Origin of the sequence: Chromohalobacter moromii, assembly GCF_023091865.1 — a bacterium.
Lineage (GTDB): Bacteria > Pseudomonadota > Gammaproteobacteria > Pseudomonadales > Halomonadaceae > Chromohalobacter > Chromohalobacter moromii.
The window spans coordinates 1-56,272 of sequence record NZ_JAHXDI010000001.1 but is presented as its reverse complement, the minus strand read 5'-3'; the positions used below and the strand labels follow the sequence as shown (position 1 = coordinate 56,272).

At 63.4% G+C, this 56,272-nt stretch carries 53 protein-coding genes and 4 tRNA genes (1 of these 57 cut by a window edge); 30 read left to right on the top strand and 27 right to left on the bottom strand.

The window, feature by feature from the left end; translation table 11 throughout:
• The 4 genes in view from dapD to KZO83_RS00270 are tightly spaced (at most 59 nt apart) and all read left to right on the top strand, a layout consistent with a single transcriptional unit that may run on beyond the window.
• On the top strand, positions 1 to 277 hold the 3' portion of the coding sequence (dapD, locus tag KZO83_RS00285) for a 2,3,4,5-tetrahydropyridine-2,6-dicarboxylate N-succinyltransferase (RefSeq protein WP_040239543.1). The gene continues 749 nt to the left of window position 1, outside the view; 277 of the gene's 1,026 nt are visible here — the last part of the coding sequence; its start codon lies off the left edge, out of view; its stop codon occupies positions 275 to 277.
• Positions 264 to 1,421, top strand: a complete 1,158-nt coding sequence (gene dapE / locus KZO83_RS00280; protein WP_247619348.1) for a succinyl-diaminopimelate desuccinylase — start codon at positions 264 to 266, stop codon at positions 1,419 to 1,421. Before dapD ends, dapE begins: the two co-directional genes overlap by 14 nt.
• A gap of 8 nt (positions 1,422 to 1,429) precedes the next feature.
• Positions 1,430 to 1,819, top strand: coding sequence for a hypothetical protein (locus KZO83_RS00275; protein ID WP_040239541.1), 390 nt, complete (start codon positions 1,430 to 1,432; stop codon positions 1,817 to 1,819).
• 59 nt (positions 1,820 to 1,878) lie between these two features.
• Positions 1,879 to 2,814 (top strand): cation diffusion facilitator family transporter, encoded by a 936-nt coding sequence (locus KZO83_RS00270; protein ID WP_247619347.1) that lies wholly within the window; start codon positions 1,879 to 1,881, stop codon positions 2,812 to 2,814.
• A gap of 72 nt (positions 2,815 to 2,886) precedes the next feature.
• On the opposite strand, the gene KZO83_RS16300 is transcribed toward KZO83_RS00270, so the two are convergent.
• Complete coding sequence (locus KZO83_RS16300; RefSeq protein WP_040239538.1) at positions 2,887 to 3,354, bottom strand: cold-shock protein; 468 nt, start codon at positions 3,352 to 3,354, stop codon at positions 2,887 to 2,889.
• A 182-nt stretch (positions 3,355 to 3,536) separates the two neighbouring features.
• Here KZO83_RS16300 and KZO83_RS00260 point away from each other — a divergent pair, with 182 nt between their 5' ends.
• On the top strand, positions 3,537 to 3,773 hold the full coding sequence (locus KZO83_RS00260; protein WP_040239537.1) for a SlyX family protein: 237 nt from the start codon (positions 3,537 to 3,539) through the stop codon (positions 3,771 to 3,773).
• Between the two features lie 47 nt (positions 3,774 to 3,820).
• Here KZO83_RS00260 and KZO83_RS00255 read toward each other — a convergent pair whose 3' ends face one another.
• Positions 3,821 to 5,371: a DHA2 family efflux MFS transporter permease subunit gene (locus tag KZO83_RS00255; protein ID WP_040239536.1), complete on the bottom strand. Its 1,551-nt coding sequence runs from the start codon at positions 5,369 to 5,371 to the stop codon at positions 3,821 to 3,823.
• On the bottom strand, positions 5,372 to 6,424 hold the full coding sequence (locus tag KZO83_RS00250) for an HlyD family secretion protein (RefSeq protein WP_247619346.1): 1,053 nt from the start codon (positions 6,422 to 6,424) through the stop codon (positions 5,372 to 5,374).
• 194 nt (positions 6,425 to 6,618) lie between these two features.
• Here KZO83_RS00250 and KZO83_RS00245 point away from each other — a divergent pair, with 194 nt between their 5' ends.
• On the top strand, positions 6,619 to 8,322 hold the full coding sequence (locus KZO83_RS00245; RefSeq protein WP_247619345.1) for an ABC transporter permease: 1,704 nt from the start codon (positions 6,619 to 6,621) through the stop codon (positions 8,320 to 8,322).
• On the opposite strand, the gene KZO83_RS00240 is transcribed toward KZO83_RS00245, so the two are convergent.
• Positions 8,296 to 9,417 carry an ABC transporter ATP-binding protein gene (locus KZO83_RS00240; RefSeq protein ID WP_247619344.1) on the bottom strand — a complete coding sequence of 374 codons (1,122 nt, stop codon included), beginning with the start codon at positions 9,415 to 9,417 and terminating at the stop codon, positions 8,296 to 8,298. The genes KZO83_RS00245 and KZO83_RS00240 overlap by 27 nt on opposite strands.
• 186 nt (positions 9,418 to 9,603) lie before the next feature.
• Here KZO83_RS00240 and KZO83_RS00235 point away from each other — a divergent pair, with 186 nt between their 5' ends.
• Positions 9,604 to 10,644 carry a Fe(3+) ABC transporter substrate-binding protein gene (locus KZO83_RS00235; RefSeq protein ID WP_247619343.1) on the top strand — a complete coding sequence of 347 codons (1,041 nt, stop codon included), beginning with the start codon at positions 9,604 to 9,606 and terminating at the stop codon, positions 10,642 to 10,644.
• Between the two features lie 54 nt (positions 10,645 to 10,698).
• On the opposite strand, the gene polA is transcribed toward KZO83_RS00235, so the two are convergent.
• Entirely contained in the window at positions 10,699 to 13,470 is a 2,772-nt protein-coding gene (polA, locus tag KZO83_RS00230; protein ID WP_247619342.1) for a DNA polymerase I, read from the bottom strand.
• Positions 13,471 to 13,650: 180 nt separating this feature from the next.
• On the opposite strand from polA, the gene KZO83_RS00225 reads away from it, so the two are divergent.
• From KZO83_RS00225 to speA, 4 genes are all read left to right on the top strand, one after another.
• The gene (locus KZO83_RS00225; RefSeq protein WP_040239807.1) at positions 13,651 to 13,929 is read left to right on the top strand and encodes a DUF2782 domain-containing protein; all 279 of its coding nucleotides are present in this window, start codon (positions 13,651 to 13,653) and stop codon (positions 13,927 to 13,929) included.
• Positions 13,930 to 14,025: 96 nt separating this feature from the next.
• Positions 14,026 to 15,003: a homoserine kinase gene (locus KZO83_RS00220; protein WP_247619341.1), complete on the top strand. Its 978-nt coding sequence runs from the start codon at positions 14,026 to 14,028 to the stop codon at positions 15,001 to 15,003.
• Between the two features lie 99 nt (positions 15,004 to 15,102).
• On the top strand, positions 15,103 to 15,408 hold the full coding sequence (locus KZO83_RS00215) for a hypothetical protein (protein WP_040239530.1): 306 nt from the start codon (positions 15,103 to 15,105) through the stop codon (positions 15,406 to 15,408).
• 92 nt (positions 15,409 to 15,500) lie between these two features.
• Positions 15,501 to 17,402, top strand: a complete 1,902-nt coding sequence (speA, locus tag KZO83_RS00210) for a biosynthetic arginine decarboxylase (RefSeq protein ID WP_040239528.1) — start codon at positions 15,501 to 15,503, stop codon at positions 17,400 to 17,402.
• Between the two features lie 32 nt (positions 17,403 to 17,434).
• Here speA and KZO83_RS00205 read toward each other — a convergent pair whose 3' ends face one another.
• Together KZO83_RS00205 and KZO83_RS00200 are read right to left on the bottom strand one after the other, a co-directional pair.
• Entirely contained in the window at positions 17,435 to 18,106 is a 672-nt protein-coding gene (locus KZO83_RS00205; protein ID WP_246941083.1) for a fumarylacetoacetate hydrolase family protein, read from the bottom strand.
• 69 nt (positions 18,107 to 18,175) lie between these two features.
• Positions 18,176 to 19,189 carry a GlxA family transcriptional regulator gene (locus KZO83_RS00200; protein ID WP_246941080.1) on the bottom strand — a complete coding sequence of 338 codons (1,014 nt, stop codon included), beginning with the start codon at positions 19,187 to 19,189 and terminating at the stop codon, positions 18,176 to 18,178.
• Between the two features lie 128 nt (positions 19,190 to 19,317).
• Here KZO83_RS00200 and tmpA point away from each other — a divergent pair, with 128 nt between their 5' ends.
• The 11 genes from tmpA to KZO83_RS00145 all read left to right on the top strand — a co-directional run bounded on the left by tmpA (position 19,318) and on the right by KZO83_RS00145 (position 29,787).
• On the top strand, positions 19,318 to 20,469 hold the full coding sequence (gene tmpA / locus KZO83_RS00195) for a 2-trimethylaminoethylphosphonate dioxygenase (protein ID WP_247619340.1): 1,152 nt from the start codon (positions 19,318 to 19,320) through the stop codon (positions 20,467 to 20,469).
• Positions 20,466 to 21,044 carry an HD domain-containing protein gene (locus KZO83_RS00190; protein ID WP_178998468.1) on the top strand — a complete coding sequence of 193 codons (579 nt, stop codon included), beginning with the start codon at positions 20,466 to 20,468 and terminating at the stop codon, positions 21,042 to 21,044. Before tmpA ends, KZO83_RS00190 begins: the two co-directional genes overlap by 4 nt.
• Positions 21,041 to 22,633 carry a 5-guanidino-2-oxopentanoate decarboxylase gene (locus KZO83_RS00185; RefSeq protein ID WP_247619339.1) on the top strand — a complete coding sequence of 531 codons (1,593 nt, stop codon included), beginning with the start codon at positions 21,041 to 21,043 and terminating at the stop codon, positions 22,631 to 22,633. The genes KZO83_RS00190 and KZO83_RS00185 overlap by 4 nt, the downstream gene beginning before the upstream one ends.
• A gap of 26 nt (positions 22,634 to 22,659) precedes the next feature.
• On the top strand, positions 22,660 to 23,598 hold the full coding sequence (locus KZO83_RS00180) for an ABC transporter substrate-binding protein (protein WP_247619338.1): 939 nt from the start codon (positions 22,660 to 22,662) through the stop codon (positions 23,596 to 23,598).
• Positions 23,599 to 23,627: 29 nt separating this feature from the next.
• The gene (locus KZO83_RS00175) at positions 23,628 to 24,818 is read left to right on the top strand and encodes a pyridoxal phosphate-dependent aminotransferase (protein ID WP_247619337.1); all 1,191 of its coding nucleotides are present in this window, start codon (positions 23,628 to 23,630) and stop codon (positions 24,816 to 24,818) included.
• Between the two features lie 62 nt (positions 24,819 to 24,880).
• Complete coding sequence (locus tag KZO83_RS00170) at positions 24,881 to 25,672, top strand: ABC transporter ATP-binding protein (protein WP_247619336.1); 792 nt, start codon at positions 24,881 to 24,883, stop codon at positions 25,670 to 25,672.
• 76 nt (positions 25,673 to 25,748) lie between these two features.
• Positions 25,749 to 26,537, top strand: a complete 789-nt coding sequence (locus KZO83_RS00165; protein WP_247619335.1) for a transporter substrate-binding domain-containing protein — start codon at positions 25,749 to 25,751, stop codon at positions 26,535 to 26,537.
• Between the two features lie 66 nt (positions 26,538 to 26,603).
• Positions 26,604 to 27,308: an ABC transporter permease gene (locus KZO83_RS00160; protein WP_247619334.1), complete on the top strand. Its 705-nt coding sequence runs from the start codon at positions 26,604 to 26,606 to the stop codon at positions 27,306 to 27,308.
• Positions 27,309 to 27,321: 13 nt separating this feature from the next.
• Entirely contained in the window at positions 27,322 to 28,053 is a 732-nt protein-coding gene (locus KZO83_RS00155) for an ABC transporter permease (protein ID WP_247619333.1), read from the top strand.
• A 128-nt stretch (positions 28,054 to 28,181) separates the two neighbouring features.
• On the top strand, positions 28,182 to 29,153 hold the full coding sequence (locus KZO83_RS00150) for an XdhC family protein (protein WP_247619332.1): 972 nt from the start codon (positions 28,182 to 28,184) through the stop codon (positions 29,151 to 29,153).
• A 13-nt stretch (positions 29,154 to 29,166) separates the two neighbouring features.
• Positions 29,167 to 29,787, top strand: coding sequence for a nucleotidyltransferase family protein (locus KZO83_RS00145; protein ID WP_247619331.1), 621 nt, complete (start codon positions 29,167 to 29,169; stop codon positions 29,785 to 29,787).
• A 16-nt stretch (positions 29,788 to 29,803) separates the two neighbouring features.
• Here the strand turns inward: KZO83_RS00145 and KZO83_RS00140 are convergent, their stop codons facing one another.
• The 5 genes from KZO83_RS00140 to KZO83_RS00120 all read right to left on the bottom strand — a co-directional run bounded on the left by KZO83_RS00140 (position 29,804) and on the right by KZO83_RS00120 (position 34,702).
• A complete protein-coding gene (locus KZO83_RS00140) occupies positions 29,804 to 32,026 on the bottom strand; it encodes a xanthine dehydrogenase family protein molybdopterin-binding subunit (RefSeq protein ID WP_247619330.1) in 2,223 nt (740 codons plus the stop codon).
• Between the two features lie 22 nt (positions 32,027 to 32,048).
• Positions 32,049 to 33,035, bottom strand: coding sequence for an FAD binding domain-containing protein (locus KZO83_RS00135; protein ID WP_247619329.1), 987 nt, complete (start codon positions 33,033 to 33,035; stop codon positions 32,049 to 32,051).
• Positions 33,032 to 33,715 (bottom strand): (2Fe-2S)-binding protein, encoded by a 684-nt coding sequence (locus KZO83_RS00130; RefSeq protein ID WP_247619328.1) that lies wholly within the window; start codon positions 33,713 to 33,715, stop codon positions 33,032 to 33,034. The genes KZO83_RS00135 and KZO83_RS00130 overlap by 4 nt, the downstream gene beginning before the upstream one ends.
• A gap of 301 nt (positions 33,716 to 34,016) precedes the next feature.
• Positions 34,017 to 34,092, bottom strand: a tRNA-Thr gene (locus KZO83_RS00125).
• A 409-nt stretch (positions 34,093 to 34,501) separates the two neighbouring features.
• Positions 34,502 to 34,702, bottom strand: coding sequence for a hypothetical protein (locus KZO83_RS00120; RefSeq protein ID WP_139312325.1), 201 nt, complete (start codon positions 34,700 to 34,702; stop codon positions 34,502 to 34,504).
• A 352-nt stretch (positions 34,703 to 35,054) separates the two neighbouring features.
• On the opposite strand from KZO83_RS00120, the gene KZO83_RS00115 reads away from it, so the two are divergent.
• Positions 35,055 to 37,289: an NADP-dependent isocitrate dehydrogenase gene (locus tag KZO83_RS00115; protein ID WP_246894022.1), complete on the top strand. Its 2,235-nt coding sequence runs from the start codon at positions 35,055 to 35,057 to the stop codon at positions 37,287 to 37,289.
• Between the two features lie 630 nt (positions 37,290 to 37,919).
• Positions 37,920 to 38,474, top strand: a complete 555-nt coding sequence (locus KZO83_RS00110; protein WP_247619327.1) for a flavin reductase family protein — start codon at positions 37,920 to 37,922, stop codon at positions 38,472 to 38,474.
• Positions 38,475 to 38,581: 107 nt separating this feature from the next.
• Here KZO83_RS00110 and KZO83_RS00105 read toward each other — a convergent pair.
• The 7 genes from KZO83_RS00105 to KZO83_RS00075 all read right to left on the bottom strand — a co-directional run bounded on the left by KZO83_RS00105 (position 38,582) and on the right by KZO83_RS00075 (position 43,238).
• A tRNA-Thr gene (locus tag KZO83_RS00105) sits at positions 38,582 to 38,657 on the bottom strand.
• Between the two features lie 21 nt (positions 38,658 to 38,678).
• Positions 38,679 to 38,753, bottom strand: a tRNA-Gln gene (locus KZO83_RS00100).
• 6 nt (positions 38,754 to 38,759) lie between these two features.
• A tRNA-Phe gene (locus KZO83_RS00095) sits at positions 38,760 to 38,835 on the bottom strand.
• 84 nt (positions 38,836 to 38,919) lie between these two features.
• Complete coding sequence (locus tag KZO83_RS00090) at positions 38,920 to 39,192, bottom strand: oxidative damage protection protein (RefSeq protein WP_040239500.1); 273 nt, start codon at positions 39,190 to 39,192, stop codon at positions 38,920 to 38,922.
• 42 nt (positions 39,193 to 39,234) lie between these two features.
• A complete protein-coding gene (mutY, locus tag KZO83_RS00085) occupies positions 39,235 to 40,296 on the bottom strand; it encodes an A/G-specific adenine glycosylase (protein ID WP_247619326.1) in 1,062 nt (353 codons plus the stop codon).
• Positions 40,297 to 40,410: 114 nt separating this feature from the next.
• The gene (locus tag KZO83_RS00080) at positions 40,411 to 42,786 is read right to left on the bottom strand and encodes an AsmA family protein (RefSeq protein WP_247619325.1); all 2,376 of its coding nucleotides are present in this window, start codon (positions 42,784 to 42,786) and stop codon (positions 40,411 to 40,413) included.
• Positions 42,783 to 43,238 carry an acetyl-CoA sensor PanZ family protein gene (locus KZO83_RS00075; protein ID WP_179000259.1) on the bottom strand — a complete coding sequence of 152 codons (456 nt, stop codon included), beginning with the start codon at positions 43,236 to 43,238 and terminating at the stop codon, positions 42,783 to 42,785. Before KZO83_RS00075 ends, KZO83_RS00080 begins: the two co-directional genes overlap by 4 nt.
• 206 nt (positions 43,239 to 43,444) lie before the next feature.
• Here KZO83_RS00075 and hisB point away from each other — a divergent pair, with 206 nt between their 5' ends.
• The 4 genes from hisB (at position 43,445) to hisF (ending at position 46,297) form a co-directional block, all read left to right on the top strand.
• Positions 43,445 to 44,038, top strand: a complete 594-nt coding sequence (gene hisB, locus KZO83_RS00070; RefSeq protein WP_179000258.1) for an imidazoleglycerol-phosphate dehydratase HisB — start codon at positions 43,445 to 43,447, stop codon at positions 44,036 to 44,038.
• A gap of 28 nt (positions 44,039 to 44,066) precedes the next feature.
• Entirely contained in the window at positions 44,067 to 44,708 is a 642-nt protein-coding gene (gene hisH / locus KZO83_RS00065; RefSeq protein ID WP_179000257.1) for an imidazole glycerol phosphate synthase subunit HisH, read from the top strand.
• Between the two features lie 63 nt (positions 44,709 to 44,771).
• Positions 44,772 to 45,521 carry a 1-(5-phosphoribosyl)-5-[(5-phosphoribosylamino)methylideneamino]imidazole-4-carboxamide isomerase gene (gene hisA, locus KZO83_RS00060; RefSeq protein ID WP_247619324.1) on the top strand — a complete coding sequence of 250 codons (750 nt, stop codon included), beginning with the start codon at positions 44,772 to 44,774 and terminating at the stop codon, positions 45,519 to 45,521.
• Between the two features lie 2 nt (positions 45,522 to 45,523).
• Positions 45,524 to 46,297, top strand: coding sequence for an imidazole glycerol phosphate synthase subunit HisF (gene hisF, locus KZO83_RS00055; protein ID WP_247619323.1), 774 nt, complete (start codon positions 45,524 to 45,526; stop codon positions 46,295 to 46,297).
• An 8-nt stretch (positions 46,298 to 46,305) separates the two neighbouring features.
• Here the strand turns inward: hisF and KZO83_RS00050 are convergent, their stop codons facing one another.
• Both KZO83_RS00050 and KZO83_RS00045 read right to left on the bottom strand, forming a co-directional pair.
• The gene (locus tag KZO83_RS00050) at positions 46,306 to 46,902 is read right to left on the bottom strand and encodes a YjaG family protein (RefSeq protein ID WP_247619322.1); all 597 of its coding nucleotides are present in this window, start codon (positions 46,900 to 46,902) and stop codon (positions 46,306 to 46,308) included.
• A 23-nt stretch (positions 46,903 to 46,925) separates the two neighbouring features.
• Complete coding sequence (locus KZO83_RS00045) at positions 46,926 to 47,222, bottom strand: MGMT family protein (RefSeq protein WP_247619321.1); 297 nt, start codon at positions 47,220 to 47,222, stop codon at positions 46,926 to 46,928.
• A 61-nt stretch (positions 47,223 to 47,283) separates the two neighbouring features.
• Here KZO83_RS00045 and KZO83_RS00040 point away from each other — a divergent pair, with 61 nt between their 5' ends.
• The gene (locus tag KZO83_RS00040) at positions 47,284 to 47,991 is read left to right on the top strand and encodes a type 1 glutamine amidotransferase (RefSeq protein WP_247620157.1); all 708 of its coding nucleotides are present in this window, start codon (positions 47,284 to 47,286) and stop codon (positions 47,989 to 47,991) included.
• 34 nt (positions 47,992 to 48,025) lie between these two features.
• On the opposite strand, the gene mnmH is transcribed toward KZO83_RS00040, so the two are convergent.
• The 5 genes from mnmH to KZO83_RS00015 all read right to left on the bottom strand — a co-directional run bounded on the left by mnmH (position 48,026) and on the right by KZO83_RS00015 (position 53,368).
• Positions 48,026 to 49,111, bottom strand: coding sequence for a tRNA 2-selenouridine(34) synthase MnmH (mnmH, locus tag KZO83_RS00035; protein WP_247619320.1), 1,086 nt, complete (start codon positions 49,109 to 49,111; stop codon positions 48,026 to 48,028).
• Entirely contained in the window at positions 49,108 to 50,145 is a 1,038-nt protein-coding gene (gene selD / locus KZO83_RS00030) for a selenide, water dikinase SelD (RefSeq protein WP_179000250.1), read from the bottom strand. Before selD ends, mnmH begins: the two co-directional genes overlap by 4 nt.
• A gap of 54 nt (positions 50,146 to 50,199) precedes the next feature.
• Positions 50,200 to 51,576, bottom strand: a complete 1,377-nt coding sequence (radA, locus tag KZO83_RS00025; protein WP_040239481.1) for a DNA repair protein RadA — start codon at positions 51,574 to 51,576, stop codon at positions 50,200 to 50,202.
• A gap of 133 nt (positions 51,577 to 51,709) precedes the next feature.
• The gene (locus KZO83_RS00020) at positions 51,710 to 52,168 is read right to left on the bottom strand and encodes a copper resistance protein NlpE N-terminal domain-containing protein (RefSeq protein ID WP_179000248.1); all 459 of its coding nucleotides are present in this window, start codon (positions 52,166 to 52,168) and stop codon (positions 51,710 to 51,712) included.
• A gap of 102 nt (positions 52,169 to 52,270) precedes the next feature.
• Positions 52,271 to 53,368 carry an alkene reductase gene (locus KZO83_RS00015; RefSeq protein WP_247619319.1) on the bottom strand — a complete coding sequence of 366 codons (1,098 nt, stop codon included), beginning with the start codon at positions 53,366 to 53,368 and terminating at the stop codon, positions 52,271 to 52,273.
• A gap of 181 nt (positions 53,369 to 53,549) precedes the next feature.
• On the opposite strand from KZO83_RS00015, the gene hisC reads away from it, so the two are divergent.
• Positions 53,550 to 54,605, top strand: coding sequence for a histidinol-phosphate transaminase (hisC, locus tag KZO83_RS00010; protein ID WP_075368010.1), 1,056 nt, complete (start codon positions 53,550 to 53,552; stop codon positions 54,603 to 54,605).
• Positions 54,606 to 54,678: 73 nt separating this feature from the next.
• Here hisC and fliD read toward each other — a convergent pair whose 3' ends face one another.
• Positions 54,679 to 56,013 (bottom strand): flagellar filament capping protein FliD, encoded by a 1,335-nt coding sequence (gene fliD, locus KZO83_RS00005; RefSeq protein ID WP_075368011.1) that lies wholly within the window; start codon positions 56,011 to 56,013, stop codon positions 54,679 to 54,681.
• Positions 56,014 to 56,272: the final 259 nt, after the last annotated feature.

Genomic DNA, 56,272 nt, shown 5'->3' with positions numbered 1-56,272 from the left:
CATCTCCATCGGCGAGGGTTGCCTGATCGGCGCTAATGCCGGCATCGGCATCCCGTTGGGCGACCGCTGCACGGTGGAAGCCGGTCTTTACATCACGGCCGGTGCCAAGATCGCCGTACTCGACGATCAGGGCGAACTGGTGCGTACCGTCAGCGGCCGCGAACTGGCCAATCAGAGCGACCTGCTACTGCGTCGCAACTCGCAGAACGGCCGCATCGAGTGCCTGACCAACAAGAGCGCCGTGGCGCTCAACGAGGCACTGCATGCCCACAACTGATCGGACCACGCCGGCGTCGCCGACCCTGGCGCTGGCCTTCGAGTTGCTGCGTCGTCGTTCGGTGACCCCGGACGACGCCGGCTGTCAGGCGCTGATGATCGCGCGTCTGGAGCAGCTGGGATTTCATGTCGAACGCTTGCGTATCGGCGAGGTCGACAACTTCTGGGCCACACGCGGCGATAGCGGCCCCATGCTAGTGTTCGCCGGGCATACCGATGTAGTGCCCACCGGGCCCGAAAGCGACTGGGAACATCCGCCCTTCGAGCCATGCATCGACGCCGCAGGCATGCTTTGCGGACGCGGCACAGCGGACATGAAAGGCAGCCTGGCGGCGATGATCACCGCCGTGGAAGACTTCCTTGCCGCGCACCCGGCGCATCCCGGTCGAATCGGCTTTCTGATCACCGCCGACGAGGAAGGGCCCGCCGTTCACGGTACCCGCGCGGTGGTCGAGCACCTGCGTGAAAAAGGGGTCGCGCCCGATTACTGCATCGTGGGCGAACCCTCTTCCAGCGAACGCCTGGGCGACACCCTCAAAAACGGCCGCCGCGGTTCGCTGGGAGGCATCCTGCGCGTCAAGGGCGTACAAGGTCATGTTGCCTACCCACATCTGGCGCGCAATCCCGTGCACGAAGCAACTCCGGCATTAGCCGCGCTGGCCGCCGAGCATTGGGATACCGGCAATGACTTCTTCCCCGCGACCAGCTTCCAGATATCCAACCTCCAGGCCGGCACCGGAGCGACCAATGTGATTCCCGGTCAACTGGAAGTGGTCTTCAATTTCCGCTTCTCCACGGAGGTCACCGCCGAGACGTTGCAGGCGCGCACCGCCGAGATCCTGGATGATTTTGCGCTCGACTACACGCTCGACTGGACGCTCAACGGTGAGCCCTTCCTCACCGCCGGGGGCGCCCTGGTCGATGCCACCGTGGCCAGCGTGGAAGACATGTTGGGCTATCGGCCGCAGCTATCGACCGGCGGTGGCACCTCGGATGGCCGATTCGTCGCCACGCTGGGTGCACAAGTCATCGAACTGGGCCCGATCAACGCCACGATACATAAGGTCGACGAGCGCATACGCGCCGCCGACCTGGAGACGCTAAGCCGTCTCTATACGACCATCATGCAACGCTTGCTTACCTGAGGTCCGCCGTGGAGCGCTATCCCGACATCGAGATCTATCTGGCCGACGCCGACATCGAGACCGTGCAACGCTGGCTCGCCGGGCACTTCGACGAACCGCCCACGCTGGTCAAGCGCGGCAAGGCCCAATGGCAGGCACGAGCACGCCACGCTGGCAACGAGGTTCCGATACTGCTGGTGACCCAGGCCGCCGATGGCTTCGCCAGCCTGTGGTTCGACAGTCCGCATACCCCCTGGCCGCGCGATGTGGACTGCGCGCGTGATGCCGCGCAGGCGCTTGGCTGCGAGGTGCGTTGTTCGTTGGGCGGGTGGCAACCCGGCGACGAGCCGGATCGCTTCTGGCGCGTCCGCGCTGATGGCGAGGAAGGCGCTATCGACTGGCCAGACTCGGGACAGTAAACGACGCTGCACGTTGCCCGCTTCGTGCGCCAGCACATACCCGACAAGGACGCTCTTTCATGGCGGAATCCAAACCGGTCATCTATGCCGCCATGGGCGGTAATCTGCTGATCGCGATCACCAAGTTCGTGGCGGCCGCGTTCACCGGTAGTTCGGCGATGCTCTCCGAGGGCATTCACTCGGTGGTCGACACCGGTAATCAGGTGCTTTTGCTGCTTGGCATGAAACGCGCCAGCCGCCCACCCAGCGAACAGTTCCCCTTCGGCCATGGCAAGGAGGTCTACTTCTGGAGCTTCGTGGTCGCCATCCTGATCTTCGCCGTGGGTGCGGGCGTATCGATCTACGAAGGGGTCCAGCACATTCTGCATCCCGAACCGATGACGTCGCCCCTGGTCAACTATATCGTGCTGGGGCTGGGGATTCTCTTCGAAGGCGCCTCGTGGGCCTTCGCGCTGAATGCATTCCGCAAGACCAAGGGTAAGTGGAGCTACGTACAGGCCGTGCGGCGTGGCAAGGACCCTTCGATGTTCGTGGTGGTGTTCGAAGACTCCGCGGCACTGCTTGGTCTGATCGTCGCCCTGGTGGGCATCGCCCTGAGCCAAGCAACCGGCAACCCGATTTTCGACGGTATCGCCTCGGTGGTCATCGGCTTTGTCCTGGGCGGAACGGCGATCTGGCTGGCCGCCGAGACCAAGGGGCTTTTGATCGGCGAAAGCGCCAACCGCGACGTGGTCGAGACCATTCGCCAGTTGGCCGGCCAAGCCGATGGCGTGGAAGCGGTCAACGAAGTCCTGACCATGCACATGGGGCCGGATTTCATCCTCGCCACCTTGAGCATCCGCTTTCAGCGGGGCTTGCCCGCCGAACGCATCGAGCGTGCCATTGCCGAACTCGATCGCGCGATCAAGGCCGAAGAAAGCATGGTCAAACGCGTCTTCGTCGAGGCCGAGGCGCGTGCCGATGTGGATGCCCCACCGCCTAATGACGGCAAGTAGTCATCCACGTGAAACGCCCCGTCCGATGCAACCGGACGGGGCGTTGTCATGCCTGCGTGGCAGGGTCTGCGGTCAGGAAATCACGGTCACATCATCGGCCTGCAGGCCACGTTCGTTTTCGATGACGTGATAGCGGACCTTCTGACCTTCCGCGAGTGTGCGATGTCCCTTGCCGCGGATGGCGCGAAAATGCACGAACACGTCTTCGCCGCTGTCGCGGGTGATGAAGCCGTACCCCTTGTTGACGTTGAACCACTTCACTTCGCCAATTTCGCGGTCATCGTTTTCCAACTCGGCGAGATGCGCCAGCTGCCGCGACTGCGGGGCCAGGGCTTGCGTGCTCAGCGTTCCCAGCAACAGCAGCACGAACACGGCCAAGGCCGTGGCACTATAGGCGATGGCGATGCCATCGGCCTCCAGCAGCAGGGAAAACTCCAGTACGCTGCCGGTCAGCGTCACGAACAGTGCGATCAACAGTGGAGAAGGAATGGCCAATAGGACACTGATGAGACTACAACGTAGGAATATCTTACGATTCATGGACCTCGATATCTCTTGTTGTCCGATGGAAATGCCCCTTGGCGCCTGAGCGCGTCCAGAGCCTACATGAGTTGCGCAGTGACTACGCAACGTGATGAACACAACTTTTGAACACAATGCTATTGAACGCATTGTATAAGGTGCCAGAAATGAACGGTGACACACCGTCGAAAGATTCTAGCATGACCGAGGACACCACGCGCGACCGCCTCGAAGCACTGGAGTCCCGGCTCGCCTATCAGGAAGACTGGCTGGACACGCTCGACCATGCCCTGGCCGCGCAGGACCGCCGCGTGGCCCAGCTCGAACGCACCAATGACATGCTACGCGAACGCCTGCGCAACCTGCGTCAAAGTGTCGACCATATGAGCGATGACGATGCCCCGAGACCTAGCGACGAGATTCCTCCACATTACTGAACGACTGCTTTGCTGAACGACTACTGCCCCGGCCGTTGGCACATGAATCACGCGTGCTGGGGCTTTTTCAGTAGCAGAATCAACGGCGCCACTAACAGGTACAGCGCGCCCAGCCACAGGAAGATATCGTTGTAGGCCATGACCATGCTTTGCTCGAGCAGAGTCCGCGCCATCATCTCGACCGAGGCCGTCTGTGGGTCGCCGGTCGACGCCAGCAGCTGCTGATACTGTGCCTGGGTCGCGTTGACCACCTCACGGCCTTGATCGATGGCAGGAATCAACTGATTCCAGTGGTAGTCTTCCCGCCAGTCGCGAATCGTGTCCAGCAGCGCCAGGCCCACCGCCCCGCCGAGATTGCGCATCACGTTGAACAGGCCACTGGCGTTGCCGACCTCGCTCGGCGGCAAGGTGCCGAAAGCAATGCGCGAGGTCGGGATCAGGCACATCACCAGTCCCACGCCGCGTACTACCTGTGGCCAGAAAAACGTGTCGAAACCCGATTCGGCGGTCAGGTTGGCATTCATCACCGTGCCGATACCGGTCAACAGCATACCCAGCAACAGCAAGACACGCAGGTCGACCTTGTCCGAGGCACGCCCCACTAGCGGCGCGGTCAAAAACATCGCCACCCCGGTCACGATCATGACCTCGCCGATCTGTAAGGCCGAATAGCCGCGCACGTTGCCCAGAAACAGCGGCAGCAGATACACCAGACCATACAAGCCGATCCCCACCACGAACCCTAGCCACGCCCCCACGGCGAAGTTGAGATTGACGAAGGCACGCAAGTCGACGATGGGATGACGGTGGCGTAGCGCGCGCCAGAAGAACCCCACCGAGGTGAGTGCGCAGACGATGGCGGCGATGAGGATCGTACGGCTGGCGAACCAGTCATCGCCAGGGCCTTCTTCCAGCGAAAACTCCAGCGTGCCCAAGAACAGTGCCAAAAGCGCCAGGCCGATGAGATCGAGATGGCGCAGCGCCCGATGATCGGGACGGTCGATGTCCAGAAGCCGCCACACCGCCAGCGACACCAGGACACCGGGCACGAGATTGGCGAGAAACAGCCAATGCCAGCTCGCGAACTCGGTGATGTAGCCGCCCACGGTCGGCCCGATCGACGGAGCCAAGGTCGCCACCAAACCCATCACACCCTGCACCGTGCCCATCATGCGTCGCGGAAAGACACTGAAGCTAATGGCATAGGCGATGGGAATCATCGCCCCGCCCATGAAGCCCTGGATGGCCCGCAGCACGATCAACGATTCGATGGAGTTGGCCATGGCGCAGCCGAGGCTCGCCAGCGTGAAGCCCAAGCACGAGGTCACGAGCGCGACACGGGTGGAAAGAATCCGCGTCAGCATGCCCGATAGCGGGATCATGATGATCTCGGCGATCAAATATGAGGTCTGAACCCAGGATATTTCATCGGCGCTGGCCGAAACCCCGGCCTGAATTTCATTGAGGGAGCTGGCGACGATCTGGATATCCAGAATCGCCATGAACATACCGAACACCGCCGCCACGAAGGCCAGCTGGGTACGCCGTGAAGGGGCTTCCTGCGGGCCCGACGAGCCGTTTGCGGTCGCCTCCGCCATTTAATCGTCGCCCTCGGGGTGGAGGTCGCGTGTATCCACCGAGGGCACCACCGAGAGGCCATCGCGTAAGCGCTCCAAGGCATCATCCGGCCCCGTCACGCGAATACGCACCGGCACCCGTTGGACGATCTTATTGAAGTTGCCGGTGGCGTTATCCTGCGGCAACAGACTGAAGCGCGAGCCCGTGGCAGGCGCCAAGCTATCGACGACGCCCTCGAATTCGGTATCGGGATAGGCATCGACGTGCAACGACACCGGCTGCCCCGGCCGCATACGCGCGGTCTGGGTTTCCTTGTAATTGGCAATGACATAGGCCGAGCGAATCGGCACCAATTGCATCAAGGTCAACGACGGTTGGGCCAGCGTGCCGACCTCGACCGTCTTGTTGCCGATCACGCCATCCACCGGTGCTGTCAGGCGGGTCTTGTCGAGTTGGTGGCGAGCGTTATCGACATCGGCCTGGGCGGATTCGATGTTGGCCTCGGCACTGTCGCTTTCGGCCTCGAGCACATCGAGCTGCTTGCGTGATGACGACAACGTGGCGCGCCGCGCCGCCAGCGTCGCTTCCGCAACCTGCACCGCCGCTTGGTCGTCCTGGTAGTCTTGCTGAGAAGCATAGTTCTTCTCGGCCAGACGCTTCGAGCGCTCGAGATGCAAGCGTGCCTGCTCGAGATCTGCCTGCGCCGAGCTCACCTGAGCCTTGGCCTCGTCGATCGACGCGCGTTGCTGCTCGATCTGACGATCGGCACTGACGGCATTGGCCTGGGCCACGGCCAATGCCGCCTGGGTCTGGGCCAGTTGAGACTTGGCATCGCTGGGGTCGAGCTTCACCAGGATATCGCCGGCCTCGACGCGCTGGTTATCGGACACCGCGACCTCGTCGACACGCCCGCTGACCTCCGCCCGCATCGCCACACTGTCGGCATGCACGTAAGCGTTATCGGTCTCTTCGAAGAAACGGCCCGTCTGCCACCAATGTATCCCCCAAGCGAGGGCCGCCAGCACCAACACGACCAATGCCAGGGCCGTATACAGTCGCTTCTTGATTTTCATATCTCGCGTTCACCGGACGGACTACAGGGGCGAGTAGGATACACTAATTTGCCCCCACGACGCTTGAGGACACACCGACGAAACGACGCCTCCGCGCCCGATGGGCGATGTCGCTATACGGCGAAGATGATAGCATTCGCAGTTGCCAGCGCGTCTCACCCGCATCTCATCGCCGCCCGCCAAAGGAACGTGACATGCCACTCTTCGGTAGCCGACCGGCCTTCTTCTTCCGTTCCCGACACCGTCGGCATGTCGACCCCTGGAGCCTGGTGACGCTTGGCGTTGCACTGAGCGTGGCCCTGCCGGTCATCACGGTCCTCGTCCACGTGCTGATCCCCTCGCGGGCGATCTGGGCGCATCTCGCGGACACCGTGCTCACCGGGTACCTCACCAACACCCTCTGGCTGGCGCTGGGCGTCGGCATCGGCACGACCGTCATCGGAACCGGCACCGCCTGGCTGATCGCCATGTGCCGCTTTCCGGGCCGCCGCGTCTTCGAGTGGGCGCTGCTGTTGCCCCTGGCCGTGCCCACTTACGTCATCGCCTACGCCTATACCGACTTCCTGCAGTACGCCGGCCCCCTGCAAAGCGAACTGCGCGCGCTCTTCGGCTGGGACCACGGGGACTACGTCTTTCCCAATATCCGCTCGCTGGGCGGCGCCACGCTGCTGATCACCCTGGTGCTCTACCCCTACGTCTACCTGCTCACCCGCGCGGCATTCCTCGAACAGTCGGCCTGCGTGCTGGATGTGGGGCGCACGCTGGGGCGTGGTCCCTGGCGACTGTTCACGACGGTCGCCGTGCCACTGGCGCGACCGGCGATCATCGGCGGCGTCTCTCTGGTATTGATGGAAACGCTCAACGAGTTCGGCGCGGTGCAGTACTTCGGCGTGGACACCTTCACCACGGGGATCTATCGCACCTGGTTCGGCATGGGCGAACCCGTCGCCGCCGCGCAACTGGCTGCCTGCCTGCTGGCCTTCGTGATCATCGTGGTCGCCCTGGAACGCCTCTCGCGCGGCCGCCGTCGATACTTCCACACCACCGGTCGCTATCGCCAATTGCCGGAGTTCACCCTCCGCGGCTGGCATGCCGGGGGCGCTTGCCTCGCCTGTGCCTTGCCCATCGGCATCGGCTTCGTGCTGCCCGGCGCCATTCTCGCCGACCTCGCCCTGGATACGGGCGATGACGTTCTCGGCGCCCGCTTCCTGGACTACGCCGGCAACAGCCTCATGCTCGCGGCCCTCGCGGCACTGGTCGCCGTGGGTCTCGCGCTCGTGCTCAGCTATGGCGTGCGCCTGCATCCCGGCCGCACCACCCGGACGGCCACACACATCGCCGCCATGGGCTATGCCGTACCCGGCTCGGTCGTCGCGGTGGGGATTTTGATCCCACTCACCTGGGTCGACCGCCACCTCTATGCCTGGTTGAACGGTCAGCTCGGCATTGAGACCGGTCTGATACTGAGCGGGACGGCCTTCGTCTTGATATATGCCTATGTCGTGCGCTTTCTGGCGGTATCGTTCAATACCGTGGAAGCGAGCCTGGCCAAGGTCACCCCCAGCATGGATGCGGCGTCCCGCACGCTGGGCCAGACCGCCGGCGGCACCCTCCGGCGCGTTCATACCCCGCTCATGAGAGGCAGCCTGTGGGCGGCCCTGCTGCTGGTCTTCGTCGATGTCATGAAGGAATTGCCCGCGACGGTGATCCTGCGCCCCTTCGATTTCGACACCTTGGCGGTGCGCGCGCACAACCTGGCCGCCGACGAGCGCCTGGCAGAGGCCGCCTCGTCATCGTTGGCCATCGTCCTGGTCGGCGTCATTCCCGTCATCCTGCTCAGTCGAGCGATTCGCCACGCGCGCCCCGGGGCCTCAGGCGGGAAACACGAAGCACTGTGAAGCATCCAGTTCCAAGGCCAGCGACGTGCCGACATCCGGCAGGAAAACGCCGGGCACCTGAGCGTGCAGATGCACCTCGCCACCCCCGCCATCGGCTGCGGCCAGGTGCAGCAGGCTGCTGCGTCCCAGGAGCTTGGCCATGACCACACGGGCCTGCCGGGGCGCAGACGTCTCCACCGCGCTGGCGGCGTGAGCGAGCGGCGTCACACGAATCGCCTCCGGGCGAATCATCACGCGCGCCCGCGCGCCCTCGGCAAGCGTCGGCGCCGCCACCGTACCCGCCGGTGTCGCCACGGCAGCGTTGCGGACGTCGCCTGACCACTCGTTGACGGCACCGAAAAACGTCACCACGAAAGGGTCCTGCGGCTGGCAGTACAACTGATAGGGCGTCCCCCACTGCACCACGCGCCCCTCGCGCATCAGGGCGATGCGATCCGCCATGAACATCGCCTCCTCGGGGTCGTGCGTCACCAGCAGCGTCCCGGCTTCTCCCTGCTTGAGCGCGTGCAGGGTATCGTCGCGAATCTGTTCGCGCAGGCGCGCATCGAGACTGGAGAACGGCTCGTCCAGCAGCATCAGCTGCGGCGACGGCGCCAGGGCGCGGGCCAGGGCCACGCGCTGCTGCTGGCCACCCGACAACTGGTGCGGATAGCTTTCGGCGCGGGCTGCCATGCCCAGCTGATCGAGCCAATGGCGGGCGCGGGCGCGCCGCTGCGACGCCGGCAAGCCATCCAGGCCGAAGGCGACGTTGTCCAGCACACTGAGGTGAGGGAACAACGCCGCTTCCTGAAACGCCAAGCCGACGCTGCGCTTCTCGGGAGGCACATGACGGCCACCGGACGTACTGAGCGCCTCGCCTCCCAGGTAGAGTTCGCCATGCTGCAAACGTTCGAGACCGGCCACGAGGCGCAACACCGTTGTCTTGCCGCAGCCCGACGGCCCCAGCAGGCACACCACTTCGCCCGGCATCACCTCGAGACTGACCTCTTCCACGGCGACATGCTCGGCATAACGATGGCGCAACCGGCGCACGTCCAGACGAGGAGAAACCGACGCGGCCGTGCATGTGCGGAAGGCATTGAACGGTTGATTCATGGTCAAGAGCCCAGGCACGGCAAGCGATGAGGCGATCGGCAACCCATGGGGCTGACGCCACCGGCCACCGCATGCCGTTAAACGGTGATTAAACACAGTGAATTGACGCCACCAGCCGACTGGGCTTCAATACACTCGTTAATACGACTTATTATCATTACTAATCATACCACAAGGGGATATCGCATGCCGCAACGTCCACTCGCCTTACCGGCCACTGCCCTGATCGCCAGCGCCATCTTCGCCGGGGACGCCTTGGCCGAAGAGGTCAACATCTACTCCGCACGCCATTACGATTCCGACCAGACGCTCTACGATGCCTTTACCGAGAAAACCGGCATCGACGTCAACATACTCGAAGGGGATTCGGACCAGCTCATCGAACGGATCCGCCGCGAGGGCGCCGCCAGCCCCGCGGACATCATGCTGACCGTCGACGCCGGCCGCCTGTGGCGCGCCGAGCAGGCAGGCGTTTTCCAGGGCATCGAGTCCGATGTGCTGAACGAGCGTCTGCCCAACGCCATGCGTCATCCGGAAGGCAAGTGGTTCGGCTTCAGCCAGCGCGTGCGAGCGATCTTCTACGATCCCGACGATGTCGATCCGGCGAACCTGAAGCGCTACGAAGATCTCGCCGACCCGCGTTTCGAGGGCGATATCTGCATTCGCTCGTCGAACAACATCTACAACCAGTCCCTGCTCGCCTCGATGATCGCCCACCACGGCATGGACGACGCCGAGGCCTGGGCCCAGGGCGTCGTCGACAACATGGCGCGCGATCCCGAGGGCGGCGATACCGATCAGATTCGCGGCGTGGCCAGCGGCGAGTGCGATATCGCCGTCGCCAACCACTACTATTACGTGCGCTTGCTCGAGTCCGATGACGCCAGTGACCGTGAGGCCGCCGAAAGCGTCGAGATCCTGCTGCCCAACCAGGACGGACGCGGCGCCCACGTCAACGTCGGCGGCGCCGGCGTGGTGGCGGACGCGCCCAATCGGGACAACGCCATCCGCTTCCTGGAGTTCCTCGCTTCCGACGAGGCCCAGCGCCTGTTCGCCGCCGGCAATCACGAGTTCCCCGTCGTCGACGGCATCGGGGTCGACGGCATCGGGGTCGACGGCACGCTCGCGACATGGGGCGACTTCAAGCGAGACGCACTCAATATCAACGCCCTGGGCGAACACAACCCCGAGGCAATCCGCATCTTCGATCGCGTCGGCTGGCGTTGAGACCCGCGCCGCGACCTGCCGTCACCGGGCCCCGGCATCGCCGTGGGCCCGTCCTCAATGCGCTTCGTCCCAGTTGTCGCCGGCGTTGGCTTCGACGGTCAGCGGCACGTCGAGCTTGGCGGCGCCTTCCATGCGTTGGCGAACGGCGTCGGTGAAGGCGTCGACCTGGCTCTCCGCAACTTCGAAGACCAGTTCGTCGTGCACCTGCATCACCATCCAGGCGTCGAAGTCGCCATCGCGCAGCCAGCGGTCGACGTCGATCATCGCCAGTTTGATGACATCGGCGGCGGTGCCCTGCATCGGGGCGTTGATGGCGGTGCGCTCGGCGGCTTGGCGCCGGGTCCGGTTCTGGGCGTTGATCTCGGGCAAATAGAGGCGACGACCGAAGACCGTCTCGACGTAACCGTCGTCGGCGGCCTGGGCACGAATGCGCTCCATGAAACGCGCCACGCCGGGGTAACGGTCGAAGTAGCGGTCGATATAGGTCTGCGCCTGATTGCGCTCGATGTGCAACTGACGCCCCAGCCCCCAGGCACTCATGCCGTAGATAAGACCGAAGTTGATGGCCTTGGCGCTGCGCCGTTGCTCGCCGCTGACGGCGTCGAGCGCCACGCCGAACACTTCCGCCGCGGTAGCGGTGTGGATGTCGCGCCCCTCGGCGAAGGCTTCGAGCAGCCCCTTGTCGCCGGAAAGGTGCGCCATGATGCGCAGCTCGATCTGCGAATAGTCGGCAGCGACGATGCGGTAGCCGGGGCGCGCGACGAAGGCCTGGCGGATCTTGCGGCCTTCTTCGGTACGGATGGGAATGTTCTGAAGGTTCGGGTCGGACGACGACAGACGCCCGGTGGCCGTCACGGCCTGGTGGTAGCTAGTATGCAGCCGCCGTGTAGTGGCATTGACCAACTGCGGCAGCTTGTCGGTGTAGGTCGATTTCAACTTGGCGAAGCCGCGATGTTCGATGATCACCTTGGGCAAGGGGTAATCCAGCGCCAGTTCCTCGAGCACCGCCTCGGCGGTGCTGGGCGCGCCCTTGGGCGTCTTCTTGATCACCGGGATCTTCAATTCATCGAAGAGAATTTCGCCGAGCTGCTTGGGCGAGCCGAGATTGAACTCGCGGCCGGCCAGCTCATACGCACGCGCTTCCAATTCCCGCAGACGCTTGTCGAGCGCGCGACTCTGGGTGTGCAGGCGCTCGGCGTCCAGCGCCACGCCGTTGCGTTCCATGTGCGAGAGCACCGGCACCAACGGCAGCTCGATCTCATCCAGCACCGTCGCCAGGCGGCCCTCGCCGTCCACGCGTGGGCGCAACTCCCGGTGCAGGCGAAGGGTGATGTCGACGTCTTCGCAGGCGTAGGGCGCGGCTTCTTCGAGTGCGACCTGATCGAAGGTCAGTTGCTTGGCGCCCTTGCCGGCGATCTCCTCGAAGCTGATGGTCTTCTCGCCGAGGTACTTGAGCGCCAGCGAGTCCATGTCGTGACGCGTCGCCGTGGCGTTGAGCACATAGGACGCCAGCATGGTGTCCTCGAGGCGCCCTGCGACCTCGATGTCGTAACGCGCCAGCACGGAAATATCGTACTTGAGATTCTGGCCGATCTTGGCCTTGTTAGCGTCTTCCCACAGCGGCTTGAGCGCAGCTAGCACCGTGTCGCGATCGAGTTGATCGGGCGCATCGAGATAGCTGTGCGCCACCGGAATATAGGCGGCCTCGCCGGCATCCAGCGCCAGGCCGATGCCGACGATCTGAGCCTCCATGTAATTGAGGCTGGTGGTTTCCAGATCGAAGCAGAATATGTCCGCCTCGCTCAGGCGCTCGCGCCAGGCATCGAAGGCTTCTTGCGTGACGATGACATGATCCTCGCGCGGCACTGAGCTTGTGTCGGCTGCCGGTGCATCCTCTTCCTCCTTCGCTGGCGCTCCCGTGGCCACATCATCGACGCCCTCGTCGCGCCCCTCGAGCAACTCTCCCAGCCAGTTCTTGAATTCCAGCTCGGTATAAAGCGTCTTGAGTGCTTCGCGGTCAGGATGCGCGATGTCCAGATCGTCGAGGCCCACCGGCAGCTCGCAATCGGTCTTGATCGTCGCCAGTCGATAGGACAGGAAGGCCTGATCGCGATTGGCGTCGAGTTTCTTGCCCAGCGTTTTGGCGCCGCGAAAGTCCAGCGTCTTGATACGTTCGAGATCGGCGTAGAGGGTCTCGAGCCCGCCCTGCATGCCTTGCAGCAGGCCGAGTGCGGTCTTCTCGCCGACACCCGGTACGCCAGGAATGTTATCGACCTTGTCGCCCATCAATGCCAGGTAGTCGATGATCAGCGACGGCGGAATTCCGAACTTGGCCTCGACGCCGGCCACGTCGAGCGTCTCACCCTTCATGGTATTGACCAGGGTGATGTGCGCGTTGACGAGCTGCGCCATGTCCTTGTCGCCGGTGGAAATCACCGCATCACGCCCGGCCTCGGTGGCATGCCGCGCCAAGGTGCCGATCACGTCATCGGCTTCGACGCCCTCGATGCACAAAAGCGGCAGGCCCAGCGCACGAATGCACTCGTGCAACGGTTCGACCTGAGGCCGCAGATCGTCGGGCATCGGCGGGCGGTGCGCCTTGTACTCGGCATAGATCTCGTCGCGGAAGGTCTTGCCCTTGGCGTCGAAGACCACCGCCATGGGGCTGTCGGGATACTGCTTGAGCAGACTCTTGAGCATGTTGAGCACGCCCTTCACCGCGCCGGTGGGATTGCCTTTGGACGTGGTCAGCGGCGGCAAGGCGTGAAAAGCCCGATACAAGTACGACGAGCCGTCGACGAGAACGATGGGGGGCGTGTTGGCCATGGCATCAGCATCCATTGGAAATTCGCGATGTCGCCATGATACGCAAGGCATTGCGCAGCGTCAGGCGAAACCCTCTTAACATGCGCCGAACGCGCATGATGTGGGAGAATGACCTTTCATTACCTCATGGGCCCGAGGCGCAATACCACCGCGTTTGCCCCGCCGGCCGAGGAGACCATCATGCAGCGTCTACTTATTGTTCCATGCCTGGGGCTCGGCCTCATCATTGGCGCCTGTGCCTCGCTTGCCGTCGCGCAGCCGTCCCCGGACATCACCGTGCGCCAGGACGATAACCGCACACTCAAGGAATACCGCGTCAACGGCGAGCTCTATGCCATCGAGATCGTTCCCCGGCAAGGTGCCCGCTACTTCCTGATCGATGACGACGGCGACGGCAACTTCCAACGCCGCGACGTCACTCGCGTCGAGGTGCCCGACTGGGTCACCGGCGGCGAATGATGTTGCCTGCCGCATATCAACGACCTCATGCATGGCGGTAGGACTGCCCGCGACAAGCCGCTACAATGCGCGCTTGGCACCCCGGGCGAGAGACACATGGCCGTATTCACTCCTTTGACCGAGACCCAAGTCGAACGCTTTCTCGAGCGTTTCGCTATCGGCACGTTGACCACGCTGGAAGGCGTGCCCAGTGGGACGGAGAACTCCACCTTCTTCGTCACCACCGACCAAGGGCGTTTCGTACTCACCCTGTTCGAGCAGGGCGAAAGCGACGAATTGCCCTTCTTCGTGGCGTTGCTCGACTATTTCGACGAACACCGGTTACCCGTCGCTGGCCCCGTTCACGATCGTGATGGCGTCGCCCTGCAAGAGCTCGCCGAGCGTCCGGCGCTGCTGTTTCCGCGCCTTCCGGGGCGTCATCCCGAATCACCGACGCTCGCCCAGTGCCGCGAACTCGGCGATGCCCTGGGGCGCATGCACAAGGTCTCGCAGCGCTTCGAAGGCCAGCGCCCCAACCCCCGCGACCTGCACTGGCTATCCAGCGCGCAACACAAGGTCATGAGCTACCTGTCCGAGGCCGATCAGCGCTTGATGGGCGAGGAGATCGACGCTTATCAAGGCATTTTCGGCGATGCCCCGTCGCTTCCCCAGGGCGCGATCCACGGCGACCTGTTTCGCGACAACACCCTCTTCGACGGCGACCGGCTGGGCGGCATCATCGACTTCTACAATGGCTGCACGGGCGATTTGCTCTTCGACCTGGCCATCGTCGTCAACGACTGGGCCAGCACCACCGACGGGCGTTTCGACGAAGCCCGCTACACGGCGCTCCTCGGCGCCTACCAGGCGCGCCGTCCGCTGACCGAAACCGAGCAGACGCTGTGGCCGGTGATGCTGCGCATGACGGCATTGCGCTACTGGCTCTCGCGGCTGCTGGTCGTCTACGTCGACCCGCCCGCGCACGACCTCACGCCCAAGGATCCCAGCCAGTACCGCCACATGCTCGCGATGCGCCTCGAACATGGCGCCCCGCCCTTGCCGCCCGCCAGCCCGGCCCCGTCACACACGCGGTAAGGCTTCGTCACGCTGTAAGGGTTCTTTAAGAAACGCGGCATAGCCTGGAACCGTCATTGACGGCGGAGCACGACGCTCCGCCATGGACGGGAGTTCCCCATGCCCACCTTCACGCATGTCGTTACGACCATACGCCCCTTTCGCGTCATCTCTGCCACCCAGCATCGCTACCTGCGCTACGGCGGCGCGGCGCTGGCCCTGGCACTCACGGCCCTAGCCTGGCAATCCCAGGGCACGGTGCCCGCCCTTTTGCTCACCTTCGGCCTTTGCAGCGCGCTACTGGGTGATGCCCTGCAACGCAACGGCGCGACTTCCGAGCGCCTGGATGAAGCATTCGGCGTGGCACTCACGCATCTCGGCATGGCCAGTGCCGCCACGCTCGGCGTGCTTTTCATTCTGCGCTGAACGCGCCGGCGCCTCTTTGCAGCCCCGCACGCGAGCGGCATAATGCCAGCCCGTTCGTTCACCGGGCCGCGCCGGCCCCCCAGGAGTGCGCCATGACCTCGCCCGCCGATCAGGCCCGCCGCACCTACAACATCGATCAGTGGGGCAGCGGCTACTTCGATGTCGACGATGCCGGCCATGCCGTCGTGTGCCCTCACGGCGACGAACGCGGCGGCCCCGCCCTGCCGCTCAATGCCCTGGTCGACGAGTTGCGCCGCGCCGGCCTGCGGTTGCCGGTGCTGGTGCGCTTCACCGACATTCTGCATGACCGAGTCGAACGGCTGTGCGGCGCTTTCGACAGTGCCATGCGCGACGAGGCTTATAACGGTGGCTATACCGCCGTGTATCCCATCAAGGTCAACCAGCAGCGCCGCGTGGTCGAGGAGATCCTCGCCACCCAGGCACGCGGCCATGGGCGGGTCGGACTCGAAGCCGGCAGCAAGCCGGAGCTGCTGGCGGTGCTGGCGCTCTCGGGAGACGGTCCCTCGCTGATCGTCTGCAACGGCTACAAGGATCGCGAATACGTGCGCCTGGCGCTGATGGGCGAGAAGCTCGGCCACCGCGTCTATCTGGTGGTCGAAAAACACTCCGAGCTCACCCTGATCCTCGAGGAAGCCGAGCGCCTGCAGGTCACGCCGCGCATCGGTCTGCGTGCACGACTGGCCTCGGTGGGCAAGGGCAAGTGGCAGAATTCGGGCGGCGAGAAGTCCAAGTTCGGGCTCACCGCCAGCCAGATCCTCGACGTCGTCGAGCGCCTGCGCGACGCCGATGCCCTGGCCAGCCTGCAACTGGTGCATTTCCACCTCGGCTCGCAGATCGCCAACATCCGCGATATCCAGCGCGGCCTGCGCGAATGCGCCCGCTTCTACCAAAGCCTGCGCGCCCTGGGCGCCCCGGTGGATACCGTCGACGTCGGCGGCGGCCTGGGCGTCGACTACGAGGGCACACGCTCGCGCAGCTTTTGCTCGATCAACTACTCGATGCACGAATACGCCAGCAACGTGGTGTGGGCCTTCCGTCAGGCCTGCGACGCCGAAGGCTTGCCGCATCCGCACCTGATTTCCGAATCGGGGCGCGCCTTGACCGCGCATCACGCGGTGCTGATTACCAACGTCATCGGCGAGGAGCGCTTGAGCGAGGAGGTGCCCACGCAACGCCTGGGCGGCGATGCCGAACTCGATGAACTGTGGCGCGTGCACGCCAAGCTGAAGACCACGCAGGACCCGCGCGGCCTCGCCGAGGCCTACCACGACGTGGTGCAGGCCATCGGCGAACTGCAGGATCGCTTCGTACTGGGGCTTGCTACCCTCGACGCACGCGCCGAGGGTGAGACGGTCTACTTTGCCGCCTGCCGACGCCTGAGCGCACAGCTCGATCCGCGCAACCGGGCCCATCGCGAAATCGCCGATGAACTCGCCGAAAAGCTCGCCGATAAGTTGTTCGTCAACTTCTCGCTGTTCCAGTCGGTGCCCGATGTGTGGGGCATCGACCAGGTATTCCCGGTGCTGCCGCTCACCGGCCTCGACCGCCCGCCCACGCGGCGTGGCGTGATCCAGGACATCACCTGCGACAGCGACGGGCGCATCGACTGCTACGTCGACGGCCAGGGCCTGGAAGCAACGTTGCCGCTGCCCGAGTGGCAGGACGGCGAGGACAAGCTGCTGGGGCTGTTCCTGGTCGGCGCCTACCAGGAAATCCTCGGCGACCTGCACAACCTGTTCGGCGACACCGACGCCGTGGACGCCACGCTGGACGCCGACGGCCAATGGCGGCTCAGCAATCACCAACAAGGCGATACCGTCGCCGACGTGCTGCGTTACGTGAACTTCGACGCCGACGAACTCAGCCAGCGCCTATCGCGCCAGCTCCAGGACAGCGCACTGAGCGATGCCCAGCGCGACGACTTCATGCGCGATCTCGCCGCCGGCCTGGAAGGCTACACCTATCTCGAGTGACGCCGAATCTCTGGGGTGACGCCGAATGTAGGTCACCGCGTCTGCGTGGACGCCTCCAGCCCGAACGAGCCCCACAGCGATAGCTGTGCATTACGGGGTAACGGCCCGACCCCGGCTGGCGTACCGGTGAGCACCACGTCGCCGGGCTGCAACGTGAAATGCCGCGACATCTCGGCCAGTAGCTCAGGAATGGCGAACAACATGTCACGCGTCTCGCCGGTCTGGCGGCGTTCGCCGTCGATCTCCAGCGTGAAGCGCAAATCCGCCCAGTCGGGCACCTCATCCAACGCCACGAACGGCGATAGCGGGCAGGCGCCGTCGAAGGCCTTGGCGACTTCCCAGGGGTGGCCCTTTTCCTTCAATTGCGACTGCACGTCGCGCAGCGTCAAATCCAGCGCCAAGCCAAGCCCGGCGACGGCGCGCTGGGCCTGCTCGACGCTGGCCCCGCTCAACCGCTTGCCGATGAGCAACGCCAATTCGGTTTCGAAATGCACCTCGCCACGCGTGAATTGCTCGGCGATGTCGCGTGCCATGGGGACCGCGCTGGTGGCGGGCTTGATGAACAATAGCGGTGCACCAGGCACCGGGTTGTCGAGTTCACGGGCGTGCGCGGCGTAATTGCGCCCCACGCAGACGATCTTGCCCAGCATATGGGGAAAGACACCGCCATCGGCCAGGCGAGTCACGAAAGGTTGGGTGGACATGCAGACTCCTCACAAATGATAAAGCGCCGCGACGGCGAAGCCCCCGAGTCTAACGTGCCCGCCGGCGCTTCACACGGTACCTCTCTCGGCCGTCGCGCTTGGTCGCTCACCAAAACGTGCCTGGTAGACGCGCGAGAAGTGTGCCAAATGCGCGAAGCCGCTGGTCAAGGCAGCCTCGGTCACCCGGCAGCGACTATCGGCGAGCAGTCGCCGGGCATAATCGAGGCGCATCCCCACATAGCACTGCTTGGGCGTCTCGCCGAAATGTGCCATGAAAAGACGCGTCAACTGGCGCTGGGACTGGCCGATCAGGCGACAGATCTCGGGGATCGACAAGACCTGATCGAGGTGGGTTTCCATCACCGCCAGCGCGCGCACCACGCTGCGCGGCAAATCCTCCAGGGTACGCGCCGCGCCGGCCTTCCAGGCTTCTTCCTCGGAAACGCGCTGGTGCACGAGCTGCCGCCCCACGGCATTGGCCAACGCCGGCCCGTAATCGTGTTCGATCCATTGCAGCATCATGTCGATGCCTGCCGCGCCGCCGGAGCCAGTCAAACGCTGTCCGGCGAATTCGAAGCGCGCCTCGCTGACGCTGATATGCGGAAACTCCGCACGGAAAGCCGGCACGCTTTCCCAGTGCAGCGCCACGCGATGCTGATCGAGCAAGCCCGCCCGGGCGAGGATGAAAGGCGCGGTATCGAGCCCACCGACACGCCCGCCATGGGCCGCGACGTGCCGAAGCACTGCGCGCTCGGCGCTGGTCACGCTGACCTCCGCCTCATACGAAGAAATCACCATCAACAAATCGCCGAGGGCGTGTTCCGCCAGAACACCCTCGACCTCGATACGCACGCCGTTGCTGGCCACCACAGGGTCGCCATCCGCCGAGAGCAGCCGCCAAGCGAACAACTCGCGACCGAAGCGGTTGGCCACGCGCAACGGCTCGAGCAAGCAAAAGAGCGTCAGCATCGAGAAATTGGGCACCAGCCAGACATTCACGGTATGCGCCGCGTCGCCGGGCTTGGGCACCGGCGGTTGCTCAGGGCGGGGATAGGGCCAATCGGTTCTAGCATTCTCGCTCATGGCTAGAATCGTCTATTAAATGGCGAATTAGTGCAAATCGCGTTCGCTCAATCCGCCTAGGGTAGGGAAACGCCTTGGCTTACACGCCGGGGCAGTCGATCCCATGCCAGCAGTGGAGAGCATCGTTCATGTCCATTTCCGCCGACGTCGAACTCCAGGACGCAGGGCGCCGTCTGATTCTGAACGCCGCCGGCCAGCGGCGTGAATTCGCCGCCCTCTGGCTGCGTGAGCGCGCACCGGATGCAGCCACGCTCGACACCCGCACCGGGCAGCGCTTGATCGAGGCCGCCCAGTTGCCCCTGACACTGCAGATCGAGTCGGCAAGCTGCGACGCGCAGGCCCTCCACGTACGCTTCAGCGACGATCACACCACTACCTATGCGCTGGATGCACTGCTCACCGACGCTGCGCCCGACAATGCCGACGTCGCGCCCGGACTCAGCTTATGGGACGCCAACCTCGAGACGCTTCCCCAGGCCAGCTTCGCTTCGGCGCTCGAGGACGACGACGCCCTGCTGGCGATGCTCGAGGACCTGCATCGTTACGGTTTCGTCAAGGTCAGCGGCGTGCCCTGCGAGGAAGAGGGCATGCAGCCGTTGATCGACCGTATCGGTCCGCTGCGCCGCACCAATTGGGGCGGTATCGCCGACGTCAAATCGGTGGCCAACGCGTACGATCTCACCATGACGCAACGCGGGCTCGAGCCGCACACCGACAATCCCTATCGCGATCCGATTCCCGGCTATATCTGGCTGCACTGCCTGAGCAATGCCGCCGCCGGGGGCGACAGCACGCTCACCGATGGCTTCATGGCGGCGCAGCGCCTCAAAGCCGAAGCGCCCGAGGATTTCGACTGCCTGACGCGCCTCTCGACACAGTTTCGCTATACCGATGCCACCACCGACCTAGCCAGCGAAGGGCCGCTGATCGAACTCGACAGTCGAGGGCAACTGGCGCGCGTGCGCTACTCCAACCGCACGGAACGCATCGCGGCCCACGACGCGGCGCTGCTCGAGCGTTACTACGCCGCGCGGCAGCGGTTCTATCGCTTGATCACCGATGAAGCGTTGACCGTGCATCTCAAGCTCGGCCCCGGAGACATGCTGATCATGGACAACTATCGGCTGCTGCACGGCCGCACCGCGTACCAGCTCGAGGGCGGCGTGCGTCACATGCGCCAGGGCTATGTCGATCGCGACAGTACCGCCAGCCGGCGCCGCGTGCTCGGTGGAAGCGCGCGGCATGGCGCAACGCATACCGCTCAAGGAGTCACCCCATGAACCAGGCGACCTTCACCCGTTTCGATGAAAGCACCCGCGCCGACTGGGCATTGATCGACGCGCATTTCCAGCACTACCAGAACGATGCCAGCCGCCGCGTGCTCGAGCACCTGTTGCGGCTCAAGGGCGATACCCACGGCTACCCCGTCGATCGTTACGAACATTGCCTGCAAACCGCCACCCGCGCGTTGGAGGCGGGCGCCGACGAAGAGACCGTGGTCTGCGCCCTGCTCCACGACATCGGCGACGACCTGGCGCCCGCCAATCATGCGGAAATTGCCGCGGCGATCCTCGAACCCTTCATCGATCCGCTCAATGTGTGGATGATTCGCCATCACGAGCTGTTCCAGGGCTATCATTACCGCGCCTTCTACGGCATGGATCCCCACGCGCGCGAGGCCTATCGCGATCATCCCGCCTATGCGCGCACCGTGCGCTTCTGCGACGAGTGGGACCAGTGCGCCTTCGACCCCGACTACCCCACGCGGCCTCTCGAGGACTTCATCCCCATGGTCGAGCGTGTCATGTCACGCTCGCCATTCGGCGAAACTCCCAGCGTCGAGGACTCGGCATGACCCAGTGCGCCCATCGCCTGCTCGAGTTGCTCGTCGCTCACGGCATCGAGACCGTCTTCGGCATCCCCGGCGTGCATACCGTCGAGCTTTACCGCGGTCTGCCCGACAGCGGTCTGCGCCACGTAACGCCGCGCCACGAGCAAGGAGCCGGCTTCATGGCCGACGGTTACGCCCGCGCGACCGGCAAGCCGGCCGCCTGCTTCATCATCAGCGGCCCGGGCATGACCAACATCGCCACCGCCATGGGCCAGGCGCTCGCCGACTCGGTGCCCATGCTGGTAATTTCCAGCGTCAATCGACGCGACACCCTGGGTCGTGGCCAGGGCCGTCTGCACGAACTCCCCGATCAGCAACACACCCTGTCCGGGGTCAGCGTGTTCAGCCATACCCTACAGACGCCCGAGGCTCTGCCCGAGGTACTGGGACGCGCCTTTGCCGTCTTCAAGAGCGCCCGCCCCGGCCCCGTGCACATCGAAATCCCGCTCGACGTGATGGCCTTGCCCGCGCCCGAGACCCGGCCGCGTATCGCCGAGGTCTTTCCGCCGACGGCCCCCGATGCTGCGCTGGCCTGGGCCGCCGACTGGCTCGCCGACGCCGCACGCCCGCTGGTGCTGCTGGGGGGCGGCTGCGTCGCTGCCGGCGACGCGGTACGCACCCTGGTCGAACGCCTCGACGCTCCCGCCATGACCACCATCAACGCCAAGGGCGTGCTGGGATGCGATCACCCGCTCGACCTCGGCGCCTGCGCAAGCCTGCCCGCCGGCCGTGAACTCGCCCGCCACGCCGATGTGGTACTGGCGCTGGGCACCGAACTCGGTGAGACTGACTATGACCTGACCTTCGATGGCGGCTTTCGGCTCGATGGCCGGCTGATCCGCGTGGACATCGATGCCCAGCAGCTGGCGCGCAATCACGCCACCGACCTCGCCCTGCTGGCCGACGTCGGAGAAGTGGCCCTGGGATTGCTCGAACGCCTGCCCCATCAGGCCTCGCGCGAGGGCGCCGCACGCGTCGCCGACACCCGGGCGGCGCTGGCGCTGCGTGACGCCGACGATGTCGCCCCCTACGCCGACTTCCTCGACACCCTGCGCGAGGCATTGCCCGACGCCACTATCGTCGGCGACTCCACCGGGCCGGTATATGCCGGCAACTTCATCGCCGAGATGCCCGCGCCACGCCGCTGGTTCAACGCCGCCACCGGCTACGGCACGCTCGGCTACGGGCTGCCCGCCGCCCTGGGTGCGGCCCTGGGCGTGCCCGAGCGGCCGGTGATCGCGCTGGTCGGAGACGGCGGGCTCATGTTCACCCTCAGTGAAATCGCCACCGCGCGCGAGGCCGGCGTGCCCCTGGCAATCGTGATCTGGAACAACGCGGGGTATGGCGAGATCCGCCGCTACATGGACGCCCAGGACGTGCCGCGTCTCGGCGTCGATCTTGCCGCGCCAGATTTCGTGACACTGGCCCGGTCGATGGACTGCCACGGCGTGCGCGTCTCGACGCGTGCCGCGCTGCACCAGGCACTCCAGGCTTCGCGCCAAGCCCAGGGGCCGACCCTGATCGACGTCGAGGCCGATAGATGGTCCGCTTGAATTCATCGTATTCACCAGGAGACATCATGCGACGCACCACCACGCGGCTGATGGCCGCGCTTGCCCTGCTGCCCCTGGCAGCTCACGCCCATGCCACCGACGAGGCCACCCAGGTCTCCTTCGTCGCTCCGCCGTGGCCTGGCGTCACGGTCAAGACCGAAATCATGGCGCAGATCCTGGCCCCGCTGGGCTATACCAACGAGCGCCAGGAGCTCAGCAGCACGGTGGGCTACAAGACATTGCAAACCGGCGACAGCGACGTCTTCCTCGCCGGCTGGCTCCCCGCTCAGCAGACTAGCTACGACGCCGCGATGGATGACGGCAGCATCGTCGACCTGGGCAACAACGTCACCGGTGCACGCATGGGCTTCGCGGTCCCCGGCTACGTGTACGATGCCGGCGTGACCAGCGCCGAGCAGCTCGACGATCCCGAGAACCGCGAACGTTTCGAGGGCCGCTACTATTCCATCGAGTCGGGCTCGACGGTCAGTGACTTCATCAACGACGCCAAACGCAACGACACCTACGGCCTGGGCGACTGGGAACTGCTGGAGTCCTCGACACCCGGCATGCTCAGCGCCGTGCGCGGCGCCTACGACGAGAAGCGCTGGGTCGCCTTTTACGGCTGGACGCCGCATTGGATGGTGCCGGAATTCGACATGCATATCCTCGACGACCCAGAGGGCATCTACGGCGAGAACCAGGGCCGCAGCGACGTGCGCACCATCGTCGCCAAGCCTTTCAGTGAGGCCAACCCCAACCTCATGCGCCTGCTGGATCAGTTCGTGCTGACCGCCGATCAACAAAGCGATTTCATTCGCGAATACGGCCTGGAAGAGCGCGAGCTCAAGACGGTGGCTCACGACTGGCTGCAAAATCATCCCGATGAACTGGCCGAATTCCTGGACGGCGTCACCACCCGTGACGGCGAGCCCGGTCTGGCCGCCGTCAAGGCCAGCCTGTAACGCACGGCGACCGCCAGCAAGGAGTTTGCATGCAGTATTCCCGACTGACCCAGCGCATCGCCGGCGAAGGTGCCGCCGCCTGGGACATCCACTACCGGGCCCTGGCGCGTCAGGCCAAGGGCGACGACGTCATCATCCTCTCGGTGGGCGATCCGGATTTCGCCACGCCGACGCCGATCGTCGACAGCGCGGTCGACAGTCTGCGCGCCGGTGCCACGCACTATGCCGACGTACAGGGCAAGGCCCGGCTGCGCGAATTGATCGCGCGTCGGCACCGCCAAACCGGCGGCGCACCGGATACCCAGGCCGATAATGTCGCGGTCATGGCCGGCGCGCAGTGCGGCCTGTATGCAGTGGCGCAGTGCGTGCTCGACCCCGGCGACGAGGTGATCGTGCCCGAGCCGATGTACGTGACCTACGAAGCGGCCCTGCAGGCCGCGGGGGCGACCCTGGTGCGCGTGCCGTTGCGTGCGACGAATGCGTTCCAGCCCGACCCCGCAGAGTTCGCCGCCGCGGTCACGCCGCGCACCCGTGCGCTGCTGCTCAACAGCCCGCACAACCCCACCGGCCAGGTGCTGAGCCGCGACCACTGGGAGGCACTGGCCGCGTTGTGCCGCGAGCATGATCTATGGCTGCTCTCCGACGAGGTCTATGCCGAGTTGATCCACGATGGCGAACATCTCTCGCCGGATAGTCTCGCGGGCATGCGTGAGCGCACCGCCATCGTCAACAGCCTCTCCAAGTCGCACGCCATGACCGGCTGGCGTCTGGGCTGGGTGATCGGGCCCGAGCCCTTGATCCAGCACCTGACCCACCTGGCGCTGTGCATGCTCTACGGCAGCCCCGATTTCATCCAGGAGGCCGCCTGCGAGGCCTTGGCACATCCGCCTGAGGCGCTTGACGAGATGCGTCGCGCCTACCGGATGCGCCGCGACAGCGTGCTCGAGATCCTCGCCGACGACGATACCGTCGAGGCGCTGCGCCCTGCGGCCGGCATGTTCATGATGGTCGATATTCGCCGCACGGGGCTTTCCGCGCAGGCCTTTGCCGACCGCTTGCTCGATACCCAGGGCGTCTCGGTACTCGCCGGGGATGCCTTCGGCCCTTCGGCATCGGGCTTCGTGCGCTTGAGCCTGACGGTGGACGCCGATCGCCTGCGCGAAGCCTGCCGACGCCTGGCGCGCTGCGCCGCCGAGTGCCGCACGACGGCCGAGGCATGACCGCACGCGCGGCCCGGTGACGATACCCGAGCCGCTATCTTTCCACTCACTGCAGGAGGGGTATGGCTAATCACAATAACCTGGCCATCGAGGCCCGCCACCTGGTCAAACGCTACGCCGAACTGGAGGTCCTCAAGGACGTCTCGCTCGACGTACATGAAGGCCACGTGGTCTCGATCATCGGCTCCAGCGGCTCCGGCAAGAGCACCTTGCTGCGCTGCATGAACCTTCTCGAGACGCCGGACAGCGGCGACCTAACCATCGCCGGCGAATCGCTGAGTTTTTCTCAAAACATTCGCTCCGGCGTCTCCCAAAACACGCGCGCCGGTATCAAGCGTCGTCAACTGCAACGCCTGCGGACCCAGGTCAGCATGGTCTTTCAGCAATTCAATCTCTGGCCGCATCTGAGCGTGCTCGGCAACGTCACCGAGGCCCCCATGCGCGTGCGTGGCCTGTCCAGACGCGAGGCCGTGACGCTGGGTGAACATTACCTGGAACGAGTCGGCATGGCCGACAAGCGCGACCAATACCCCGCCTATCTTTCCGGCGGGCAGCAACAGCGCGTCGCCATCGCCCGAGCCCTGGCCATGGAGCCCCGCGTGCTGCTGTTCGACGAGCCCACCTCGGCCCTCGACCCGGAACTCGTCAACGAGGTCCTCGGCGTCATCCACGGTCTCGCCGAGGAGGGCCGCACCATGCTGCTGGTCACCCACGAGATGGGCTTTGCGCGTGACGTCTCTCATCAGGTGGCTTTCCTGCACCAGGGCTGCGTCGAGGAAATCGGCACCCCCACGCAAGTTTTCGAGACCGCGGCCAGCGAGCGCTGTCGTCAGTTCGTCTCGAGCGTGGCCTGAGCCTTTCACGTGGCGCCGCCAACGGCGCCATATCATCCCGGGCCCTCACGGCCCGACACAACAACGATGGGGAACCATGATGATCAAGCAACTGAAAGCGACCCTGATGCAGACAGCGGGCATCGTTCTGCTGGCGCTGAGCGCCACCTCGGCGATGGCGGACGAACCGCTCAAGATCGGCATCTCGGCAGAGCCCTACCCGCCGTTCACCTACAAGGATGCCGACGGTAGCTGGACCGGCTTCGAGGTCGAACTGGGCCAGGCGCTCTGCAAGGAAATGGACGCCGCGTGCAAAATCACGCCGACCGGATGGGGCGGAATTTTCCCGGCGCTCAACAGCGGCAAGATCGACATGATCATGAATTCGCTGTCGATCACCGAGAAGCGCAAGCGGGTCATCGCCTTCAGCGATCCGTACTACTTCACGCCCTCGGCGTACGTCACCGCCAAGGCCAACGACATGCAAATTCCCGACGATCTGGACGGCAAGATCCTGGGGATTCAGGGCTCGACCACCAACGCCACCTTCGCACGTCGCTCGCTGGCCGATACCGGCGTCGAACTCAAGGTCTACGATCAGCAGGAACAGGCCAATCGCGACCTGATCGCCGGGCGTGTCGACGCCATTCTCGCCGACAAGATCGCTATGACGGAATTCCTCGAGCGCGACGCCGCACAGGACTTCGAGATCCGCGCCACCGCACCGCGTGATGATGCCTTCGGCGACGGCGTGGGCATCGGTCTGCGCCAGGGAGACGACGCCCTGCGCGACAAGCTCAACGCCGCGATCGCCAGCGTGCTCGACAACGGTCGCTGCGCCGAGCTCTCCCAGCAGTACTTCGGCACCGATATCTGCGGCGGTTGATCCGCCTCGCGATCCTCCGGCCGGGCCTGCCCGGCCGGTCCCGTTCCGACACCGCGAGATTCGACCATGCCAAGCGATCATAGCGATGGCCTGCTGGAATGGCTCGGCCCGATCCTGCAAGGCGCCCTGGTAACCCTGGAAATCGCCTTGCTGGCTTATGCCATCGGGCTCGGCCTGGGGCTCATTGGCGCCACCGCGCGACTCAGCCCCTGGCGCCCTTTGCGCGGCCTGGGCACGGCGTATTCCACGCTGGTCCGCGCCATTCCCGAATTACTGCTGATCATCCTGCTGTATTACGCCGGCAGCCAGGCACTCAACGCCTTGCTCGCCGAATTCGGCGGCGATACGCACATCGAGATCAGCGGTTTCGTCACCGCCGTGGGCGTGCTCGCCTTCGTGCAAGGCGCCTACATGACCGAGGTCTTCCGTGGCGCCATCCAGGCGATCCCCAAAGGACAGTTGGAAGCCGCCGATGCCTATGGCTTTTCGCACCCGACACGTTTTTACCGCATCGTGCTCCCCGCCATGCTGCCCAACGCCCTACCCGGGATGTCCAACCTGTGGCTGATCCTGGTCAAGGATACCGCGTTGATCAGCGTGATCGGCTTCGAGGAATTATTCTTCACCGCCCAACAAGCGGCCGCCAGCACCCGCGACTATGCCCTGTTCTACGCCCTCGCCGGGGCGCTTTACCTGGTCATGACGCTGGGCTCCAACGCCTTGTTCGCCCGCGCGGAGCGCTACGTCCGACGCGGCCAGCCCAGCACCTAAGGAGCACCCAGACATGGACTTTTCCTGGTTGAGCGATCCGTTCTATCAAAAGGCCCTGTGGACAGGCTTCGTCAATACCCTGTGGCTGGTCGCTGTCTCGGCCGTCTGCGGTTTCGCGCTAGCGGTGACCTTCGCCATGATCCGTCTGCGCGGCCCCCGTCCGCTGGCGATGCTGGTCACCGGTGTGACCACGGTGGTACGCGGCACGCCCTTGCTCGTGCAATTGTTCTTTTTCTACGACGGCGTAGGGCGTTTGCTGCCGGAGATCCCTGGCCTGCAGGAGAGCCTGATCTGGCCGCTGCTGCGCGATCCGTTCTTCTATGGTGCGCTGACCTTCACGCTGAGTGTCGGCGCCTATACGGGCGAGGTGCTGCGCGGCGCGCTCTTGAGCGTGCCCGAGGGTGAACTGGCCGCGGGCCGCGCCTTTGGCCTGAGCCATTGGCAGATCCTCTATCGGCTGTGGCTGCCGCGCGCCATCCAGATGTGTCTACCCACACTGACCGGCGAGTTGATCCTGCTGCTCAAATCGGTGCCGCTGGTCTCGACCATCGCGCTGATGGACCTGCTCAAGGCCGCCAACATGGTGCGCGACGAAACCTTCCTGGTCTACGAACCGCTTTTGCTCATCGCCGGTATCTATCTCGCCCTGACCCTGGTGCTCACCAGCGTGATGCGCGTCATCGAGCACCGTTTTCCCGGCGCGCGGCCGGTCGCTTCCAAGCGGCGGCGCCTGTTGCCCGGCTAGCTGTCACCAGGCTGCGCCCACAGGGCACGTCATGCGCGGTATAGTAGGCCCATGAAATGCTTACCGTGTCCCGCCAGGGCAGGCATCGGCGAAGCATGGCAACACAGTTATGGGTGAGCGTATTGAGCATGCAACACTTGGATTTGCAGGTCATCGAGCGAGCGCTCGACTGGGCCCGCGACGGTGAAACGGTGTGGTTGTGCACGGTGCTGGCGACGTTCGGCTCGTCGCCCCGTGAGCCGGGCTCGCTATTCGTCGCGCGCGGGGACGGCCGCCATGCAGGTTCCTTGTCGGGCGGCTGCATCGAGGAGGATTTTCTCGAGCGCCTGACCCAGGGTGCCTTCGGGGCGCCGATCACCACGCTGCGCTACGGCGACGGGCATGCCGACGGACCGTCGGTGACGCTGCCCTGCGATGGCATTCTCGATGTACTGATCGAGCGACTGCCGCCGACGCGTGAAAATGTCTCGCATCTTGAGGCCTTGTACGACGTTCTGCGTGGACAGCGCCCGGCCATTCGCGAGGTCGATCTCGTCACTGGGTTCGCAACGCTTGCCAATGACGACAACGAAGGTCCGCGGGTAACGCGTGATGAGCGCCAAGCCCAAATGCGCCTGGGGCCGGTGGCGCGCTTGATCGTGGCCGGTCTCTCGCCGGTCTCGATCGCTTGCGCCGAGTTCGCGCGCTCGCTGGGCTTCGAGGTCATCGTCTGCGACCCGCGCGAAGAGGCATGGGAAGACGTGGCGCTTCCCGGGGTACGCACGCGACGCGAGCTGCCCAGCGCCGTCATTGCCTCGGGCGCGAGTCACGCGGCGACGGCCATCGTCGCCCTGACCCACGACCCGCGCCTGGATGACCTGACCATGATCGAGGCCGTGCGCACGCCGGCGTTCTACATCGGGGTCATGGGCTCGCAACGCACTTCGACGGTGCGTGCCGAGCGCCTGGCACGCACCGGCGGGCTCAGCGAGGAAGAGATCGCACGTCTGCACATGCCCATCGGCTTGGCTCTCGGGAGCAAGACACCCGCCGAAATCGCGCTGGCGGTGATGGCCGATATCGTACGCGTGCGACGCGGCAAGGCACGCGATGCCCTGTAAGCGCGTGGTTACCGTGAGTGAGCTCGTAGTCGCCGTGATCATGGCCGCCGGAAGCTCGCGGCGTTTCGGAGAGCAGGACAAGCGCCGCGCCCTGCTCGCAGAGGGCGAGACGCTGCTGAACGCTTCCTTCGCGCATGCGGCCGAGGTCTTCACTCACTGTCGCGTGGTGCTGCGCGACACCGAGACGCCAGCGCATCTCGGCCTGGACGAGCACGCCCCCGTGATAGGTATCGCACACGCCGAGCGCGGGCTGGGCACCAGCCTGGCCGAAGCCTTCACGGCGCTCACGCACGACCCAGCGCTCGCTGACGTTCAGGCGGCGGCGATCCTTCTCGGCGACATGCCCGCCATACGGTGCGATACCCTGCTTCACCTACAGCGTCTCGCCAACGCCGAACACATTCTGCGCCCCTGTCACGCCGGTCATCCCGGCCACCCGGTGCTATTCGGGCGCGCGTTCTGGCCAGCACTCACACGCCTGGACGGCGACGCCGGGGCGCGGCGACTCATCCGCCAGCACCCCGAGCACTACCGGGAAATCAAGATCAATGACCCCGGCATCCTGCTGGACATCGACACGCCCGCTGAATTGCAACACCTCGCGACGCCAACTGGCGGCGGCGCGAGGCGCTGAGGTCAGCCGACGCGCCTCAGGCGCTTTGCGCCTGGGGCACGTCGTCCATCAGCTTGTCGAGAGTGATGGGCAACTCGCGGATACGCTTGCCGGTGGCATGGTGCACCGCATTGCCGATGGCGGCGGCAAGCCCGGTGATGCCGATCTCGCCGATACCGCGTGCGCCGTACTCGTTGAACGCCAGGTCCGGGTAGTCGAGTAGGATGACGTCGATCTCCGGCTGATCGGCGTGTACCGGCACTACGTACTCGGCGTAGTCGTTGTTCACGGGACGACCGTTACGCTCGTCGTACTCGGTGGCTTCGAACAGCCCCATGCCGATGCCCATGACGACGGCGCCCTCGACCTGATTGCGCGCCGTGGTTTCGTTGATCACCTTGCCTACATCGATGGCACTGACCACGCGCGACACACGCAGGTGCGAGATGCCCGGGTCCCAACGTACCTCGACGAAATGGGCACCGAAGGAGCGATAGGAGTATTTCGAGTCAGCGGCCTCGGTATGCGCTTCGCCATCGGCGCTGCCGTAACGCGCGGCATCGAGGACCTCGGCAAAACTCGCCTGCTTGCCGTCATAACGCAGAGCACCATCGGCCACACTCAGATCGTCCGCGCTGGCCTCGGCGAAAATACCGTTGCTGCCGGTGGCGTAGCGCTTCAACTCGTCGAGGGCATTGCGCGCCGCGCCGGCGATGGCCGGCAGGGTCGTCGCCGTGGCCCAGGAGCCCCCGGAGATCGGTCCGTCCGGGTAGGAAGAGTCGCCCAGCTTGACGGTGATGCGGTCGACTGGAATACCGGTCACATCGCTCACCGCCTGCGCCACGATAGTGTAGGTGCCGGTACCGATGTCCTGTGTCGCGCAGGAGGCAAAGGCGGTGCCATCGGCACGCAGCGACACGCGTGCATCGCAGGGTCGCTTCAGCGCTTCCCAATTGCAGGCCGCCATGCCGTAGCCGACGATCTCACGACCCTCGCGCATGCTGCCGATCTGCGGATTGCGTTCGTGCCACCCGAAGCGCTCGGCGGCTTGTTTCGTGGCCTCGACGATGTGGTTGCTGGAGAAATCCAGATCCTGGCTTTCGTCACGCTCGGCATAATTGTCGAGCCGGAACTGCACCGGATCGACGCCCGCCGCCAACGCCATCTCGTCGATGGCGGATTCCAGCGCGAACAGGCCCGGCGCCGCACCCGGCGCACGCATCGAGGTCGGCGTGCCGCGATTCACCTGCGTCGTGGCATGGCTCACCGTCAGATCGGGACAGCTGTAGAGGCTTTTGGTCACGCTGCCGCAGGTTTCCACGTACTGATCGGTGAACGAGGTCGTGTTGATCGCCTCGTGACGCAGCGACACCAACTTGCCGTTGCCGTCGGTCGCCAGGCGCATGCGCTGGCGGGTTTCGGGACGATGGCCGGTGGTGGTAAACATCTGCTGACGTGGAACGACGAGCTGCACCGGGCGGCCCACTTCACGCGAAACCGCCGCCGTGGCAATCGCATGTGGCCAGGTCCACAACTTGCTGCCGAAGCCTGAGCCGATATACGGCGCATGTACCGTGATGCGCTCGGGCGCAATGGCGAAGATCTTGGACAGCGCATTGCGCTCGACCACGACCCCTTGCGAGGCGTCATAGATGGTCAGATTGCCCTGCGCGTCCCAGTACGCCACCGAGGCATGCATCTCCATCGGATTATGGGTTTCCACCGGCGTGTGGTAAGTGACGTCGATGGTCGTGTCGGCGCTGTCGAAGGCCGAGGCGGCATCGCCACGCGAGTGACCGCCACCCGCCTGCGTGCCGTTGTCCTCGAGGCCCTGGGCGAGGTTGGCGACGGCCGATTCGGAGGCGTATTCGACCTCGACGTGGCGCGCGGCGGCACGCGCGTTCTCGAAGCTGTCGGCGACCACGAGCGCCACGAACTGGCCCTCGTAGTACACCCGCTCGTCCTCGAACGGCAGCCGGGTTTCTTCCACCTTGTTGCCCTGCACGAAGCTCGACGGCGTCCGGTACAGCGACGGGAAATGCCCATGATGGAAAATATCGATGACGCCCGGCATCCGCTTCGCCTCATCGACCTTGATTCGTGTCACCTTGCCCTTGGCAATGGTACTGAACACGCCATAGCCGTATGCCATGTTGGGCGGCAGGTTGTCGGCGGCATAGTTGGCGCGGCCGGCGAGCTTGTCCGGACCGTCGATGCGCGGCACGCCCGCGCCGATGATGCTTTGCTGTTTGTCGCTCATGGTCGGTTCTCCTCGCGGGCGATCAGGCGGCGGTCAGATCGGAAAGGTTGCGCACGATGGCCTGCTGGCCAAGCGGAATCTTGTAGCCGTTCTGTGAATAGGCCGTGGCCTTCTCGAAGGCCAGCTTGGCAGCATCCGTAAAGAGCGCTTCGCTGGCGGTCTTGCCCTTGAGCGCCGCTTCCACTTCCGGCGCCCGCCACGGCTTGGTGCCGACACCGCCCATGGCCACCCGGGCCTCGCGAATGGTGTTACCGTCCATGCGCACGATCACCGCGCTGGAGGCGAGCGCAAACTGATAAGACTGACGGTCGCGTAGCTTGAGATAGGCAGATCGGTTGCCTTCGAGCGGCGCGTCGAGAACCACATGGGTGATCAACTCGCCCGGCTCGAGCGCATGCTCGCGGGCCGGCGTGTCACCGGGTAGCAAGTGGAAATCGCCGAAGTCGATCTCGCGCGTGCCTTCCGGCCCCTGAACTTCGACCGTGGCGCCGATCGCCGCCATCGCCACGCACATGTCCGAGGGATGCGTGGCGATGCAGTTGTCGCTGGTGCCGAGCACGGCGTGGACGGTCCGATTGACACCGCCGATCGCCGCACAACCGCTGCCAGGCTCACGCTTGTTGCAGGCGGAGACGCCATCGCGGAAATAGGGGCAGCGTACCCGCTGCATGATATTACCGCCGGTGGTGGCCTTGTTGCGCAGTTGTGTCGAGGCGCCCGCCAGCAGGGCCTGGGACAGCACGGCATAATCCTCGACCACGCGCTCGTCCCGCGCCAGCGCGGTATTGGTCACCATCGCGCCGATGCGCAACCGACCGTCGTCGAGGCGCTCGATGGTATCGAGATCGACGCCGTTGATGTCGATCACCTTCTGCGGCTGCATCACGTCGAGCTTGACCAGGTCCAGCAGCGTGGTGCCGCCTGCCAGGAAGGCGGCATCGCGATCGCTGCCATGCGCCGCGACTGCTTGTTGCGGGCTTTCGGCGCGGGCGTAATCGAAATGTCTCATGCCTTGCCTCCCTTCACGGCGCTCCGGGAGGACTGAATCGCCGCGACGATGTTCTTGTAGGCGCCGCAACGGCAGATATTGCCGCTCATCGCCTCGCGCACGTCGGCATCGCTGGTACCGATGTCGTCATCCTGCAGGACTGCCAGCGCGCTCATCATCTGACCCGCCGTGCAGTAACCGCACTGATAGGCGTCATGCTCGAGAAACGCCTGCTGCAACGGATGCTGCTGGCCGTTCTTCTCCAGCCCTTCGACGGTCGTGATCTCATCGCCGTCATGGGCCACGGCGAGGCTCAAGCAGGAATTGATGGACGTGCCGTTGACCAGGATCGTGCAGGCGCCGCACTGACCGTGATCGCAGCCTTTCTTGGTGCCGGTCAATTGCAGGCCGTGACGCAACGCATCGAGCAGAATCACGTTGGGTGTGACATCGAGCTGATGGCGACGTCCATTGACGGTCAGGGTGATGCGACGCTGGCCTGCGGCGGGGGGAGCCTCGGCTTGCGTATCGGGATCATCCGGCGAGCCGGCATAGCTCACCGACGACAACGCCGGCGCGGCCGCCACCGCCAACCCAGAGGCGCCCGCAGTCTTCAGGAAGCGGCGCCGCGACGGCGATTCGGGGTGTCGCTGGGGGTCATAATACGAAACCTCAGTCTTGAGGCGCTCACGGTCATCCATGTCTTGTCCTCACCATTCACTAGTCAAGGCTGGCATCGTTCTTGGGCGACGCTCGAGGCACGCCATTTGGCGCTGGCAGGCGCTCGCCATCAGGAAACATCGTGTGGGGCCGAGCCGTGTCAGGCAGCTCGACCAACCTTAACGTTAGGAGAGGACGGAAGGTGCCGCAAAGCGTGCGGTAAAAACTTCAGAGGAATCCGGCAGGATGCCAGAGGATCAGGCATGAAATGCCGAGCACGTGCGGCGAGGACGCAAAACCGCCGCCCGGAAACACCGTGGCGGCGGTCTGCAGATATCTGGCTGGTGCCGGTGAGTGGACTCGAACCACCGACCTACGCATTACGAGTGCGTTGCTCTTCCAACTGAGCTACACCGGCAACGGCGCATGATGATAGTCAGGATAGCGTGGCCAAACAAGCCTCATAGGCAACCGGTACTTGGGCGACGTTCAAAACCCCTAACGCAATAAGGGCGCGACCCTGTAAGCCCCGCCCCTACAACTTGTACAGAAATTGATCTGCATAGCACGCTCAAATTCCTTATGAGCGTTTTTGTCGGCATCCATGCCTATGGATTAGCGCTAAAGCGCAGATACCCATGTTGTCTTTCCTGACGCCATGAGCACCGTCACCCGGCTTCCTGCCGGTTGAGAACAACTTTAGTCCCTGACGCCACGTCCCGGTGGCCGTTGTCCTCGTCGACACCTAAAAGTTAGACAAGACTTAATCGCTTGTCAAATCACGAGCATTTTCTTGCCTTTGCTGACACTCCTGCGGCCCTGTCGCCCTATTCAGGCAATACCGGCATGGTCAGCAGCAGCCAGAGGTATATAGCAATCAGTGCCGCGACGACCGCCGCGATGGCCCAAGCCATCCGCTCTCGCGTCGCTTGATCTCGAGCGACAAGGTGCTTGAGCGCTATCCGTGCGCCCCACCAAACGCCTACCAGCACCAGCAATGGTATGCCCACGCCGATCAGAAATGTCATATCGCCTCCCCCTTTCCAGCCATGCCCGACTATCATGACGCAACGCCCGCGAGTCTCGCAGCGGTCGCCAGGCTCGACAAGCGCTTGCCTTCGGATGACAAGATTGTCGACAGTCTATATGCGCAACAAACACTGCACTGGTACAATCTGGCACGACCGCTGGGTCGCCGGCACCATAATGGGCCAACCGAATTCACTATCTGCATGATGATCCAAGCACTTTCGCGGGGACGGCATCATCGCCGCACGAGTGGGGCTGCCCAAGATCGCCGGCAAGCACTTGCATCGCCCCAGCCAACCCGCACTGCTGAAGATTCGTGCAACCGCTGTGACAAGAGAGGTCAATATCCAAATGTCCAACACGCCGAAGATCATCTATACGCTCACGGATGAAGCCCCCGCGCTGGCGACCCACTCCCTGCTTCCGATCATCGCCGCTTACACGAGCACGGCCGGCGTCAGCGTCGAGACCCGTGACATCTCGCTGGCCGGCCGCATCCTCGCGCAGTTCCCGGATCTGCTCAGCGACGAGCAGCGCATCAGCGACGACCTGGCCGAGCTCGGCGAACTGGCCAAGACGCCGGAAGCCAACATCATCAAGCTGCCCAATATCAGCGCTTCCGGCCCGCAGCTCAAGGCCGCGATCAAGGAATTGCAGAGCCAGGGCTACCCGCTGCCGGATTATCCAGACGAGCCGAAAAACGACGAAGAGAAGGCAATCAAGGCCGCTTTCGACAAGGCCAAAGGCAGCGCGGTCAACCCAGTTTTGCGCGAAGGTAACTCCGATCGCCGCGCGCCGCAGTCGGTCAAGAACTACGTTCGCAAGTACCCGCACCGTATGGGCGAATGGAGCGCCGACTCTCAGTCGCATGTCGCGCACATGAGCGAAGGCGATTTCTATGGCAGCGAGCAGTCCGCCACCATCGAAAAGGCCGGCAAGCTCAAGATCGAACTCAAGCAGAAAGACGGCACCACCAGCGTCCTCAAGGAAGGCCTGGCGGTTCAGGAAGGCGAAGTCGTCGACGCCGCGTGCATGAGCAGCCGCCGCCTGCGCAACTTCATTGACAGCGAGATCAAGGATGCCAAGAAGCGCGGCGTGCTGTTCTCGTTGCACCTGAAGGCCACCATGATGAAGGTCTCCGACCCGATCATGTTCGGCATTGTGGTCGAGGAATTTTACAAGGATGTGCTCGAGAAGCATGCCGACGCCCTCAAGCTGGCCGGTTTCAGCCCCAACAGCGGCATCGGCGATCTCTACAGCGCCATCCAGTCGCTACCCAGCGAGCAGCAGGAAGCGATCACGAGCGACATCGACGCCCTTTATAAAGAGCGTCCGCCAATGGCGATGGTCAACTCGCACAAAGGCATCACGAACCTGCACGTGCCCTCTGATGTGATCATCGACGCTTCCATGCCGGCGATGATTCGCGACTCCGGCAAGATGTGGGGCGCCGACGATGCGCTGCATGATGCCAAGGCCGTGATCCCGGATCGCTGCTACGCCGGCATCTATCAGGTCACCATCGACGACTGCAAAAAGAATGGTGCCTTCGATCCGACGACCATGGGCAGCGTGCCCAACGTCGGCCTGATGGCGCAGAAGGCCGAAGAGTACGGCTCTCACGACAAGACGTTCCAGATTTCAGCCGACGGCACCGTGGTCGTCACCGACGAGAACGGTCATCAGCTGTTCAGCCACGACGTGGAAGCTGGCGACATCTGGCGCATGTGCCAGACCAAGGACGCGCCGATTCAGGATTGGGTCAAGCTTGCCGTCACGCGTGCCCGCGATAGCGCCACCCCTGCCATCTTCTGGTTGGATGCCAATCGCGCGCATGATGCGAAGCTGATCGAGAAGGTCGAGACCTACCTCAAGGATCACGATACCAGCGGCCTGGATATCCGGATCATGGCGCCGGAAGACGCCATGCGCTTCTCGCTGGAACGCACCCGCAAGGGCGAAGACACCATCTCCGTCACCGGCAACGTGCTGCGCGACTACCTGACCGACCTGTTCCCGATCATGGAGCTCGGCACCAGCGCCAAGATGCTCTCCATCGTCCCGCTGATGCAGGGCGGTGGCCTGTTCGAGACCGGTGCCGGCGGCAGCGCGCCCAAGCACGTCGAACAGCTCCTGGAGCAGAACCACCTGCGTTGGGACTCGCTGGGTGAGTTCCTCGCCCTGGCCGCGTCGCTCGAGCATCTCGCCAAGGCGTACGACAATGCCAAGGCCAAGGTTCTCGCCAAGACGCTGGACCAAGCCACCGGTGAATTCCTCAACAGCAACAAGTCGCCGTCACGCAAGATCGGCGAAATCGACAACCGCGGCAGCCACTTCTACCTCTCGCTCTACTGGGCCCAGGCACTCGCCTCTCAGGACGAAGACGCCGAGTTGAAGGAGCAGTTCAGCGAGTTGGCTAAATCGCTCGAAGCCGACGAAGACAAGGTCGTCAAAGAGCTCACCGAAGTGCAAGGCAAGCCGGTAGAGATCAACGGCTACTACCATCCCGATTATGACCTGACCAGCCAGGTCATGCGTCCCAGCGCTACGCTGAACGCCGCTCTGGATGCCCTCATGAAGCGTTAAATGCTTTCCGCCGGGGCAAAACTCGTCCCCGCGCAGTAAAGGCGTCAAAACAGGCCCATGCCCGTGCATGGGCCTGTTTCGTTTAGAGGCAGAAAAGCGTGGGAAGACCCGGTTCACCACCTTCCAGGCAGAAAAAAGCCCTCCGCAAAGGGAGGGCTAAAACGTCGTACGCAGTGTGAGCCACTACGCGATGGAATCGCGACGTCCTTGAAGGTTCCTCGCCGTCCATGGCTCACGGTTACAAAACATAACACATTAGAGACGCCTCGTTTACCTATATCCGATGTCTTTTTAGTAAGCCAATGCCGACACAATGGGTCAGCATTGACGTCATCCCGAAATACTGGACAGATAATATCTGAGTAAAATTGTCAGGTATTTAACTCAGATCAATCCAGCCACCTGCTCACTATGACACCGTGGGCGCCGTCGAGCAGGGATACGACCTCGGTGCTCAGCACCGCGCACAAGGAAGTGTGGAGAGGTCGCAAGGAGCTCGACAGGACAATGCAGTGACGCAACGTCCGCAGCCCGGCCTCGGCCGGGCTTATTTATGTCTGGTCCCCGCCAACGCCTTTCTCTGCCGCAATGGTCTATTTTAGTCGGAGTGCCATCGTGCAAGGAGAAGGTATGACACCACGCAAGACCGACTTCCCCCTCGATCAATGCCGCTGTCATCTGGAAACCGGCCCCATCGTACTGGTGGGTTCGCAGTGGCAGACCGAACGCAACCTGATGGTAATGGGCTGGCATATGATGCTCGGCTTCACGCCAGCACATTTCAGTTGCCTAATTACCGCCACCAATCACAGCCATCGCCTGGTGCGCGAAAGCCGAGAGTGCACGATCAACATACCGACACTGGAACTGGCCGACGCCGTGGTCGGGGTAGGCAATAGCGATGGCGATGCGCTCGATAAGTTCGACGCCTTCGGGCTGACACCGGCACCGGGCAAGATCGTCTATGCACCACTCGTTGAGGAATGCTATGCCAGCTTCGAGTGCCGCTTGGTCGACGACAGCCAGATAGATCGCCACGAGCTTTTCATCTGGGAGATCGTCAAGGCCCATGTCGACACCTCGATCGACCTTCCCCGCACACTGCATTATCGCGGTCATGGCCGCTTCATGGTCGCCGGCGACGAAATCGATCGCTCGGCGGATTTCCGGGTGCAGAATCTGTAATGCTTAAACGAGCGCTGTGGACAAAATGTGGACACATACAAAAAACCGCCCTGAGAGGCGGTTTCTTTCAAGGCTAAAAAAAGCCTTTAGAATCAGTCGCTAAGCTATGGTGCCGACACCAGGAGTCGAACCCGGGACCTACTGATTACAAGTCAGTTGCTCTACCAACTGAGCTATGTCGGCATAACACAAAGCCGTTAGCGATGGCTGGGGTAGCAGGACTCGAACCTGCGAATGCCGATACCAAAAACCGGTGCCTTACCACTTGGCTATACCCCAGCAAATTGGTGGCCAGAGACGGAATCGAACCGCCGACACGAGGATTTTCAATCCACTGCTCTACCGACTGAGCTATCTGGCCCTTCCAACGGGGACGCATTAAACCGAATTCTTCGGTTCGGGTCAAGCCTTTTAATTCAAAAAGATGCTGACCACCGGGCCTGCTCTACTGGCTCGGGGGTACGTAGCCTTCGGCCTGGTCGGTATCCCGGTTGTCGAGAAAGCGCTCCATCTGTTCCATCAGATAGGTACGCGCTTCGGGGTCCAGCAGACTGAGATGCTTTTCGTTGATCAGACGGGTCTGTAGCGCCTGCCATTCGTCCCAGGCTTGCTTGGAAACCGTCTGTTGGATCTCCTGCCCCTTGGCACCGGGTAGCGGCGGAAACGGCAGGGCCTCGAGCTCCTGTTGGTATTTACGGCAAAAGACGGTCTGGCTCATGGCGCTTACTCCTAACGTATTGCGGTTCGTCATGACACAAAATCACGAAACATCTCGATTGAGTAGTGTCTTGACCGGCGCCGCCAATCCTACACTAGCGGGCGCCTTGGCGTCGTACCATAGCGCCCCGGTCTCGCCGATCTCTGAAGGCATCTCGTCCAGACGCGCCGGTGAGGGCGTGATCTGCAAACGAAAATGACTGAAGGTATGCGTGAACGCCTCGCCATCCGTCTCACGCTTTGCGTGGGGGAAGCGCTGATCGAGCCAGGCGCGTAACGCTTGCTCGTCATCGAACTGGGGCAGGCTCCACAGGCCGCCCCACAGGCCGCTGGCCGGGCGCTGCTGGAGGAAGATGCGTCCCAGTGGGTCACGCAACACCAGCATCAGTGTGGCGCGCTCAGGCAGGGCCTTGCGCGGTTTGGATTCAGGGAAGCGCGTTTCTTCGCTACGCGCATGCGCCACGCAGGCATCCTCGAAGGGGCATAGCAGGCATGCCGGCTTGCTTCGCGTACAAAGCGTCGCCCCCAGATCCATCATCGCCTGGGTATAGTCGGCTAGGCGCTCCTCCGGCGTGTAACGCTCCGCCAGCGCCCATAGCTCACGCTCCACGGCAGGACGGCCGGGCCAGCCTTCCACGGCGTGCAGGCGAGTCAGCACACGCTTGACGTTGCCATCGAGGATCGGCGCGCGCCGGCCGGTGCTGATGCTGATGATCGCACCAGCCGTGGAACGTCCGATGCCGGGCAGCGCGGAAAGCGCCTCGACGCTGTCCATCGGAAACTCGCCGCCATGTTCTTCCATCACCACCTGAGCTGCCTTGTGCAGATTACGCGCCCGTGCGTAATACCCCAGCCCCGTCCAGAGGTGCAGCACTTCGTCTTGCGGCGCTCGCGCCAGTGCGGCGACATCGGGAAAGCGTTCCATGAAACGCTGGTAGTAGGGAATCACCGTGGCGACCTGCGTCTGCTGTAGCATGATCTCCGACACCCAGATGCGGTAGGGCGTCTTGTCGAATTGCCAGGGCAGTGTCTTGCGACCGTGAACGTCGAACCATTCGAAGATCCGCCGACGAAAGGTGTCGGCGGTGAGCGGAATTTCCTGCATGGGCGTTATCGTCCAGCCGGCGGCGGCGCCGTCAGATCATGGGAATGAGGGGTCATGGACATGCTAAAAAAAGCGCCGACAGATGTCGGCGCAGGGACTGGCTTTGGGCTTTGCTCACTTGAATAGACCACGCAACTTGTCTCCAAGTTCCTTGGCGGAGCCTTCTCCCAACGTTTCGTCGATCTTGCGCGCGGTATCACTATCGAGCTCGTCTTCCAGCGCTTCGTCGAGCTTATCGCCGGCTTCGCGCTTGGCCTTGGCTTTAGCCAGCTCTCCCAGCGTGTCCTGGAAGGCCTCGCGATCGAAGCGGCACCATTCGCCCGGCTCTCCGCCGAGTTGCCCTTCACAACGCACTGGCAGGCTTACCTGCTGCAGGCGTGAGGTTACCCGGCAGGCACTCTGATCGGCAGTATCGATGAAGCGCGCCTTGAGATCGTAGTCGAAACGCTCAGTAGGAATGTTGAACATGCCCGCGCCGCTCATCTCGATACCCGGAATACGCACCTCGAGATCGTCGTTGCGCGCCACGCCATCGGTGATATCAAGGCTCGCCGACAGCGTGTCGAAAGGCGTGTCGTCGCTCCATTCGCGATCCGACTGGTTGCCGTCCAATATGGCAGCGGCGGTACATAGCTGACGCGAGACATTGACGTCGAGCATCGCGCCATCGTCGATGCGTAGCGAGGCCGTGCCATTGAGATGGCGCTTGAGCGATTCGAGCTGATTGGTCTGCGAGGTGACATCGCTTTCCAGGTTGAGCCGGCCACGCAAGGGCGATTCCGCGTCGTTGATATCTTTATACAGCGGTGCGATCTGCACACCGGAGAGCGACTGAGTCATGGCCAGGCGCAGAGGTGATTGACGTAGATCCAAGCTACCTTGGGCGTCGAACGTGCCATCGTAGAGCTTGGCCGACAGAGACTCCAGACGTTGACGCCCGTCGCTGCCCGTCACGCGCAGCGCTACGTCCTGGAGCGTCATGCCCTTGAGGATCACGTTATTCACGGCAAGCTTGCCATCCAGCGTCAAATTGGACAGCCACTCGGCGGGTAGCAAGCCGGCGCTTTCGGCGGCAGCATATGCCGACGAGACGCCCAGCGTTTCGACGACGCTCGCCGTACTTTCGTCCTCGCCATTGTCCGCTTCTTCGCCATTCTTCTCGGCGGGCGGCAGATAGGCGTCCAGGTCGAGACGTTCGCCCTGAAGATCGAAGCTCAACCACTGGCCATCGAAACCGGCGCCCAGCTCCCCGGTCAGCGTTTCACCATCGAGCAACAGGCTAAGATTCGAGAAGTTGATGCGCTGGAGATCGCCATGCACGGGGCTGTTCATGGCTAGTTCGCTCAACGCCTTGCCATCACCGGTCTCGGGTAGGGCATCGAACCGCTTGAGCCAGTCCCGCAGCGGCAGCGGCGCCAACTTGAGCTGTCCAGTATACTTCGGCGCCTCGAGCAACTCGGTAAAGCTTAGAGTCCCCGTCAGGTTCAGGCCGTCATCGCCACTCAAGGCGATATCACGCAACTGGGCGGTCTGGGCATCAAGGTCGGCTTCGCCATCGAAGCCTAGGCTCAACCCAAGCGGCTTGCCTTCCACCGCGGGATGATGAAAGCGTGTATCGAGCTTGGCGTCATCGACACGGTAATGCTGGGCTTGCGTCTCAGCCAACAAGTGGCCGACTTGCAGATTGAGGCCCTGCGCCTGATCGGAAAGCGCCGGCCACTGCGTGCTGGTTTCCAGGCCCACGTTGCTGAGTTCATAGCGGCCGTCGCGCAAGCCCAGGCGCACACGGCTCTTGAATTTCACCTGGCTGGTCAACTCAGGCGCCTGGCTGTCGAGGTCGAACGCCATTTGCAACGGAAAGGCGGCGTCGGGATTGACGTTGCTGCCCTCCATGCTGAGCTTGGAGAGCGTGAGATCCAGATCGCGCTGGGCGTCTTGGTAATGCACTCGACTGTCGCGTACCTGGACACTCGCGATATCCAGCGCCACGGGTAGGCTGTCGGGATTCTGGTTCAGCCCCGGCCCTGCCGATGCCGATGCCGGTGCCAAGGCCTCCTCGGCCTGGTCACCGCCGCGCTCCATACGATCGAGCAAGACTTCCCAATTGCCACGACCTTCGGCGTCACGTTCGAGATTGAGCCGCATTCCATCCAGCGTCAGCCCTTCCACGGCCACCTCACCGGAGAGCAGCGGCGCGAACGCCACGCTGACCTCGGCACGATCGAACGCCGCGAAGGCCGAGTCCTCTTGCGACTGCTCGGGCAACCAGGCCTCGGCCTGCTCGACACTGAAGCCCAGGCGTGGATAGAAGGACCAGGACAAGGGGCCGTCCAAGTTAAGTTCCAGCCCACTTTGATCGCGCACCGCCTCGACAAGCCGTGGCTTGAGGTCGTTGGGATCGAAGAACGTAGTGATATAGACCACGGCGCCGACCACGATCAAGGCCAACACCCCGACCACCGCCAGCAATGCTCTCAGCAGCGCTCTCATTGGCGCCCTCCCTGTGACGCTAATGGATGAAATTCATAGTACGTTCCGTCGGCGGCGGGATGATAGCCAAGCCGGGTCAACAACAGTTGATCTCCCATCATCAGCACTGTAGAGGGAACGCGCGGCGTACAACCCTCGCCTTGCGCGCGTTCGGCAATCAGCATCAATAACCGTGAGCCGACTCCGCGGTGCCGGGTTTCGGCACGTACGCAGAAATGTGACAACCACCATACGCGAGTTTCGCGACGCACGGCGACCGCTCCTAGTCGGCGCGCGTTGAATAATGCACAGCAGAACACGCCGCCCTGGGTGAAGTGATCGTCGATGAAACGCTCGACGGACGCGGGCAGACGCTCGGCGGGGGCATCACGGTAGATGCGCGCGAGATCCTGCGCCACTTGGGCATCCTTTTCCCATTCGGCGCGATCGATTTCCTGCAAGGTCACCGGCATGCCTGCTCTCCCTGGACGATCTCCCTGGCCCTGTCACGGGCCCTCGAGCATTGGTGGAGGGACGCGGGAATCGTCCCTGAACTCCCGGCATTGTAGCGGATGGCCGGGGCGATTCTCTATAATGACCGTTCCATGGCGCCGCGAGCCTTGCGCATCCACGCCTTCATCGCGCGCCCCGTTCACGTCCGAAGTGCTGGAGACCCCCTATGGCCGAGCGCGTCGCCACCGTGTCCCGCGACACCCACGAGACCCAGATTCAGGTCCGTATCAACCTCGACGGCGAGGGCCATTTCCAATCCGAAACGGGCGTCGCATTTCTCGATCACATGCTCGATCAGGTGGCGCGCCACGGACTGATCGACCTGGAGATCAATGCTCAAGGCGATTTGCACATCGACGACCATCATACCGTCGAGGATCTCGGCATCACCCTAGGGCAGGCCTTCGCCCAGGCCATCGGCGACAAGCGCGGCATCCGGCGTTACGGCCATGCCTACGTGCCGCTGGACGAGGCGCTCTCGCGTGTCGTGATAGACTTCTCGGGTCGCCCTGGCCTGAGTATGGATGTCGAGTTCACGCGCGCGAACATCGGCCGCTTCGACACGCAGCTGTTCTGGGAGTTCTTCCAGGGCTTCGTCAATCACGCCCAGGTAACGCTGCACATCGACAATCTCAAAGGCTTCAACGCCCACCATCAGGCGGAAACCATCTTCAAGGCCTTTGGCCGCGCACTGCGCATGGCGGTGGAACCCGATCCCCGCATGACCGGGCGGATGCCCTCTACCAAAGGTAGCCTGTGAGGCTCTCACGACGCGCTAAGGAGCGAGCATGACGATTGCGGTCATCGATTACGGCATGGGTAACCTTCACTCCGTCGCCAAGGCGCTGGAGCACGTCACGCATGAAAACGTGGTCATCACCGACGATTCGCGCAGCATCCGCGGCGCCAGCCGCCTGGTACTGCCCGGCCAAGGCGCGATTCGTGACTGCATGGGGGAATTGCAGCGCAACGATCTGCAGGGCCTTGTGCAAGAAGTACTACGTGCCCAGGCTAAGCCATTATTAGGCATCTGTGTCGGCCAACAGATGTTAATGGAAGAAAGCGAGGAAAACGGCGGTGTGGCGTGCCTGGGCTACCTACCGGGAAACGTGCGTCACTTCGGGCGCGATCTGCGCGACGCCCAGAACCAACGCCTGAAAGTGCCTCACATGGGCTGGAACCGAGTCACGCAGCACCACACGCACCCGCTCTGGGCGGGCATCGACGACGATGCACGCTTTTATTTCGTGCACAGTTACTACGTCGAGGCACAGGAAGACAGCGACATCTTCGGCACCACCGAATACGGCGGGCATTCCGCGCATGTCGCCACTGGCCGCGGCCCGGTCTTCGCCGTGCAGTTCCACCCTGAGAAAAGCGCGCGTGACGGGTTACGCTTGCTCGAAAATTTCGTCACCTGGACACCCTAAGCGTTCAGGCCGGACATGCCGCCCTTCGACGGCGGCACCACACGTATACCGAGAGGACACGTCATGCTGGTGATTCCCGCCATCGATCTCAAGGACGGCCAGTGCGTCCGCCTCAAGCAGGGGCGTATGGACGACTCGACCACCTACGGTGACGATCCGGTGGCCATGGCGGCGCGCTGGGTCGAGACCGGCGCCCGCCGGCTGCATCTGGTGGATCTCAACGGCGCCTTCGAAGGCCAGCCCGTGAACGCTGAGGCGGTGACCGCCATCGCCCGCGCCTACCCCGAGCTGCCAATCCAAATCGGCGGTGGCATTCGCACCGCTGCGACCATCGACGCTTATCTCGAGGCGGGCGTGTCTTACGTCATCATCGGCACCCAAGCCGTCAAAGACCCAGCTTTCGTCACCGAGATGTGCCGCACCTTTCCGGGCCGCGTCATCGTGGGGCTCGACGCCCGCGACGGTTATGTCGCCACCGATGGCTGGGCCGAGGTGTCGACACTCAAGGCCGTGGATCTGGCCAAGCGTTTCGCCGACGATGGTGTGACCTCGATCGTGTACACGGATATCGCCCGCGACGGCATGATGCAGGGCGTCAACATCGCGGCCACCGCCGAACTGGCGCGCGAGGGCGGCCTTCCGGTGATCGCCTCCGGTGGTGTCACCCATCTAGGCGACATCGAGGCCCTGCTCGAGGTAGAAAACGAAGGCATTCTCGGTGCCATCACCGGACGCGCCATCTACGAAGGCAAACTCGACGTCGCCGAGGCCCAGCGCCTGTGCGACGCCGCGCCAGCCACACGGAGAAGCTGATCATGGCACTCGCCAAGCGCATCATTCCCTGTCTCGATGTCGATGCCGGCCGCGTGGTCAAGGGCGTCAATTTCGTCGGCATCCGCGACGCTGGCGACCCGGTCGAGGTCGCCAAACGCTACAACCAGCAAGGCGCCGACGAGATCACCTTCCTCGATATCACCGCCAGCCACGAAGATCGCGGCACCACGGTGGAAATGGTCGAACGCATTGCCGGGGAGGTTTTCATTCCATTGACGGTGGGCGGTGGCATTCGTACCTGCGACGACATCCGCACCATGCTTAACGCCGGCGCCGACAAGGTGTCGATCAACACCGCCGCAGTGACCAACCCCGATTTCGTTCACGAAGCAGCCGAGCGTTTCGGGAGCCAGTGCATCGTCGTCGCCATCGACGCCAAGCGGGTCTCTGGCGAGGACGAGCCGCCGCGCTGGGAGATCTTCACCCATGGCGGACGCAAGCCTACCGGGCTCGATGCCGTGGAATGGGCGTGCAAGATGGTCGAGCTCGGTGCGGGAGAATTGCTGCTGACCAGCATGGACCGCGACGGCACCAAGTCCGGTTTCGATCTGGGAGTGACCCGCGCCATCGCCGATGCCGTCAGCGTCCCGATCATCGCCTCCGGCGGCGTCGGCCATCTCGATCACCTGGTCGCGGGCGTCAAGGAAGGCGGTGCGGATGCCGTGCTCGCCGCCAGTATCTTCCACTTCGGTGAGTACACCATCCCCGACGCCAAACGCTACATGGCCGAACACGGCATCGAGATGCGTTTATAGCGCGCCTCTTATCCTTCGGCACTGAGCCCCAGGTTACTGACCCCTTCGTTACGCCCCAAGCGTCGCAGCGACTTGAGCGCATCACGTGTCAGCGGCGCCTCGACGTGTTCGAGCACCGCTTCCTGGAAGCCGTGCTCGTCGTCCATCAACGGATGCTCACGCACACGGGCCGCCAGCCGCTCGGCGTCATCGTCCGCGCCGTCGGTCATCTCAATGTAGGCATGTACACCATCGCGTGATAGGCGGCTCACATCACGCGGCGATTCAGGCGCCTCGCTGCGCAAGGCATCAAGTAAGGCCGCCAAGGCCATGACCACTTCAACCGCCCGGCGCGCGCCGAAGCTGTCATCGGTTTCCGGTGGTTCTTGCTCGGCGAGTTTCTCGGCCTGCTTGTCGAAGTCTATTGCCGCATCTTTTACGGCCAGCGCTTCCCACGCCAGGTCGAGCACGTTGCGCAGCAACTTCGCGTCGCCGGCGCCGCTCATCTGAGCATACAGCGCGTAGTTGGGGCTCATACGCTCTATCAAGGCCGCCATGAAGGCCAGCCGAGCGCGCGCGGGCAATTGATCCAAACGAGCATGGAAGCCGTCGGCGGACGCTGTCATATCATTACTCCTAAGGGGAGGCGTCAGGGCCAGAGTATGTCGTGGAGAACGCGCCCGCGGGCATCGAACACCACGCCCTCGGCGCGCAGTTTTTCATGCTGGCGTACGGCGCCGGTATGCTCGGTCACACGCCGGCTGGCATTGATGACGCGGTGCCAGGGTAGCCCGTGGCCGCTAGGCAGGTGACGCATGGCACTACCCACCATGCGCGCCGTAGCGCCATCGGTCATATTCGCGATGCGCCCATACGTTGTCACTCGCCCATCGGGGATCTGGGCGACGATAGTATAAATCTGTTCAAGCACCTCGGCTCGCGGCATGCTAGCTCTCCTCGACACCCCACTTGCTGCGTTGGGGCGGCTTTATCATCATGGGCGCATCATGCATATCTACTTTCTTCAGCACGCGGATTACCTGGGCCCAGCGCGCTTCGCCGATTGGCTGACGGGCATGGGCCACAGCCATAATACCTGCCATTTATACGCGGACGAGGCACCGCCGCGTTTCGACAACTTCGATGCCTTGATCGTACTCGACGCCCCCTTCGGGCTCCACGAGGACGTGCCACCGACATGGCTCAAGCGCGAGCGCAAGTTGATCGCGCGGATGCTCAAGAGCGGCAAGCCGCTGCTCGGCGTCGGTGTCGGTGCGCAGTTGATTGCCGAGGCGCTGGGCGCCATCGTCTCCCGGGGTACCTATGCCGAGCGCGGCTGGCAGCCTATCACCTTGGCCGATGAGAGTCCCTTCGATCTGCCCGAGCGCTTCGAGGCATTCACGTGGCATCACGATGTCTTCGGCTTACCCGACGAGGCCTTGCCTCTGGGCGGCAGTACCGCCAGCCCATTGCAAGGCTTCGCGTGGGACGGCGGGCGCGTGGTGGCACTGCAATGTCACCTGGAGGCTACCGCCGCCTCGGTCAGCGCCCTTTACGATCACCTTGCGGCATTCGACGAGCGGCTCGCGGCCACCGACGGCCCTTACCTGCAATCCCGCGGGACGGTCATGGAGGAACCGCGACGTTTCGACCGCCTGGCCGCCTTGCTCGACCGCGTCATGCTCGACTGGCTGCGACATGCCCGCCGCCCTTAACCCGAAAGAGACAAGGCGCCAAACCGGTGAGCGATTAGCGTGCCAGCGACGCCGACCAGTCGCGCGCGAACGCCAAGCAACTCTCCCAGTCGCCGACATGCAGCGCCTCACGGGGAGACTGCTCGAGCTGATAACGATACATGGGATCGTAGTATTCGAGCATCAGCGGCGCGAGCCAGGCTTCGTGCGCCTGGGTATTGCCCCGCTGATGTTCGCGGAAGGCCAGTGCCTGCAAACGTTGCAAACGCTGGAAACGCGCACTGCCTAGGCGTTTACGCACGCGCTTGAGCGCACTGGAAAGCTGCTTGCGCATCAACGCCCAGCCCAGCCACTCGCCATAATGGCCACGATAGGTCTGCCACAGGGTCTCGATATAATCCTTGCGAATCTGCTCGAGCCGCCAGTCCAGCGGCATCTCCACGCGAATGCGCGGCGCTGTCTCCATGGTTCGCCAGAAGGGCAAGGGAATATCCAGCTGCCCGATCATGCGTGACTCATCCTCTACCACGCAGCCAAGCGGCATCCGTGATAGCGCCACGCCCAGCGCATGCTCGAAGTCAATTTGCGATGGCCCCCGCAAAGGATGCCGCCCGAACGCCGAGCCTTTGTGCCGGGCGTGCCCTTCGAGGTCGACCCCCGTGTCGAGACGTTGGATCAATTCGGTCTTGGCACTGCCGGTAAGGCCGGCCACGACCAGCGCAGGCCGCGTTGCCGCCGAGGCAATCTCGGCGCTCAGGCACTGACGCATGGCCTTCCAGCCGCCTTGAATACGCGGCAGTGTGATGCCCGCCTCCTGCAGCCACTGCTGCGCGATTTGCGAACGCAGCCCGCCCCGGAAACAATAGATCAGCGCCTGGGGATGACGCTCGGAAAACGCTTGCCACGCCGCCACACGACGCCGCTTGAGGGCGCCATCCACCAGTTGCGTGCCCAACTCGATGGCGGCGGCCTGACCAGCCTCCTTGTAGCGAATGCCCACCGCTTGGCGCTCGGCATCGTCCATCAACGGCAGGTTGACGGCGCCCGGCAAGGCGCCCTGGTCGAACTCTACCGGGGCACGCACATCGATCAGCGGGCGCTCGAGCAGCGCCAGACCGGGCGCGATTTGCGGTAGGCTCACCCACGCACCTCGATCACACCGGTGCCACTCGCGGGGCGCATCTCACCGAAGGCTTCCAGCGTGAGGCCGTGTTGGCGTCCAATGCGCTCGACGTCATCCGCCCAGGCCGGGTCGACGCTCAGCAGCAGACCGCCCGAGGTCTGGGGATCGCACAGCCATTGCCAATGCGCCGCGTCCATATCGGGCAAGGCTTCACCCAGGGCCTGACGGTTGCGCTGCGTGCCGCCGGGCACCGCCCCGCGCCGCCGATACGCCTCGGCCTCGGCGAGTCTGGGCAGCTTGGCGAAGTCGATCCGCGCTTTGAGGCCGCTTGCCTGGCAGACTTCGCTGAGGTGCCCGGCCAAGCCAAAACCGGTGACATCGGTCATGGCATGCACGCCCTGAACCTTGGCCATCTCGATCCCGATGCGGTTGGCCTTCAGCATCGTACGGCGCGCCAGCCCCTGGTGACCGGACTCCAGCCAGCCATGCTTTTCCGCCGTGGTCAGAAGCCCCACCCCCAGCGGCTTGGTGAGATACAGCAAGTCGCCCGCCTTGGCGTTGCTGTTGAGCTTGAGATGCTCGAGATCGACCAGGCCATTCACCGCTAGGCCGAAGATCGGTTCGGGGGCATCGATGGAATGCCCGCCGGCCAGGGCCAGGCCCAGCTCGCGGCAGATCGACTGCGCGCCGCTGACCACATCACCGGCGATTTCCGGCGACAAGGTATCGATCGGCCATCCCAGGATGCCCAATGCCATGATCGGCGTACCGCCCATGGCATAGACATCGCTGATGGCATTGATGGCGGCGATGCGCCCGAAGTCGAAGGGGTCGTCGACGATGGGCATGAAGAAGTCAGTCGTCGAGATAAGGCCGCGACCGTCGCCGAGGTCATAGACGGCGGCGTCTTCGCGGCCCTGGTTACCCACGATCAAGCGCTTGTCGGTGGCACCGGGGCCCGCCTTGGACAGAATGCTGTCCAGCACGTCGGGGGCGATCTTGCAGCCACAACCGGCGCCGTGGCTGTATTGCGTCAGGCGAATGGCACTCATTGGGCACTCCTTGGCAATCGTTCACTCTATTCTACATGACCGACGCGCCAGCGTTTACAGGGCTTCCAGGGCATCGCCGAGTTTATCGACGGCGATCACTTCCATGCCCTCGGGCGCCTGTCGAGGGGCGTTGGCACGCGGCACGATGGCACGCGTGAAGCCGTGTTTGGCGGCCTCGACGATACGCTCTTGGCCACTGGGAACGGGGCGAATCTCGCCCGACAGCCCCACTTCGCCGAAGGCCACCAGCTCACGTGGCAAGTTGCGGTTCTGCAGACTGGAGACGACCGCAAGCAACACGGCCAGGTCGGCGCTGGTCTCAAGTACCTTGACGCCGCCGACTACATTGAGGAAGACGTCTTGATCGCCGGTAAACAAGCCACCGTGCTTGTGCAGCACGGCCAGCAGCATCGCCAGACGATTCTGATCGAGCCCCACGGCGACGCGCCGGGGGTTGCCCAGAGCCGAATCGTCCAGCAGCGCCTGGACCTCGACGAGAATCGGCCGCGTACCTTCCCAGACCACCATCACCAGGCTGCCGGGCGCTTGTTCTTCGGCGCGCGACAGGAAGATGGCGCTGGGGTTCTTGACCTCCTTGAGACCGTGCTCGAGCATCGCGAACACGCCCAGCTCGTTGACCGCGCCGAAACGGTTCTTCTGCCCACGTAGGGTGCGGAATCGCGAGTCCGCGCCGCCCTCGAGCAGCAACGACGCATCGATCATGTGCTCGAGCACCTTGGGGCCGGCCAACGTGCCATCCTTGGTGACGTGCCCGACCAGCATCAGCACGGTGTTCGACTGCTTGGCGAAACGCGTCAACGCCGCCGAGGATTCGCGCACCTGGGCCACGCCACCCGGCGCCGAGCTAATGTCCTCCAGGTGCATGGTCTGGATCGAATCGATGATCAGCACGGCAGGCTTTTCACGCTCGGCAACCGCAAGTACCGTTTCGATGCTGGTCTCGGCCAGCATGTTGAGCCCCTTGACCGGCAGTTGCAGCCGATGCGCGCGCATCGCTACCTGGGAGAGCGACTCCTCGCCGGTGACGTACACCACCTTGTGCGACTGGGCCAGCTTACAAGCGGTCTGCAGCAGCAACGTCGACTTGCCGGCACCGGGGTTGCCCCCCAACAGCACCGCCGAGCCCGGTACGAGGCCACCGCCCAGCACGCGGTCGAACTCGCCGAAGGAGGACGAGAAACGCGGCACTTCGGTGAGGTCGACCTCGCCCAGATCGACCACATCGCGCGAGACCAATCCCGCATAACCGCTCCGCCCCGTCGTCGATGGCGATTGCGCATGCGGCCGAGCGCTGCCCAGGCGCACTTCGCTGAGCGTATTCCACTCGCGGCAGCTCGAGCACTGCCCTTGCCATTTATTGTATTCGGCACCGCATTCGGTGCACACGAAGGCGCTTTTCGCCTTGGCCATGTCGTCGCTCCTTGCCGATCACAGGCATTCTATCATCGCGCCCCGCTTCGCCTCGTCCGAGTATGCCCCACGCAAGGGCCGGACATGAAAAAGGCGGCCCGTAGGCCGCCTTTTCGGTGATACGAGAACGCGATTACTGCTGGCGTTGCAGACGCAGCGTCTCACCGTTCTCGAAACGACGCAGTTGCGGGTCGATCAACTCCAGCGTGTTGGCGTCGAGCTTCTGGAAGTAGTAGATCTGCCCTTCACCATTGGGCGTGAGCTCATAGACGGTCGCTTCGGGATCTTTCGCGGTGCCATCAATGACGTCCCACTGGCCGTTGTATTCTTCGGCCGGCGGATTTTCCGGATGATTGCGATATTCGGCTTGCAACTCAAAGGTGCGCTCATCCGCAGTCGCGTCCTCATCACCCATCAGTTGCACTTCAAGATCGATACCGTCGCAGCTGCGGCATGGCAAGGTGCCGCTGTAGACGGTCGGCTGTTCGGCTTGCTCCGACGCACCAGGCTGGCCTTGCTGTGAGGTGCCCGTGGCACAACCGGCAAGTACGGCAAGCATGGCGGAACCGGCGAGCAACGTCCTGATCTGCATGATAGTCCTCCTAACCAATGGGTCCTGGGCCGCTCCCGCGGCCCCGTGGGTGACAGCATAGCGTCATGTGACGCTATCGGACACCCTTTGCAGACTTAGACCTCATGATAATGTCGGATAGTCCGTGTAACCCTCGGCGCCGCCGCCGTAGAACGTTGCCGGGTCGGGCTCATTGAGCGTGCTCTCGCGACGAAAGCGTTCGACGAGATCAGGGTTGGCGATATACGGACGCCCGAAGGCTGCGCCATCGCCCAGGCCATCGCGAATCAACGCCTCGGTGCGCTCAGCGGTGTAGTGCCCGCAGTAGATCAGCGTTCCCGGGAAGCGCTTGCGCAACTCGCGGCGGAAGTTGTCGGTCAGCTGCGGCCCTTCGCCGGTCCAATCGGGCTCGTTGACATGCAAGTAGGCAATGCCGCGACGCGTCAATTGCTCGGCCAGATAGAAGGCCATTGCCTCCGATTCGTCGTCGCTCAAGCCGAAGATCTCGATGAACGGCGAGATACGAATCCCGACGCGATCGGCGCCCATGACCTCGCTGACGGCATCGACGACTTCCAGAACCAGGCGCGCCCGGTTGACCAGGTTTCCGCCATAGCGGTCAGTACGCTTATTCGAGCCCGTCGCCATGAACTGTTGCAGCAAGTATGCATTGGCGGCGTGCACTTCGACCATGTCAAACCCAGCACGCTTGGCGCGTTTGGCGGCTTGGCGATAGTCGTCGATCAGCGCGGGGATTTCGTCGGTTTCCAGGGCCCGTGGGGTACTGGTCGGGTGCTGGCCCGAGCTGCCATCCTCGAACTCGAGGAAGCAGTTGGCGCCTTCGGCTCGTAGCGCGCTCGGCGCCACCGGTGGTTGGCCGCCCGGCTGGATCTTGTGATGCGAGATACGACCCACGTGCCATAGCTGTAAGGCGATTCGCCCACCGGCACGATGTACGCTATCCACGACGCCACGCCAACCGGCTTCCTGTTCATCGGTATAAATACCCGGCGTATAGACATAGCCACGCGCAGTGGGAGAAATGTTCGTTGCCTCGCTGAATATCAAGCCGGCATCAGCGCGCTGCGCATAATAGGTTTGCTGCAGCGCCTTGGGCACCATATCCGGCGTGCGAGCGCGAGTCAGCGGTGCCATCAGCACTCGATTGGGGAGCGTCAGCTTGCCCATGGTGAGCGGTGAAAGCAGCGAATCGTAAGCCATGTCGCCTCCTGTAGAACTCTTGGTAATCATCACGATGTCCAATAGATGAGGTCGTTAGTAAACTAATCAAGGGCATGCCTGTATTCTCTGTCGTCGACATACGAGACGCGGCGCAACTTGCGCGCGTCCGGGCGTCGCGTCACCATGGACACCTACCTCATCACTGCCTGTGCGAGCGTTCATGAGCAAGTTCTGGAGTCCCGCCGTGCGTGAGCTCACTCCTTATGTGCCGGGAGAGCAACCGCGCGAACGTCTGATCAAGTTGAACACCAACGAGAATCCTTATCCGCCCGCGCCTGGCGTCGAGCAAGCGCTACGCGATTTCCCGGCCAGTCATCTGCGTCTCTACCCGGACCCTAGTGCCACTGCGCTTCGTGAGGCACTCGCCGAGGAATACGGCGTCGCAACAGAGCAGGTATTCGTTGGCAATGGATCCGACGAAGTGCTGGCATTGGCTTTCCAGGCGTTCTTTCGCCAGCCACGTCCGCTTCTAATGCCGGCGATTTCCTATAGCTTCTATCCGGTCTATTGCAAGCTCTACGACGTGACCTACCGTAGCGTGGCTCTGGACGACCAGTGGTGCGTGCCGCTGACGGCCTTCGATACCGACAATGGCGGTATCGTCTTCGCCAATCCCAACGCGCCGACCGGCCACGGGCACTCGCGTGAGGCGATCGCTGCTTTGCTGGAGCGTAATACCGAGAGCGTGGTACTGGTCGATGAAGCCTACGTGGACTTCGGCGGTGAAAGCACGATCCCTCTGGTCTCGCGCTTTCCCAACCTGCTGGTGACGGGGACTTTCTCCAAATCAAGAAGCCTGGCTGGATTGCGCCTGGGCTTTGCGATCGGCTCGCGAGAACTGATCGAGGGGCTGGAGCGCGTCAAGGACTCCTTCAATTCCTTCCCTATCGATAGCATCACCATCGAGGCGGGCATCGCCGCACTGCGGGATCGTGCCTACTTCGATGCTTGCCGCGAACGCGTCATCACAACGCGCGAGTGGACGCGGCGCCAACTCGAAACGCTCGGCTTCGAGGTATTGCCTTCGCAGACCAATTTCCTGTTCGTGCGGCACGATGCCTATCAGGGACGCATGCTCTTCGATGCCTTGCGAGAACGGGGCATTCTGGTGCGTCATTTCGACAAGGAAGCACTGAGCGACTTCCTGCGCATTAGCATCGGCACGGATGATGAAATGACGAGCCTCGTGGAAGCGCTCCAAGCTGTGTGCCGCTAGCGAGGCGTGCCACACAGCAAGGCGCCCGCACTGAGGCGGGCGCTGTATTGGCATGGGATACGAAGCCGCTTGATTAACCCAATGCGGACAACTGCTGGGTGAGATAACTGCTGGTCTGATTCATCTCGGCCACCATGCTGTCGAGTTCCTGGAACTGGGTGCGATAGCGGTCCACTGTGGTTGCTATGCTGTCTTCCATCGAAGCATAGCGCTCGTCGAGACGGTCCATCTGGTTCTCGGCGCCGGTCACGGCGCCCTCCACCATGCCGTCTTCACCTAGCATGGTATCCAGCTCTTCTTCGACCTTACCGGCAATTCCCTGGCTATCTTCAGTACCCGTGAACAGCGTCTGGACTGCGCCGGGCTGGGTCGAGAGCGCCTCGTCGAATTGTTCCTCGTCGATTTCCAGCTCGCCATCGACGTTCATCGAAATACCGGCATCTTCCAGCGTTTGCAGACCATCTCCATCGACGCTTTCGGTCATCGTACTCCGCAGACGAGACTCCGCCATGCGCGTCGTGCTGTCACCGAGCAAGTCGCCGGCTTGCGTCTCGCCATCTTCGGAGCTGAAACTGGTGAGGTCGGCAGTGGTCGATTTCATATCGTTGTAACTGTCGACGAAGCCTGTGATGGCGCCGCGGATCGACTCGTCGTCTCGCGCCACCGTCACCGTGGACTCACCGGTGTCGGTCAGACTCAGCGTCGTACCCTGGATCGCTTCTTCAACCTGATTGCTGGCGCTAGTGATCTCGATGCCGTTGACGTTCAACTTGGCATCTTGGCCCTGGATCTCGGTGGCATCATCCGGTGCCAAGCCGTCAAGGCCTGTGAACGAGACGCTATCGATTGCTGCCTGCTCACCTGTCTCCTTGGATGCCAGGGCCAAGCGATGTTGATTGCCATCAAACACAATCGAGGCGGAAACCCCGGAATCACTCTCATTGACCGCATCGCGCACATCACTCAACGTGCTATCTGCTTCCACCGTGATGCTACTTGTTGGCGTTCCATCGCCCAATGTGACATCGATACTCGCCTCCGTCCCGGCATTGAGAACGGCTTCCTCATCAACGCCTTGGGTGGCGATGCTGGATGCGGTGGCCAAACGCTCGACATCAACGTTGTAACGCCCCGGCGGCGCATCGGGCGTGGCGGCCGCTTCCACGCTATCGCCTTCAACGTTGCTAGTCACACTATTGAAAAGCTCGGGATCAGTGAGGTCGCTGGCTGAAGACTGCACTTTCGACAAGGCACTCTTCAACTGGCCATAAGCCGATATTTTCGTTTCTTGCTCGGCCTGCTGCTGCTGGATAGGCACGAGTTTTTCTCGCTCGGCCTCTTGAAGTTGATCAAGCAGCCCGCTGAGATCAAGGCCGGAGCCAACGCCCAATGACGAGATGGAAGCCATACCGCCTCTTCCCCTTTTAGATGCGTTTCATCGCAAGCTTACGTCTGCTGATGTCTGTGTCCCACCCTAGCAAACCTCTAGCATATTAGGGAGAGAGAATAGCGACAAAAACTCCCATCACCCCTGGCATTCAAATGCCTCAAGTTTTCGCCCTGGCGGCCGATATTACAGCGTTAGCTCAGACTGTTTTCATCCACCCAAACGACAAAACCCCCGCTTCGTCTGAAGCGGGGGTTTTAGAAGAAATGCCTGACGATGA

Bases quoted from the DNA above. Each gene is read 5' to 3' on its own strand.
- dapE (WP_247619348.1), top strand. From the start codon at position 264: ATGCCCACAACTGATCGGACCACGCCGGCGTCGCCGACCCTGGCGCTG.
- KZO83_RS00270 (WP_247619347.1), top strand. From the start codon at position 1,879: ATGGCGGAATCCAAACCGGTCATCTATGCCGCCATGGGCGGTAATCTG.
- KZO83_RS16300 (WP_040239538.1), bottom strand. From the start codon at position 3,354: ATGAATCGTAAGATATTCCTACGTTGTAGTCTCATCAGTGTCCTATTG.
- KZO83_RS00260 (WP_040239537.1), top strand. From the start codon at position 3,537: ATGACCGAGGACACCACGCGCGACCGCCTCGAAGCACTGGAGTCCCGG.
- KZO83_RS00255 (WP_040239536.1), bottom strand. From the start codon at position 5,371: ATGGCGGAGGCGACCGCAAACGGCTCGTCGGGCCCGCAGGAAGCCCCT.
- KZO83_RS00250 (WP_247619346.1), bottom strand. From the start codon at position 6,424: ATGAAAATCAAGAAGCGACTGTATACGGCCCTGGCATTGGTCGTGTTG.
- KZO83_RS00245 (WP_247619345.1), top strand. From the start codon at position 6,619: ATGCCACTCTTCGGTAGCCGACCGGCCTTCTTCTTCCGTTCCCGACAC.
- KZO83_RS00240 (WP_247619344.1), bottom strand. From the start codon at position 9,417: ATGAATCAACCGTTCAATGCCTTCCGCACATGCACGGCCGCGTCGGTT.
- KZO83_RS00235 (WP_247619343.1), top strand. From the start codon at position 9,604: ATGCCGCAACGTCCACTCGCCTTACCGGCCACTGCCCTGATCGCCAGC.
- polA (WP_247619342.1), bottom strand. From the start codon at position 13,470: ATGGCCAACACGCCCCCCATCGTTCTCGTCGACGGCTCGTCGTACTTG.
- KZO83_RS00225 (WP_040239807.1), top strand. From the start codon at position 13,651: ATGCAGCGTCTACTTATTGTTCCATGCCTGGGGCTCGGCCTCATCATT.
- KZO83_RS00220 (WP_247619341.1), top strand. From the start codon at position 14,026: ATGGCCGTATTCACTCCTTTGACCGAGACCCAAGTCGAACGCTTTCTC.
- KZO83_RS00215 (WP_040239530.1), top strand. From the start codon at position 15,103: ATGCCCACCTTCACGCATGTCGTTACGACCATACGCCCCTTTCGCGTC.
- speA (WP_040239528.1), top strand. From the start codon at position 15,501: ATGACCTCGCCCGCCGATCAGGCCCGCCGCACCTACAACATCGATCAG.
- KZO83_RS00205 (WP_246941083.1), bottom strand. From the start codon at position 18,106: ATGTCCACCCAACCTTTCGTGACTCGCCTGGCCGATGGCGGTGTCTTT.
- KZO83_RS00200 (WP_246941080.1), bottom strand. From the start codon at position 19,189: ATGAGCGAGAATGCTAGAACCGATTGGCCCTATCCCCGCCCTGAGCAA.
- tmpA (WP_247619340.1), top strand. From the start codon at position 19,318: ATGTCCATTTCCGCCGACGTCGAACTCCAGGACGCAGGGCGCCGTCTG.
- KZO83_RS00190 (WP_178998468.1), top strand. From the start codon at position 20,466: ATGAACCAGGCGACCTTCACCCGTTTCGATGAAAGCACCCGCGCCGAC.
- KZO83_RS00185 (WP_247619339.1), top strand. From the start codon at position 21,041: ATGACCCAGTGCGCCCATCGCCTGCTCGAGTTGCTCGTCGCTCACGGC.
- KZO83_RS00180 (WP_247619338.1), top strand. From the start codon at position 22,660: ATGCGACGCACCACCACGCGGCTGATGGCCGCGCTTGCCCTGCTGCCC.
- KZO83_RS00175 (WP_247619337.1), top strand. From the start codon at position 23,628: ATGCAGTATTCCCGACTGACCCAGCGCATCGCCGGCGAAGGTGCCGCC.
- KZO83_RS00170 (WP_247619336.1), top strand. From the start codon at position 24,881: ATGGCTAATCACAATAACCTGGCCATCGAGGCCCGCCACCTGGTCAAA.
- KZO83_RS00165 (WP_247619335.1), top strand. From the start codon at position 25,749: ATGATGATCAAGCAACTGAAAGCGACCCTGATGCAGACAGCGGGCATC.
- KZO83_RS00160 (WP_247619334.1), top strand. From the start codon at position 26,604: ATGCCAAGCGATCATAGCGATGGCCTGCTGGAATGGCTCGGCCCGATC.
- KZO83_RS00155 (WP_247619333.1), top strand. From the start codon at position 27,322: ATGGACTTTTCCTGGTTGAGCGATCCGTTCTATCAAAAGGCCCTGTGG.
- KZO83_RS00150 (WP_247619332.1), top strand. From the start codon at position 28,182: ATGCAACACTTGGATTTGCAGGTCATCGAGCGAGCGCTCGACTGGGCC.
- KZO83_RS00140 (WP_247619330.1), bottom strand. From the start codon at position 32,026: ATGAGCGACAAACAGCAAAGCATCATCGGCGCGGGCGTGCCGCGCATC.
- KZO83_RS00135 (WP_247619329.1), bottom strand. From the start codon at position 33,035: ATGAGACATTTCGATTACGCCCGCGCCGAAAGCCCGCAACAAGCAGTC.
- KZO83_RS00130 (WP_247619328.1), bottom strand. From the start codon at position 33,715: ATGGATGACCGTGAGCGCCTCAAGACTGAGGTTTCGTATTATGACCCC.
- KZO83_RS00120 (WP_139312325.1), bottom strand. From the start codon at position 34,702: ATGACATTTCTGATCGGCGTGGGCATACCATTGCTGGTGCTGGTAGGC.
- KZO83_RS00115 (WP_246894022.1), top strand. From the start codon at position 35,055: ATGTCCAACACGCCGAAGATCATCTATACGCTCACGGATGAAGCCCCC.
- KZO83_RS00110 (WP_247619327.1), top strand. From the start codon at position 37,920: ATGACACCACGCAAGACCGACTTCCCCCTCGATCAATGCCGCTGTCAT.
- KZO83_RS00090 (WP_040239500.1), bottom strand. From the start codon at position 39,192: ATGAGCCAGACCGTCTTTTGCCGTAAATACCAACAGGAGCTCGAGGCC.
- mutY (WP_247619326.1), bottom strand. From the start codon at position 40,296: ATGCAGGAAATTCCGCTCACCGCCGACACCTTTCGTCGGCGGATCTTC.
- KZO83_RS00080 (WP_247619325.1), bottom strand. From the start codon at position 42,786: ATGAGAGCGCTGCTGAGAGCATTGCTGGCGGTGGTCGGGGTGTTGGCC.
- KZO83_RS00075 (WP_179000259.1), bottom strand. From the start codon at position 43,238: ATGCCGGTGACCTTGCAGGAAATCGATCGCGCCGAATGGGAAAAGGAT.
- hisB (WP_179000258.1), top strand. From the start codon at position 43,445: ATGGCCGAGCGCGTCGCCACCGTGTCCCGCGACACCCACGAGACCCAG.
- hisH (WP_179000257.1), top strand. From the start codon at position 44,067: ATGACGATTGCGGTCATCGATTACGGCATGGGTAACCTTCACTCCGTC.
- hisA (WP_247619324.1), top strand. From the start codon at position 44,772: ATGCTGGTGATTCCCGCCATCGATCTCAAGGACGGCCAGTGCGTCCGC.
- hisF (WP_247619323.1), top strand. From the start codon at position 45,524: ATGGCACTCGCCAAGCGCATCATTCCCTGTCTCGATGTCGATGCCGGC.
- KZO83_RS00050 (WP_247619322.1), bottom strand. From the start codon at position 46,902: ATGACAGCGTCCGCCGACGGCTTCCATGCTCGTTTGGATCAATTGCCC.
- KZO83_RS00045 (WP_247619321.1), bottom strand. From the start codon at position 47,222: ATGCCGCGAGCCGAGGTGCTTGAACAGATTTATACTATCGTCGCCCAG.
- KZO83_RS00040 (WP_247620157.1), top strand. From the start codon at position 47,284: ATGCATATCTACTTTCTTCAGCACGCGGATTACCTGGGCCCAGCGCGC.
- selD (WP_179000250.1), bottom strand. From the start codon at position 50,145: ATGAGTGCCATTCGCCTGACGCAATACAGCCACGGCGCCGGTTGTGGC.
- radA (WP_040239481.1), bottom strand. From the start codon at position 51,576: ATGGCCAAGGCGAAAAGCGCCTTCGTGTGCACCGAATGCGGTGCCGAA.
- KZO83_RS00020 (WP_179000248.1), bottom strand. From the start codon at position 52,168: ATGCAGATCAGGACGTTGCTCGCCGGTTCCGCCATGCTTGCCGTACTT.
- KZO83_RS00015 (WP_247619319.1), bottom strand. From the start codon at position 53,368: ATGGCTTACGATTCGCTGCTTTCACCGCTCACCATGGGCAAGCTGACG.
- hisC (WP_075368010.1), top strand. From the start codon at position 53,550: ATGAGCAAGTTCTGGAGTCCCGCCGTGCGTGAGCTCACTCCTTATGTG.
- fliD (WP_075368011.1), bottom strand. From the start codon at position 56,013: ATGGCTTCCATCTCGTCATTGGGCGTTGGCTCCGGCCTTGATCTCAGC.